Raw genomic sequence first — 57,246 nt, forward strand, 5'->3', positions numbered from 1 at the left:
GCCCCGCCGCCCCCCCCCCCACGGCGGGTGTCCGGCAGCGGGTCCGGGGCCCTGATCGCGTACGCACGGCTCCGCACCAGCCGCCGCGGCTCTCGATCGGGACCCCGCTCCACCCGTCAGGCCCCGCGCGCTCAGAGCGCGGCAGCGCCGAACCACCGAGTCAGTCGGCTCAGCAACTCCAGCTGGTCCTCACCGACCCACGCCACGTGTCCGTCCGGCCGCAGCAGCACCGCGGGCACGTCCAGCTCCTCGCTGACGTCGACGACGTGGTCGACCCGGTCCGCCCAGCCCTCCACCGAGAGCCGGCCCGTCTGGTCGAGCAGCAGACCGCGGCCGCCGTGCATCAGCTCGTACAGGCGCCCCCGCTTCAGCCGCACGTCCCGCAGTCGGCGGCCGAGCATCTCGTGCCCCTCGTGCCCCTCGCCGAAGTCGTACTGGACCCCGACCGCTGTGATCATCCCGGTGACGTACCGGTTCACCTCCTCGAAGTCCATCAGCTTCGTGAACAGCTCCCGCAGCGCGACCGCGCCCCGATCGGTCCCCAGCAGCGTGATCTGCGCCCGGGTGTTGTCGATCACGGCGGCGCCCACCGGGTGGCGTTCGGTGTGGTAGCTGTCCAGCAGCCCCTCGGGCGCCCAGCCGCTGACCGCCGCGGCCAGCTTCCAGCCGAGGTTGAACGCGTCCTGGACGCCGAGGTTGAGTCCCTGCCCACCGGTCGGCGGATGGATGTGCGCCGCGTCGCCGGCCAGCAGCACCCGGCCGACCCGGTAGTGCTCGGCCTGCCGCGTGGCGTCGCCGAACCGGGACAGCCAGCGCGGCGAGTGCGCCCCGAAGTCGGTGCCCGCGACGGCCCGGAGCCGCTCCTTGAACTCCTCGAGGGTCGGCGCCGTCGCCCGGTCCTCGGACACGCCGTCGGCCGGCACGACGACGCGGAACACCCCGCCCCCGTTGGGGATGACGCCGAACCGGAGCTGGGTCTTGCGGACTTCCGCGACAACGGCCCCGATCGTCTCCTGGTCCTCGGTCACCTCCATGTCGCCCAGCAGCGTCTCGATGGTGGCGGGCTCGCCCAGGAACTCGACACCGAGCGCCTTGCGCACGGTGCTGCGACCGCCGTCGCAGCCGACGAGGTAGCGCGAGCGCAACTGCGTGCCTCCCCCGCCGGCCACGCCCTCGTTGGCGGGGGTGCCCCCACTCGCCAGCTCGACGGTCACCCCGTCCTCGTCCTGGCTCAGCCCGACCACCTCGCAGCCGCGCCGGATCTCGGCGCCGAGTTCGACGGCGCGCTCGTTCAGCAGCCGCTCGGTCTCCGGCTGCAGGGTGCTGAGGCCGTAGGGGTGCGCCGTGTCCAGCCGCTCCGGCCAGGGCTTCGCGATACCACCGAAGAGGCCACCGGCCTGGAACTTCTCACTGACCGCGAGGAACCGGTCCAGCAGGCCCCGCTGGTCCATCATCTCGACGCTGCGCGCGTGCAGGCCACGTCCGCGGGACTCCTGGGTCGGTTCGGTCAACTTCTCCAGCACGACCACGTGCACGTCGTGCAGCCGCAGCTCGGCGGCCAGCATCAGGCCGGTCGGTCCGCCACCGGCAACGATCACGTCGATCATCACAAGATCCCACTTCCACAGTTCGGGCTTCGGCGGGCGATTCTGCGGCATCGTGGGGACCTTGTGGCAAGGCCCCCTGTGCGCTATAAGTTGAGAGTGGCAAGGAGTGGATTCCCTCCTTGCCTTTGTCATGCGGCGCCCTTTCGAGCCGCCCGTGCCGACGGTCGTTCCCGGCGTTCGGCCCCGGCGTTCGACCTCGGTGTTCGGCCCCGGTGCTCAGCCCCGCTGTTCGACCTCACGGCCCGCCCCCGCATCCCCCTCGCGAAGTGCCACCCCTTCGTCGTGTTGCCCCTTCGTCGTGCCGCCCCTGGAACGGGCGGGCGAACCGGCGCCTCCATGCCCTGCGGCCGCGCACCGGCGCACTCGGATCACGGCCGCCCGGCGACGTCGCGGGTCGCGCGTACTAGATTGTCGCCGCCCACCGGCCGGGATTCGCACAAGGGAACCCTCCATGAACCGACCCGCCCTGTCCGTCATAGCCGTCGCCTCACTGCTGGCCCTCGCCGGCTGCCGGTCCGGGACTGCGACCGGGCGGCACGCCGGTCCCGCGGCGGTGGCCCCGCCCTGCGCCAGCCGCGGCGTGACCGCCGGCGCCAGTCCCGGCCCCACCGCCGAACCGATCCAGACGAAGATCGCCTGGCGGGCGGAGGAACTGCCCGGGGGGCCGCTGCGCATGACGGTCGGCGACGTCGACGCGGCACCCAAGGACCCCCGGGCCGTACGGCGCACCGACTTCCGTGCTCCGGGCAACCAGACCGAATGCGACAACACCAAGATCATCTTGGTGCGCGGCTGGTGGTGCACCACCACGGTCTCGTCCGTCGCACAGGACGGTGAGATCGTGCTCGGCGGTGCCGAACCACGCGCGAGGATCCACTCGGCCGGCTTCCGTACACACTGCTCGGGCGACCGGCCGCAGATGCGCCAGCACTACGAGATCCAGCGGGACAGCTGGTCGGGCTGGCGCCCGTACAGCGAGCGCGGCCTCACCTCCTGGACGTCCGAGCAGCGCCAGTCCCACGGGAGGGTCTCGGTGCCCTGCCCCGACGGACGGGTCGGCACCTACGACTACCGGCTCGCGGTCGCGGTCGAGGTCCAGGGCATCGAGGCGGACGACTCCACGGCGGCGAGCGCCCCGATCCGCACCGACTGCGGCACCGGCATCAGCTGAGGCCGGGGCGGAGGCCGAGGCCGAGACCGAAACGGCGGCTTCAGGTCCTTACCTGCGGTTCCGCCGGCGGCGGCTTTACCTGCGGCTTCGATTCGGGGTATTTATGGCGCATGCTGTTGCGTCAATTGGAGTACCTGAGTGCCTTGTCGCGCGAGGGCCACTTCGGTCGCGCAGCCGAGGCGTGCCATGTGTCCCAGCCCGCGCTGTCGGCCGGCATCCGCAAGCTGGAGTCGGAGCTCGGGGTGCGGATCGTCCTGCGCGGGCAGCGGTTCGAGGGGTTCACCCCCGAGGGCAAGCAGGTGCTGCACTGGGCCCACCGGATGCTCGCCGAGCAGGACGCGCTGCGCCACTCGCTGTCCAGCATGCGGGGCGGGCTGTCCGGGGTGCTGCGCATCGGTGCGGTGCCCACGGCGCTGCCCGTCGCATCGCTGCTGACCACTCCGCTGCACGGCCTGCATCCGGGGATGCGGTTCTCGCTGGAGTCGATGTCGTCCCGGGAGATCGTCTCCCGGCTGAACGAGTTCGACATCGACGTCGGCCTGACCTATGTGGACGGGGAGCCCCTGGGCAAGGTGCGGGTGGTCCCGCTCTACCGCGAGCGGTACCTGTTCCTGACTCCGGTCGACGGGGAGTTCTCGGGCCATGACTCGGTCAGCTGGTCCGAGGCCGCGTCGGCGCCGCTGTGCCTGCTGACGCCCGTGATGCAGAACCGCAGGATCCTCGACGGGCATTTCGCCGAGGCCGGCGCGGCGGTGAGTCCCGTGGTCGAGACCGACACCGTCTCGGCGATCTACGCGCACATCACCTCGATGGGGCTGTCCAGCGTCATCCCGCACGCCTGGCTGCACAGCTACGGCGTCCCCGCCGGCACCCGGCTGCTGACGCTGCCACGGCCGCAGCGGTCCGTCCACGTCGGGCTGGTGCTGGCCGACCGCACCCCGGAGTCGATTCTGGCCGGCGCCCTGGTCGACGTGGCCCGTGAGATTGACATGCGGGGCGAGCTGGACCAGGTGATGCGGCGCCACGTGGGTGGTTCGTAGGTCCGGCTCGTGTCCGGACACCTCGCGCCCAGGCCGTTCATGAACGATTTGCGATGGCGATGTGAAGCAGGCAAGCGGCGGTCGCCACAAAGGTGTTGACCTGGCGACCGTCCCCCGGCGCCCGTGACACTCCGATCACGGCCGGCGCTGAAGGAAGTGACCCCGGTCGGGGTCAGGTGCGCCTGCACTCCGGGGGGAGTCGAGCGGGCGCCGTCGTGCAGGGCACGCTCGCACGTCCACGTGACGGGCCCCCTGCTCGCGAGGTCGGCCTGGGCGCCCGCACGTGGCAGGGGCGCCCAGGCCGCGCTTCCACCCCACCCGATGCGATCGCCCGGCAAACCGTTCAGGCGTCAGGACGAGTCCCGGACCTGGTGGGCGAACCCGGCATCCGGCCTGCGTTCAGGGACATGTGACGACCCGTCACACAACGCCCGCGACAGAACGCCCCGTAAATGTGACTCAGCTAACACTCGCGGGGCGTCCTTTTCGGACAACCCTTTTCCCACATGGCGGGTCGAATCTGCGTAAAGATTTCACCCACTCCCGTTGACGAGGTTTGCATGAAGCTTCGCCGCTCCCTGGCAGTCGCCGCCGCGACGGCCGCAATCACTCCGGCCGTCCTGCTGGCCGCGCCGGCCGCCTTCGCCGACGATCCCAGTTCCTCGCCTTCCTCCAGCGTGTCGACTCCCGCCGAGAGCGAGTCCGCACCCGGCGGCCAGGAGTCCAGCCCGGCCGCCGGCGAGTCGTCCCCGGCGGCCGGCGAGTCCTCGCCGGCCGCGGGCGAGAGCTCTCCTGCCGCTTCCGGATCCGCCTCCTCGAGCCCGTCCGCGTCGACGTCGCCGTCGGCTTCGGCTTCGGTGTCCGCCAGCCCTTCGGTGTCTCCGTCCGAGTCGACGCCCCCGCTGGAGTGCGACTCCGATGAGCCCGCCGTCGACGAGGACCTGACCACCAACCTGTCCGGGCTGCCCTCGAAGATCGTGGCGGGCAGCGGCTTCCACAACTTCAAGTTGAACGTGGAGAACTCCGGCGACCGTTCGTACAAGCGTGTCGACTTCGGTGTGTTCGCCGCCCAGGTGGACGAGAGCGACTACTTCATCGACACCAGCCACCTCACCCTGCAGTACCAGGACCCCGCCTCCGGCAAGTGGGTCGACATCTCCCTCGACGAGAACGACGAGGGCGCCGGCTACCTCGGCTACACCGACCTCCGGGCCCACGAGTCCCTCACCATCGGCCTGCGCCTGTCCGTGGACAAGACCGCCCCGGCCGGCCTCGGTTACGCCATCAGCATCGGCATGTACACCGACGACGAGGGCCAGTGCGTCTTCTCCGGCGGCGACAGCTACTACGAGTTCGACATCCTGAAGGCGGGCTCCGCCCCCGGCAACCCCGGTGACGCCAAGCCGCAGGGCGGCAAGAAGCCGCTGCCGAAGCAGCCCTCCGGCAACACGGAGATCGACCCGCAGGGCCACCTCGCCCAGACCGGTTCCAGCTCGGCGCTCCCCCTCATCGCCCTGACCAGTGGTGCCGCGGTGGCCGCCGGCGCCGGCGCGGTCTTCGTGGTGCGCCGCCGCAAGGCCGCGGGCAACGGCGCCACCGCCTGACCCGCCCGCCTCGGCTAGGCCGTAGCGGGCTCACCCGCTGAGGTCGAGGTCCGCGCGACGCCGTCGGCGCTCGCGCGGACCCGCACGAAGCGGCGCCCGCCTCGGCTAGGCCGTACCGCCCGTCGGGCCGAGGCGGGCCAGGAGCAGGGCGACATCGTCGCCGGAGCAGCGGTAGAGGTTGTCGAGGACCATGTCGCAGGTCTCCTCGAGCGGACGGGGCCGCCCTTGCAGGGCCCGGCACAGGGCGCGCATGCCGACGTCGATGGGATCCTTGCGCGTCTCGACCAGACCATCGGTGTAGAGGGCCAGCAGGGCGCCTTCGGGCAGCTTCATCTCCAGTTCCCCGAACGGAACGCCTCCCACGCCCAGCGGCGCCCCGGTCGGCAGGCCGATGAGCGTCGCTTCGCAGTCCGGCTGGACCAGTACGGGGGGCAGGTGCCCGGCGCTGGAGAAGGCACAGGTGCCGCCCTTGGGATCGCACACGGCGTACACGCAGGTGGCGAAGGACTCGCTGAGCGTGGACGTCACCTCGTCGAGGTGACTGAGCAACTCGGCCGGGGGCAGGTCGAGCCGGGCGAGAGCTCGGGTGGTGGTGCGCAGCTGGCCCATGATCGCGGCGGCGCGCACCCCGCTGCCCATCACGTCGCCGACGATCAGACCGACCTTGCCGTCGCTGAGGGGCAGCACGTCGAACCAGTCGCCGCCGACCTCGGTGCCCACCCCGGCGGGCCGGTAGCGGACGGCGATCTCCAGGCCGTCGGGCTGGTCGGGGGGCTCCTGCGGCAGCAGGCTGTGCTGCAGGGTCAGCGCGGTGTCCCGTTCACGGCCGTACAGGCGGGCGTTGTCGACGGAGATCGCGGCGCGGCCGACGAGTTCACAGGCGAGCTGGAGATCGCGGCTGTCGAAGGGGCGGGTGTTCACCGTGCGGTACAGGTTGAGCACGCCGAGCACGGTCCCGCGGGCCAGCAGCGGCGCCGCCAGATAGCTGTGGACGCCCTCCAGCTCGAATGCGGCGGCCGCCTCCTCGTCCCGGGCGATCTCGCGGAGCATCGGGCCGTCCACCCAGGGCCTCAGGACCGGGGCCGCCTCCCGGACGCTGCGGCACATCAGCAGGGACGGCTCGTACTGGGTGACCTCGTCGAGCCGGTCGGCGACGTCCAGGGCCCGGCTCGGGTACGCGGAGGCCGACGCGAGCGCGCGGAACCGTGTGTGATCGCCTTCGGCGGTCGGGGAGGCCGTGGCACGGCCGGACGCCACGGACTCCAGCACGTCCACGGTGGCCAGGTCGGCGAAGCGGGGGACGACGGCCGCGGCCAGCTCCCGCGTCGTCTGGCGCAGGTCGAGCGTGCTGCCGATGCCGGCGCTGGCCTCCGCGATGGTCGCGAGGTGTTCCCGCGTGGCCGCGATCTCGGCGGCGGCCAGGTGACGCTCGGTGACGTCCACGACGGACACGGCCACGCCCAGGACCTTCCCTCGGGGGTCCTTGATCCGGTAGTACGACTCCGACCAGACGTGGTCGTGCTCGGGGTCGACGGGGGTGCGGCCGACGGTCCGCTGGTCCAGCACCGGTTTGCCGGTCTCCAGGACCCGCCGTACGGCGGAGTCGATCGACGCGTGGTCGATCTGGGGCAGGGTGTCGCGCAGCCGGCGGCCCCGTACGTCGCGCTCGGTGATGCCGTTGCCCGCGGTCAGGGTGGGGTTGATGCGGATCCAGCGCAGGTCGGTGTCGAACACGGCGAGCCCGACCGGTGACTGGTCGATCAAGAGCTCGGACAGGACCAGGTCGTCCTCGACCCGACGGACGTCGTCGACGTCGGCGACCAGGGTCAGGCCGAGCACATTGCCCTCGGCGTCGCGCAGGCACCGGTTGCGGAACTCCACCAGCCGCGTCGTGCCGTCCTTGCACCGGGCGCGGAAGACACCGGCGAAGGTCTTGCCGATCCGTGTCCCGCCGGCCTGCGCCTCTCCGAACGGTCCGGCGGCGGGCTGCCCGTCCTCGGGCGCGATCAGGAGCCGGTCGGCAGGTTCCCCCAGGGCTTCGGAGGCGTCGTAACCGAACAGTCGTTCCGCCTCGGGGCTCCACAGGACGATCCGGCCCGCACCGTTCACGCCAACGGCCGACGCGTGCACGAGATCCAGCAGCCATCCCGGGTCTTTCGCGGCTCGCTCACCGTGCGGACCGGGTCCGTGGCTGCACAGGTTGTCGGCACCCATCACCCGGCCGCCTTCCTGTCGACCGGCCCGGCGCGGACACCACGCGGACCGTCCCTCTTGCCTCGATATGTCTCGGGTTACCTTGATTGGTTCTACTATGCCGCAGTCTCAGACCGGCTACCGCGCGTAGCGGACGGAAGGCAAGGGACGGCCGGGCTTCTACGGTGCGCCGTCGGCCCGCGGGACGCCGTACCACCGCCATGTGTCGAGGCGGGGCCGGCCGGGAAGTTCGGCACGGCCGGTGGCCCACAGGAGGGTCTGGAAGCGGTCGGTGCCGGTCGGGGCGTGGGGGAAGAGGCGGTTCAGTACGCGGTCGCACAGGTCGGCGGGCGGCGTCCAGTCGGCGCCCAGCCCCTCGGCGACGTCATGCGTGTGCACCAGGGTCTCGACGACGCCCATCGCGGCGAAGCCTTCGGGGTCGGAGACGCCGAAGATGTGGTGCGCCCGGACCGTGGGCGCCGAGGTGCGGACGATGGCGGTCAGCAGCGCGCCACCGGCATCCAGGACCTGCAGCAGGCCCGCTGGGCCGGCCTCGCGGTCCGCGAAGACCGCGTTCGCCGGGCCGCCCGGCCTCCTGCGGCTCCAGGCGAGCGGGACGTGGGTGTTCGCGGGCGGGTTCTCCGGGCCTAGTTGGACGGCGTACGAGAACAGGTCGTCGGCAAGGTGCTCGACCGTCTCCCAGCAGTCCCACTCCAGGGAGCCGGCCCTGACGCTCCAGTCCGCCCCCTCCGCTCGGCGCAACGCCGACACCGCCAGGCGGACGGCGCGTTCCACGTCCGCGGCGGTGACGACCCCCGCCGGTATTGCCTGTGCTTCAGCCATGCCCGGACCGTAGCAATGATCACCGGCGCCCGGCGGGGCCCCAAGTGCGCTCCGGGCAAGCGCACTTCGGGCGGCGCCTGTTCAGTCCTCGCTCAGAGGCCAGGTGTCCCGGACCAGATCGAGGCGCCGGTACGCGTCGTCGAACCAGGCATCGGCCAGAGGGACGGTGACCGTCACCGCCGTCAGGGACATGGAGTGGTCCTCGATCGTGACCTGGCACCGGTCGTCGTCCTCGTCGAGTTCGATGAACAGCCATGGGGCGCGTGATCCGTCGCGCCAGGCGATGTCCTGTCCAGCGTCGAGCGAGTCCAGGGCCTGCAGCCACTGCCGTAGGTCCTCGGGGAAGAGCGAGGTCTTGAGGGTGCCACGGACGAAGGGCGTGTCGACCACGAACTCCCCGGCCAGGGCACGCTCCCGCTCCCCCCTGCCCGTGATCCGGAGGACGACGCTGTTGCCGTCCCCCTCCAGACGGATCAGGTCGATCGAATCCTCAGCCATGCCCACCCCTCCAGGCTTCTCCATGATCGAGAACCCTAGCCGTCGGCACCCGCCTGCGCTGCGGCCGGGGCGCGGGGATCCCGGCCTACGACGTGGTGCGCAGTTCCTTCAGGCTGTCCGCCGTCAGGCGCCGGGGGGCCTCGTCCGGGTCGACGAGGACGACGCCGCAGCCCGCGGTGTGGATGAGGGCGGAGGTGAAGCTGCCGTCGGCGAACTGGGCGAGGGGTCCGCGCGGGGAGCGGCCCACGGCGACGGCGCGCGCGTGGACGTCGGCGGCGTGCCGGGCCACCGCGCGGCCGGCGGCCGCGTGGTCACCGACGCTGGTGAGGATCTGGCCGGTGGCGGCGACGCCGTGGGCGGCGAGCCGGTCGAGGTGCGCGGTGACGGCGGCTCGCGCGGCGTCGAAGTCCTCGGTGTCCACGGCCTGTTCCTCGACGACGGCCGTCTGCTGGACGTGCACCACCTCCAGCGGGCTGCCGGTCTCCCGGGCGAGCCGTGCCGCCGCGTCGACGATGACACCGGCGCGTTCATGGGCGCCCACGGCGACGACCACAGGAGGCGTGCCGCCCTTCCCGGTGCCGCCCACGGGGGTCAGCGTCGGCGTCACCGGCTCGCCCTCGCCGGTGTGCTGTTCGGCCTGGCGGAGCAGGCGGTGGCCACTGGCGAGCACGGGGACGGCGAGGAGGAAGGTGGCGGCGCCGACGTAGAAGGGGACGCTGAGGTCGGTGGCGTCGGCGAGCTTGCCGGCGACGTAGGGGGCCAGGCCGCCGCCGATGAAGCGCAGGAAGCCGTAGGCGGAGGAGGCCACCGGGCGCTCGACCGGGGAGACGAGCATGACGGCCTGGGTGGTGAGGGTGTTGTTGATGCCGATGAAGGCACCGCTGACGATGACCGCGACGATCACCACCGTGGGGTCGCCGACACCGGCGGCGATGACGGCCATCACGATGCTCAGGCCCACGAGGTTGGCGTACAGGACCGGCGCGGTGCCGTAGCGGGCCTGCAGCCGCGGGGCGAAGAAGACGCTGAAGGCGGCCACGAGCAGGCCCCATCCGGTGAAGACCAGGCCGAGTTGGTGGGCGCTGAGCTTCATCGGGTACGGCGCGTAGCCGAGCATGGTGAAGAAGCCCCAGTTGTACAGCAGGGCCATGATGCCCATGGTCAGCAGGCCCCGGTGCCGAAGTGCCCTCAGCGGGGCGAGCGGTGACGTGGGACGGGCAGGCTTCGGCAGGTCGGGGACGAAGGCGAGGGTGGCGATCAGGGCGACGGCCATGAGGACGGCGACGCCGAAGAACGGGCCGCGCCAGCTGATGGCGCCCAACTCACCGCCGAGCAGCGGGCCCACGGCTATGCCGAGGCCGAGCGCGGTCTCGTAGAGGATGATCGCGCCGCCGAAGCCGCCGCTGGCGGAGGCGACGATGACGGCCAGGGAGGTGGCGATGAACAGGGCGTTGCCCAGCCCCCAGCCGGCCCGGAAACCGACGATGCCGTCGATGGAGCCGGAGGCGCCGGCGAGCGCGGCGAAGACGACGATGATCGCCAGGCCGACGACGAGGGTGCGCTTTGCGCCGAAGCGGCTGGAGAACCAGCCGACGATCAGCATGGCCACCGCGGTCACGATCAGGTAGCTGCTGAACAGCAGGGAGACCTGGCTGGGTGTGGCGTGCAGGCTCTCGGCCAGGGCGGGCAGGATCGGGTCGACCAGACCGATGCCCATGAACGAGATCACGCAGGCGAAGGCGACGGCCCAGACCGCCTTCGGTTGCCTGAACGGGCTGGCGGCCTTTCCATGCGATGCACTCATGCGCTCTTCTCTTCTGGAAGTCGTGCGGCGGCGTCCCGGCACCCCGGGTCCATAACCCGCTTATACATAAGTGGATTATAAACATAGGTGCAGCATGAAACCAACCGCCCGGCGACCGGAATCCGCGGGCGGCGACGTCAGCCGTCAGGCTTCGCCCTCGCTCCCCTCCTCCCGCCCGGAGGAAGGCTCCTTCGTCTCGTCCGGCCTGTCCTCGGCAGACGTCCGGTCCGGCGCGACGGGGCCGTGGGACGACTCCCGCGCCGACTCCCGTGCCTTTCTGTACGCGGTCGTGCGGTGACGGTACGCACCGCCGCGGCTCGCGACCTCGATCGCGATGACGGGGTGCCCGAAGATCAACCTGATTCGGGGGTGGTCGAGGATCAGCAGTCGAAGGGACATCGCGGCGGTTCCAGGATTCATCGGAGGGCTGTCAGGAGACGGCGGCGGCGAGCATCGTCACGAGCCGGTGCCCCGCGCGCCGCCCCTGCCCCGTCCGGGTACCCCTACCGGCGCCTTCGATGCCTGCCGCGTGTGCGGTTCGCAGCCTGCGGCGTGTGCGGCTCGGACGTCGCGGCGTGTGCGGCTCGGGCGAATGGGCACACGGGGGGCATGGTCGGTGACACGGGCGACGAGAGGCTGGCTCGCCGGCAGGGCGCCGGCGGGCACCGGGCGGTGCCGCACACGGCCGACATACGGATCGAGGCCTGGGGACCCAGTCGCGAGCGGTGTCTCGCCGAGGCGGTACTGGGGCTGGTGGAGTGCTTCGCGGACGTCTCCGGGGCCCACCCGACCTCCGTCGAACGCGTGGAACTGCGCGAGACCAGTGACGCGGACCTGCTGACAGCGCTGCTGGACGAGGTCGTCTACCGGCTGGAAGTGCGCGGCCAGGTGCCGGTGGACGTGGAGACGGAGGCGGTCGACGACGGGCTGGGCATACGGCTGGCGGTCACCGGCCTCGACGCGGTGGAGATCACCGGCGCGCCGCCCAAGGGCGTGTCGTGGCACCAGTTGCATGTGGGGCCCGATCCCTACGGCTGGTCCTGCGCGGTGACCGTCGACGTGTGACGCCCTCCCTCCCGGGCCACGCCGAGCCGCGCCCCCTCGGTCCGCGGCCGGCGGCGTCACCCCTTCACCACACCGAGCGGCACCAGCCGGGCCACCCTGCGGCACAGCCCCGCGCCCTCGCCGGCCACCACCACCGCGTCGACGTCCTTGTAGGCCTCCGGTGCCTCCTCGGGCAGGCTCCGCCAGGACAGCGGCCGGGCCGCGATGCCGGCGTGCTCCAGCCTGGCGCGCAGCTGGCGGTCGGTGAAGGTGCGCATGGCCTCGTGGCGGCTCATCGTGCGGCCGGCGCCGTGGCAGGTGGAGGCGAAGGCATCGCCACCGGGTACGCCGGCCAGGACGTAGGAGGCGGTGCCCATCGTGCCGGGGATCAGCACCGGCTGGCCCGCCTCGCTCAGATCGTCCGGCAGGTCGGGGTGGCCGGGCGGGAAGGCGCGGGTGGCGCCCTTGCGGTGCACGCACAGCAGACGGCGGGTCCCGCCCACGGTGTGCGTCTCGATCTTGGCGAGGTTGTGGGAGACGTCGTACACCAGCGTCAGCCGGACGCCCGCGGCCCGGTCGAAGACCCGGCGGGCCGCGTCGGTGAGCAGCTGACGGTTGACGCGCCCGTAGTTGGCGGCCGCGGCCATGGCACCGAGGTACGCGCGCCCTTCGGGGGACTCCACCGGGGCGCAGGCCAGCTGGCGGTCCGGCACGGAGATGCCGTGGCGGGCCATCGCGCGGTCCATCTCCCGCACGTGATCGGTGCAGATCTGGTGCCCGAGGCCCCGGGACCCGCAGTGGATCATCACGCACACCTGACCGCCGGCCAGCCCGAACGCCGCCGCGGCCCGCTCGTCGTACACCTCGGCGACCTGCTGGATCTCCAGGAAGTGGTTGGCGGAGCCGAGGCTGCCGACCTGTCCGAGTCCGCGCTCACGTGCCCGTGGGCCGACCCGGGTCACGTCCGCGTCGGCGACCGCCCCGCCGTCCTCGCAGCGGGCCAGGTCGCGCTCCTCGCCGTGCCCCTGCTCCACCGCGTAGCGGGAGCCGCCCTCGAGGATCCGCTCCAGCTGTCCGGGGCCCGTCAGCCGCCAGATTCCGCCGGGGCCGGCACCGCGCGGGATGGCCCGGTCGAGGCCGTCCATGATCGTGCGCAGGGCGGGCCTCAGCTCCGCGCGGTCGCAGTCGGCGGCCAGCAGCCGTACGCCGCACGAGATGTCGAAACCGACCCCACCGGGCGAGACCACGCCTCCCGCGTGCACGTCGGTCGCCGCGACGCCGCCGATGGGGAAGCCGTAGCCCCAGTGGATGTCGGGCATCGCGTACGAGGCGCCGACGATGCCGGGCAGGGTGGCCACGTTGACGACCTGGCCGAGCGCCTGCTCGGCGTCCCTCAGCAGTTCCCGGGAGGCGAAGACGATGCCCGGGACCCTCATGTCCGCGTGCCGTTCGATGCGGAATCGGTAGGGACGCTCCTCCACGAGTTCCATCGGATGTCCAACGAGGGGACGCCTCGCTCGAGCGGGGTGGGGAATCGGTTCTTCAGTACCGCAGAACGGCTGCGACCCGTCCGGTGCCGGCGAGGGCACCGTCGGGGACGAAGCTGACCTGGGCGCCGGTGTCGAGGCTGCGCTCGATCACCTCGTCGACGATGTCCTCGCGCGCCCCGGGATCGTCGGCCTCGGCGGGAACGAGGTGGTCGCCGTCGTCACGGACGGTGGTGCGGAAGTGCTCCTCGACCACCAGCCGGGCGATCCGGCCGTCTCCGGCGGCCTGCCAGACCTCGTCCAGGCCGGCGGCGAACTCCTGGCGGCCACGGGCCTGGTCGAGCAGCGCGAGGGCCGCGTCGATCTCGCGGTCGGCACGGGCGCGGACGGCGGGCTCGACCACCCGGCGGACCGTCTCGGCGTCGGCCTGGGCGAGGCCGCCGTGCGGGATCTGCGCGGTGGCCTCCCTGGCGATGGTGCCGACGACGTCCAGCAGAGCGAGGGCGGCGGCCTCACCGGCCACGTACAGCGGGCGGGGGTCGGCGGCCAGCACCTTCCCGATCTCGATGTCGGCCTGCCGCAGGAAGGTCTTGGTCTCCTCGTCGCGGAAGGTGCTGGGCACGTCGCCGATGCGCTCCAGCCGTTCGGGGTCGGGCTTCTCGTGGACACGCACCAACGGGAAGCCGTGACCGGTCTCCTCGGTCAGCCGCTCCTGGTTGCCGCCCCACAGCACCACCCGGTCCGCGGCGACCGCGAGCACCCAGTGGGGGCGCTCGGCCGCCTGTGCGGCGACCAGGTTGCGGGTGAGGAAGGTGTCGGACAGGACCACCCGGGCCGGGGCGGTGCGCCCGAAGGACCAGACCTGGTGCTCGCCGGGTGCGGCGAGGATCGCCAGACCGTCCTCGGCGTGCACCAGGTCGACCTCCGCGAGGGCCCGGTCGAGCTGTTCCATCACGTCCATCCGGTCGGCGCGGGAGACCGCCGGATCGGACTGGACCCTCTCCTTCGCCTCAGCCAGCAGGTTGCGCAGCCGGACCGGGTCCTGCGCGTTGTCCGGCTCCCGGCGGTGCGTGGGCATCAGGATGGACACCGCCGGATGGGGCCGGGACCGGCGCAGCTCGGCGAGGACGGCGGGACTGAGGTCGAGGTGCATGGTGACCCTTTCCGAAGGTGGTTCGGCCTTCTTCGCGTGGTCGCGTGAAACCTGGAACTGCTCCCCGAAGTCCTAATGTACCCATTTGCCGTATTCGTCGCCGGGCTGTCCAGGGTCGGGCGGGACGGCCCCGTGGCGCCGCGCACACCCGTCGCGCGATGCCGGGCGGGCCCGTCACGCCAGGTCGGGAGAGAGCGTCTTCATCGTGACGTAGCTGGTCACCGTGGCCACACCGGGCAGGCCGGCCAGCCGGTTGGCGTGGAAGTCCTCGTAGGCGGGCAGGTCGGCGACCTCGACCTGGAGCAGGTAGTCGTAGTTGCCGGTGACGTGGTGGCCGTGGACCACCTCGGGCAGGTGCGTGACCGCACGCTCGAACGCGACGACGTCCGCACGGGTGTGCCGCATCAGCCGGACCCCGGCGAACACGCGGAGGCTGCGGCCGAGCGCGGCGGGGTCGATCAGCGCCCGGTATCCGCGGATCACGCCTGCCTCCTCCAGCCGGTGCACGCGCCGCAGACAGGGCGACGGCGACAGGCCGACCTGGGCGGCGAGGTCGGCGTTGCTGATCCGCCCCTGCTTCTCGAGTACGGCCAGAATGGCCCGGTCCACTTCATCCATGGCGGCAGAATAATGCGCAAGCACCGCGCCTACCACAATCCTATGTCTCAGCCTGGCGCAATTTGCTGCCAAAGTTGCGGGTATTCGCGCACTTCGCCTTCCCGGGCGATCACGCTTGACGGCGTCACCGAGTTGGACAAAGCGTTCGTGGAGGAGACCGATGAGGACCCTGCTCACTGGCGGCACCGTGGTCAGCATGGACCCGGCTGTCGGCGATCTCGAACGTGGCGACGTGCTGATCGAAGACGGTGTGATCGTCGAGGTGGCCGGGCGGATCGACGCACCGGACGCCGAGGTGATCGACGCGACCGACCGGATCGTGCTGCCCGGCTTCGTCGACACCCACCGCCACACCTGGCAGACGGCGTTCCGCGGCGTCGGCGCCGACTGGACGTTCCCCGAGTGGACGGTGGCGATGCACCGGACACTGAAGCCCCACTACCGGCCCGAGGACGTCCATCTGGGCACGCTGCTCGGCCGGCTGGAGGCCCTGCACTCCGGCGTGACCACGATGCTGGACTGGTTCCACTGCGCACTCGGACCCGAGCACGCCGATGCCGCCGTCTCGGCGCTGCGGGACACGGCCGGTCGGTCGGTGTTCTGCCACGGGGCGGGGTGGGGCACGACCGGTCCGGTCGACGCCGAGATCCGCCGCGTCCGGGCACGACTTCCCGGAGACGGCCTCGTCACCATGGCGTGGGGGCTGCGCGGTGCCGACGACACCGGCATGGAGACCCTGGCCGAGGAGCTGAAGCTGGCGGCCGAGCTGGATCTGCGGACCAGCGTGCACGTGGCGTCCGACGGGACGCGGCGGCCGATCGCCGATCTGCTGGCGCACGGCCTGCTGCGGGACACCACGACCTTCGTGCACGCCAACGGGATCGGCGACGACGAGCTGCGCATGCTCGCCGACGCGGGCAGTTCGGTGTCGATCAGCCCGGACGTCGAGCTGAGGATGGGCTTCGGCTGGCCGATGACCGGCCGGATGCTGGCCGCCGGCCTGCGTCCCACGCTGTCCGTCGACGACGTCCCGTCGGTCGGCGGCGACATGTTCGCCACCATGCGCACCGCCTTTGTGGTGCAGCGTGGCCTGGACGGCGGGCTGCGGTCCCGGGACGTGCTGGAGTTCGCCACTGTCGACGGCGCCCGGGCGCTGGGGCTCGCCGCCCGCACGGGCTCTCTCACGCCCGGCAAGGACGCGGATGTGATCCTGCTGCGCGCCGACGACCCGACCGTCTTCCCGGTGAGCGACCCGGCCGGCACGATCGTCGCCGCCGGCCACCCCGGCCTGGTCGACACCGTCCTCGTCGCCGGCCGCGTCGTCAAACGTGACGGCGCGCTGGTGGATGTGGACCTGCCGGCGCTGCGGACCCGGCTGGCGGACTCGCGCGACCGGATCGCGGCGGCCGCCGGCGTCCCGCTCGACGGCACGTGGCGTCCGCAGCCGGTGTCCGAGTAACGGCGTCCGCCCGGGACACCTGCCTGAACGGGCAGGTGTGGGGGCTCAGTGGGCCGGGGTGTGTTCGGTGGTCGGGCGGGTCGCCGGAGCCTCGCCGGGCGGGGTCGGGGCGACGCGCTGCGCGGGTTCGGCGGCGGTCGCCTCCTGTGCGGCGCCGGTGACCGTGGAGGGCCGGTCGGCGCCGTCCTCCTTCATGGCCTTTGCCTCGCTCTTGAGGATGCGCATCGACTTGCCCAGCCCGCGCGCGGCATCGGGCAGCTTCTTCGAGCCGAACAGCAGGAGGAACACGATCGCCACGACCAGCAGGTGCCAAGGTTCCAGTCCGTTGCGGAGCATCCAGCCCACCCCTTTCTACGCCGGACGGCGGTGCGCGCCGGACGCGCGGCACCTGCCGCCCTCACAGTGCTTTCTATTGCTTCCTTGCGCAACTGTACAACCCAAGATCGGGCCGCTCGCCGTCAGGCGTCAGAGTCCGGCTTGCTCCGCGCGGCCGCGTACGCCTGGGCCGGCGTCATGGGCACGCCGCCCACGTTGACGGTCTTGTACGGGCTGACCTTCGCACACGTCCTGGCCTGGTCGGCGGTCTGCGCATGGGCGTTGGACACCGCGGCCTCGGTGTCGCCCGGCGCCGACGAGCCGCCGCCGTGGTACGTGGTGCCGGTGGGCCAGTCGCTGCCGATCACCAGAGTCAGGCCCCTGCCGGTGCCCTGCTTCAGATGCGAGGTGGGCAGTCCCAGGGCCTTGGCGGCGGTCTGGGCCTCACCCTTCTCGCCCGCACCGTAGGTCAGGGTGGTCGTGGTCGCGGCCTCGGGCGCGTTGGCCGTGGTCGTGGCGGAGCTGAATCCCTTGTCCACGAGGGCCGTCGCCACGTCGGAGGCCCGTCCGGTGATGGCGGTGCCGTTCTCGACGGTCACGGCGATCTCGGACGCGGGCACGGCCGGGGTGGAGGGCTTCGCGGTGACCGGGGCCACCGCGGACTTCTTGCCGGAGCCGGTGGTCAGCGACCTGTCGTCGGCGATGGTGGCGAACAGACTGCTCGCTCCGGGGCCCACCACCACCCGGTCGCTGTCGCCCGGGTCGGGGGCCGTCTGCATCGTCGTGAAGGTCATCCGCTTCGTGGGCACCTTGTTCACGTCGTCGGCGAGTCCGATCAGCTTCTTCACCGTGCCGAGGCCGTCGTCCACGGTCAGCGCCTTGGTAGCGGCGTCGGCCAGGTCGTAGACCGCCGTGGGGTCGGTGAGGGTGCCCGCGCTCTTGAACTTGCGGATCATCGCGCTGAGGAAGATGTGCTGGGAGACGGTACGGCCGAGGTCGCTGCCGTCGCCGAAGCCGTGCCGGGAGCGCACGAACTCCAGGGCCGCGACGCCCTTGAGGGTGTGGGTGCCCTTGGACAGCTTGAGGTGCGAGTACGTGTCGTAGACGTCGTCACTGACACACACGGAGACGCCGCCGACCGCGTCGGACATCTTGACCACACCGGAGAAGTCGAGCTTCACGAAGTGGTCGATGGGAATGCCCGTGAGCTGGTGGACGGTGGCCACCTGGCAGGTCGGGCCGTACTGCAGTGCGCTGTTGACCTGGCCGTAGTAGCCGGCCGTGGACTGGCCGGACTGGCTGTCCTTGCAGGCCGGGACGCGAGTCATGGTGTCGCGGGGGATGCTCATCACAGTGGCGTTGGAGCGGTCGGCGGATATGTGCACCACCATCTCGACGTCCGCGTTGCTGCCGGTCTGCACACCGGTCTTCGAACAGCCGCCGCCGAGCTTGCAGTCGGACTTGCTGGTACGGCCGTCGGAACCCATCACCAGGATGTTGATCGGGGTGCGGCCGAACGCGTCGGCCTTCTCCTGGCCGCCCTTGCCGTCGAGCGAGAGGCTGTTGATGTTGCCGTTCAGGTGCTCGTAGAACCACCAGCCCGCGCCCGCCGTGCCGAGCACCAGGACCGCCAGGCAGAGGCCGATGATCCGCAGCACCCGACCGCCGCGCCCGGCGCGGCCACGGCGGGCCCGGCGACCGGACCGCGAACCGTGCGCACGGGAGGCGGCACGGGCCGCGGCACGGCCGCCCGGTGGGCGTCCGCCGGGTTCGGCCGTACGCTGTCCGGGCACCTGGGTGGCGCGGCTGCGCGTGGCGTGGCCGCTCGGGCCGTCCCAGGGGTCGCTCATGTCCCACTCCCATGACGCTCGAGCGCGGCATGCGGGGCCGACGGAGGAGCGACCGGGCGTGCGCGACGATGTGCCGACGGGCGGAGCCGGAACCCCGCCACGATTGCGTAGTTGCGCAATCTAACAAACTCGCCACCCGAACAGCGCAGACCCTGGCGCCATTCACAGGTGAGGCATGTCATGGAACCGGCGTGGCGATCCCGGGAACGCCGTCAGAGGCGCCCGTCCACACCGACCGCTTTGCCCGCCTTGGACCAGTTCGCGCGCAGCCTGTCGAGGTAGGACGCGGTCTGGCTGTCGGGCCGCGAACCGCGGGCGAAGGCCAGCATGTTGCCAGGGCCCGCGTTGTAGCCGAGTGCCAGCAGCTCGTTGCGGCTGTAGTCGGCGGGCCACTGCGCGGGCAGTTGGTCGGCGAGATCGTGCAGGTACCAGGCCGCGGACTCGATGGCGAGGTCCCGGTCGTCCGGCAGCTCGTCCCAGCGGCGGCCGGCGAAGTCCCGGCCCTTGCGGACCTCGTCGAAGGCGGCCCGGTGCATGTTCGCGATGCCGAAGGCGGCGTCCGGCTTGTACTTCTGCCAGGCCCGCTCCAGTGCCGGGTCGTGGGGCTTGTACGCCTCGTTGTAGAGGATCGCCATCAGCAGCTGGGCGCCGACGCCGGCCTCGCCGGCCCGGGTGCGGACCTGCGGGGCGTAGTCGGCGGGGTCGTACGAGGCGGAGACCCCCGTGGCCGTGGCCGAGGGTGACGCGGTGGGCGTGGCCGAGCCGGCCGACGGGGCGGGCGCCGACGCGGGCGCGCGCGCCGGAGGCGGTGTGTCGCTCTGCGGTGTGTTGGCGGCGCGGACGATGACGTACGCGACCAGGGCGAAAACGATCACGGCCAACCACCGTCGGCGCCAGGGCGCCCGGGACTCGGACATGTCGTGCCCTCTCTCGTCGTGCCCTCTCTCGCTTTCCGCCATCGGCCAGCACCCTTGTACAGCAGGTCGACCGGAACGGGCGTGAGGCAGCGCCGGGGCTCGGGGTCAAAGGGGCCGTTTCGCCCGCGTCCGTCCGTCGATTCGTCGCTCGTACCGGGTCCTTGCCGCGACGAGGCCTGTGGCGTACAGGGCGAGGACGGCGGTGAGCAGCACGTAGTACAGGCCGGGCAGTGCGGTCAGGCCGAGCATCGGTCCGAGCGGCGACACAGGCAGCGCCAGGCCGGCGACGGCCAGCACGAGCGCGGACCGGGTGACCGGGCCCGTCCATCGCCGAACGGCGCGGAGCAGGACCATCACCAGCGCCTGGGTGATCAGGTTCTCGGTGAACCAGCCGGAGTGGAACACCGCTTGGTCGTCGCCCGTCCCGGGCCCGTCCAGGGCGAGCGCGAGGACGGCGAAGGTGGCCAGGTCGGCGATCGCGTTGAGCGCGCCGAACCCCGTGATGAAGCGCAGCAGGCGCCCCGGGTTCAGCTCGGTCGGCCGGCGCAGGACGAAGGGGTGGGGGCGGTCGTGGGCGAAGGTGAGCTGGGCGACGTCGAAGCACAGGTTCTGGAGGAGGACCTGGGCGGGGAGCATCGGCAGGAACGGCAGCAGCAGACCGGCGCAGAGCATCGCGAGGACGTTGCCGAGGTTGGACGACAGGGTGATGCGCAGGTACGTGGCGATGTTGCCGCCGGCGTACCGGCCCGCGGTGACGGCGTGCGCGATCGCGGTGAGGTCCTTGTCGGCGAGCACCACGTCGGCGCCCTCGCGGACCACGTCGGCGGCGTCGCGCGGGGCGATGCCGACGTCGGCGGCGCGCAGCGCGGGCAGGTCGTTGACCCCGTCGCCCAGGAAGCCCACGGTGTGCCCTGCGGTGCGCAGCGCCCGGGTGATCCGGGCCTTGTGGTCCGGGGTGCAGCGCGCGAACACGGTCGTACGGCCGACGGCGCCCGCGAGTTCGGCGTCGCAGAGCGCGTCGATACGTTCGGCCGTGAGGACGTCGTTCCCGGCGACGGGGATGCCGAGGTCGTGGCAGGCGCGGACGGCGGTTCCGGGGTGGTCGCCGGTGAGGATCCTGACGGTGACGCCCCGGTCGGTGAGCACCTGGAGCGCCTCGGCGGCCGTGGGCGCGAGCGCGTCGCGCAGGGTGATCAGACCGCGGAAGGTGAGGCCGCGCTCGTCGGCCGGGGTGTAGTCGCGCGCGCGGGCCGGGCGCTGCGCGGTGGCCACGGCGAGGACGCGCAGTCCGCTGTCGGCCTGCCGGGCGGCCAGGTCGCGCAGGTCCGCTCGTTCGGCATCCGTCAGGGTGCAGCGCTCGAGGAGCGCCTCGACGTCTCCCTTGACGACCAGGGTGTGGGCGCCGAGGCGGCCGGGCGTGCGGACGACGGCGGTGGCCAGCCGGCGTTCCGGGTCGAAGGGGACGGCCGCGACACCGTCGTACGCCATGAGCGCGTCCTCGTCGGCCGCGTCCAGGATCGCCTCGTCGAGGGCGTCGGGCTCGGGCAGGTCCGCGAGTTGCAGGGTCCACCACGCGTTGACGGCGGCCCGGTGAAGGACTGCCGGGTCGTCCTGGCCGTCGGGTCCGAGGGCGCGCTCGACCACCGGCCGGTCCTGGGTGAGCGTGCCGGTCTTGTCCAGGCACAGCACGTCGACGGCGCCCACGTCGTGCAGGGCGGGCAGTCTCTTGACGATCACCCCATGGGTGCGGGCCAGCAGCGAGGCGCCCCGGGCCAGACACAGGGTGACGAGGACCGGCAGCATCTCGGGCGTCAGCCCGACCGCCACGGCGACGGCGAACGGCAGGGTCTCCAGCCCGCGCCCGCGCAGTGCCGCGTTGGCCATCAGCACCAGGGGCGGCGTGAGCAGCATGAACCGGATCAGGATCCACGAGATGCCGTGGACGGACCGGTCGAAGGCGCTGGTCCGGGGCGGGTCCGCCGCACGGCCGTGCGCGGCGGCGAACCTGGTGTGCCTGCCGGTCGCGGTGACGACGGCGGTGGCGCTGCCGGAGGCGACGCTGCTGCCCTGGAAGCAGAGCTGCGGCTGCTCGAACACTCCGTGGCCGCTCGCGCGGGTCAGGTCGTCGGCGGACTTGGCGACGGGTGCGGACTCCCCGGTCAGTGCGGCCTGGTGCACGGTCAGGCCGCGCGCCCGCAGCAGTCGTACGTCCGCCGGCACCAGGTCGCCGGGGCCGAGCCGGATGACGTCGCCGGGCACCAGTTCGTCGACGGGCACGTCACGGGCGACGGATCCGGCTGCCTCGTCGGGCCGCCGGAGCACGGTGGCGGTGGTGGCGACCAGCTCGCGCAGCGCGGCCGTCGACCGGTCCGCGCGGCGCTCGCCACAGGCGCGCAGGACGCAGCTCACCACGACGAGCAGGAGGATCACCGAGGCGGTGCCCCAGGCGAAGAGGGCCGCGGAGACGAGCCCGAGGGTCCCCAGCACCGCGGTGAAGGGGTCGCGCGCGCTGCGCACGATCAGCCGGGGCCAGGACGCCTCCCGCCGGGCCGGCATCGTGTTCGCGCCGAGCCGGGCCAGCCGCTCCTCGGCCTGTTCCTCCGTCAGGCCGCGTGGGCCGCTGTCCAGCCGGCGCAGCACCTCGAGCACGGTGAGCTCGGGCAGTCCCGGCCGCGGCCGGTACGGGGCAGGTGGCCCGTGCCCGGGCGTCGGGACGCCCCGCGGGTCCGGTGACCGCTCGTCCTGCCCCGGGGCGGCGGTGGTGTCAGCCACCGGTCCCGCGCAGTTCACGCACGGGGGCGAGGGTGTGCCCCGAACGCGCGGTCAGCTGGCCGACCATCAGGCGTACGACGGTCACCACGTCGGGGTCGTCGACGTAGTAGACCTGCCGCCGGCCCTCACGGCGGGAGGAGACGAGCCCGGCGAGCTTCAGCTTCGCCAGGTGCTGGCTGACCGCGGGCAGCGCACCGCCGACCCGGTCGGCGAGATGCGTGACGTCGCACTCCCCTTGTGACAGCGCCCACATCAGGTGCAGCCGGGCCGACGAGGCGAGGAGTCCGAACGCGCCGGCCGCCTGGGCCAGGACCTCGGCGGACGGATCCTCGAAACCACCGACGCTCCCCGACACAGCCCTCTCCCGTCCCGCCCACTCTTCACAGCCGACACACATGCGCGCGCCCAGTCTAGGGGGCCGCCCTCACCGCGTTCGCCCGCCCCGAAGACTCCCGCCCGCCGTCGCGGGCCGGCCCCGGCCGTCCTTGTGCGGAGGTCCCGCCGTCCTCGTGCGAAGGTCCTGCCGGGCCCTCGGGCCGGCCGCGGCGAACAGGCACCCATTCGAGTGATCCGAATCGCGCCCCAACTCGGCGTGGGACCAGGGAAAACGGGTCCGGCGGACGTTCTCGATACGCGCCGTGATCGATCAGGAGTGGCAGCCTGACGGAGGCGGACCGAGACTTGACTGCGACGGATCGTGATCAGCAAAGAACACGACCTCCAGGAGATCGAATGGTGGAGCAGTCCCCCGAGGTCCACATATCCGGGATATCCGGGCCGGACGACGCAGCCGTCCTCCGGCAGAGCTACTCGGTCAGTGACTCAAGTCCGACGAGTACAGAATTCGAGGCGAAACTCGCGGAGGCTCTGGCGGACGTCATTTCCGTCGAGAGCGTTCCGGTCGACAGTCACTTCTTCGACGACCTCGGCGCCAACTCCCTCGTGATGGCCCAGTTCTGCGCACGGGTCAGGAAGCGTACGGATCTGCCGTCCCCGTCCATGAAGGACATCTATCGGCACCCGACGATCCGAGACCTGGCCACGGCCCTCGCGGCGACGGCACCCGATCCCCTCGAAGCGACCGTCTCATCGCCGCAGCGCGTCCCGGCGATGCCGCCGGCGGCACCGGCGAGCAGCCTGAGCCATTTCCTGTGCGGAACATTCCAGTTGCTGGCATTCCTGGGATATTCGCTCGTTGCCGGATTCGTCACCGCGCGAGGTTATGAATGGGTGGCCACCGGTTCGGGTCTGGGCGACATCTATCTGCGGTCGCTGCTTTTCGGAGGGGTCGGATTCATCGCACTGTGCGCGTTTCCGGTCATCGCGAAATGGCTGCTCGTCGGCCGCTGGAAAGAGGAAGAATTCCCGATCTGGGGCCTCGCCTATGTGCGGTTCTGGCTCGTGAAGGTACTGCTGCACGCGAATCCGATGATCCTCTTCATCGGAAATCCCCTGTACGTGCTCTACCTTCGCGCGCTCGGCGCCCGGATCGGCAGGGGCGTCACGATCCTGACCCACTCCGTCCCGGTCTGCACCGACCTGCTGACGGTCGGCTCCGGGACGGTGATCCGGAAGGACTCCTTCTTCCTCTGCTACCGGGCGCTCGCGGGACGGATCGAGACCGGCCGGGTCACGCTCGGCCGGGACGTGTACATCGGCGAGAAGACCGTCCTCGACATCGGCACCTCGATGGGCGACGGGGCACAGCTCGGCCACACCTCCTCCCTCTACCGCGGTCAGGCGGTCCCGGACGGGGAGCGCTGGCACGGAACACCGGCCCAGCGCACGGAGGTCGACTACGTGCGGGTCGCACCGGCCGAGTGCGGCGGTGTGCGCCGCGCCTGGTTCGCCCTCGTGACGCTGGTTCAGCTGTTCTTCCTGTACATCCCGCTGGCCATCGGCGGAACGTACATGCTGTTCACCGCGGTACCGGCGATCGGCGACCGGCTCGACCCGGCCAAGGCCGTGGTCAAGCGGTCGGAGATGATCCCCGACGCGCTCCTCATCTCCTGCGTCCTGTTCTTCGGCTTCGTGGTCCTGGGGCTCGCCGCGCTGTGCGTCGTTCCCCGGCTGCTGGGCCTGGCCGTCAAGCCCGACCGGGTGTATCCGCTCTACGGATTCCAGTACGCGGTGCACCGGGCGTCGGCCCGCATGACGAACATCAAGTTCTTCGCCTGGCTCTTCGGTGACAGCTCGTACATCGTGCACTACCTCCGGGGCATCGGATACGACCTGTCCCAGGTCGAGCAGACCGGCTCGAACTTCGGCACCGAGGTGCAGCACGAGAGTCCGCTGCAGGTCACGGTCGGCAGGGGCACGATGGTGGCGGACGGGCTCTCGATCATCAACGCCGACTACTCCAGCACGTCCTTCCGGGTGTCCCGGGCGACGATCGGCCCGCGCAACTTCCTGGGCAACAACATCGCCTATCCCTTGGGCGGCCGGACCGGCGAGAACTGCCTGCTCGCCACCAAGGTGATGGTGCCCCTCGACGGCGAGATCCGTGAAGGCGTGGGCCTCCTGGGCTCACCGTGCTTCGAGATTCCCCGGTCGGTGGAGCGGGACTCACGGTTCGACGACCTGAGGAGCGGCGACACACTGGCCCGCCGGCTCGCGGCGAAGAACCGCTACAACCTGCGTTCGATGGCCCTCATGCTCGGCGTGCGCTGGCTCCAGACCTTCCTGCTGACGCTGTTCGCCCTCGCCTCCGTGGACCTGTACGGCGTCGTCGGGCACATCGTGATCGCCGGGTACCTGGCCATCACCCTGGCGTTCTCCACCCTGTACTACGTCCTGGTGGAGCGCTGCATCCTGTGGTTCCGCCACCAGCGCCCCCAGCTGTCCTCCATCTACGACCCGTCGTTCTGGCTGATCGAGCGCCTGTGGAAGGTGCCGGACCACTACCTCGAGATCTTCAACGGCACACCGTTCAAGTCCCTCGTCTGGCGGATGCTGGGCGTGCGTGTCGGCCGCAGGGTGTTCGACGACGGCTGCTACCTGACGGACCGGACGCTCGCCGCCATCGGCGACGACTGCACCCTCAACGCCGGCAGCAAGATCCAGTGCCACTCGCAGGAGGACGGCACCTACAAGTCGGACCACTCCAGCCTCGGCACCGCCGTCACGCTGGGCGTCGGCGCGCACGTGCACTACGGCGTGACGATGGAGGACGGCTCGGTCCTGGAAACCGACTCGTTCCTCATGAAGGGCGAGGAAGTGCCCTCGTACGCGCGGTGGGGCGGCAACCCGGCCGTGGACATGCCGGAAGCCGCCGGCCGGTCGTCCGGCATCGGCAGGGAATCGTCATCGTCTTCGGTCAACGCCTCTGCGGCGACCGTGAGTTGAGGAAGGCCATTCGATGGGAACGCAACGGGAAGCGGACCGGGAGTTCTGGAGCCGTGTACTGACCGCCGGCGGCATCAGCGCGGTGCCACGGTGGGTGCGGGAACCGGACGCGGGAGTGGCCGAGCACCAGGTGGCGGTGCCGGACGACGTGGCGGCCGCGGCACGCGAGCTGGTGCACCACCTGGACGTGCCGGTCAGCACGCTGCTCCTGGCGGCACACGCCAAGGTGCTGGCCGCGCTGTCCGGCGAGCCGGACGTGGTGACGGGCTACGCGGCCGGTGTGCGCGGCGAGCCGCTGCCCTGCCGCCTGACGGTCCCTCCGGGATCCTGGCGCGCACTGCTGGAGGCCGCCCGGCACGCCGAGGCCGAGGTGCTGGCGCACCGGGAGTTCCCGGTGGGCGAACTGCGCCGGGAACTGGGCGTGAGCGGGCCGTCGTACGAGGTCGTGTTCGGTCCCCGGGAGGGCGAGGACGCCCGGATCGCCGACGGTGTCCTGCGGGTTCGCTGGTGCGACCGGGACGGCCGGCTGAGGCTGCGGCTGCGGTACCGCACGGACGCGCTGGACGCCGCGTCCGCGGCCCGCATCGGCGAGTACCACCTGGCGGCGCTCCGCCTGATGACGGCGGACGTGGACGCCGAGCACACACGGCAGAGCCTGCTGTCGGCGGACGAGGTCCGCGAGCAGCTCGAAGGCCTGGCCGGTCCCGCCCGCGCCCTCCCCGACGCGCGGGCGCACGAGCTGTTCGAGCAGCGGGTCCGGGAGCACCCGGACGCGGTGGCGGCCGTGCAGGGCGAGCGCGAGTGGACGTACCGGGAGCTGAACGGGCGCGCGAACCGGCTGGCGCGGGCGCTGCTGGCCCGCGGGCTGGGCCGCGAGGACGTCGTCGCCGTGGTCACCGAGCGGAATCTCGACTGGCTCGCCGCGACGCTGGCCGTGTTCAAGGCGGGCGGTGTCTATCTGCCGATCGAGCCGCACTTCCCCGCCGCACGCATCCTGGCAACGTTGTCTCGTGCGGGATGCCGGCTGGTGCTGGCCGAGTCCGGCAGCACCGCCACCCTCGACGAGGCGCTGACGTCCCTGCCGGAGACCGAGAAGGTCCCGATCGAGACGGCGTACGCGGAACCGCACACCGAGGACGACCCCGGCATCCAGGTCGACGCCGGTCAGCTGGCGTACATCTACTTCACCTCCGGCTCCACCGGTGAGCCGAAGGGCGCGATGTGCGAGCACGCCGGCATGCTCAACCACCTCTTCGCCAAGATCGACGACCTGGGGATCGGCGAGGGGAGCGTGGTGGCGCAGACCGCCCCGCAGTGCTTCGACATCTCCCTGTGGCAGCTGGTGTCCTCGCTGCTGGTGGGCGGCCGGACGCTGCTGGTCGGGCAGGACGTGATCGTGGACGTCGAGCGGTTCGTCGACACGCTCACCCGCGGCCGGGTCCAGGTGGCGCAGCTCGTGCCGTCCTATCTGGAGGTCGTGGCCACGTACCTGGAGCAGCACCCGCGTGACCTGCCGGACCTGCGGTGCGTGTCGGTGACCGGGGAGGCGCTCAAGTGGGAGCTGGTGCAGCGCTGGTTCGCGCTCCAGCCGGGCATCAAGCTGGTCAACGCCTACGGCCTGACCGAGACGTCCGACGACACCAACCACGAGGTCATGGACGCGGTACCGCAGCGCGTGCTGCTGGGCCGCGCGGTCAACAACGTGCGCGTGTACGTCGTCGACGAGCAGCTGTCCCTGGTGCCCCTGGGCGCCCCCGGGTTGATCGCGTTCTCGGGTGTCTGTGTGGGCCGGGGATACGTCAACGATCCGGAGCGTACCCGGGAGGCCTACCGGGAGGACCCGTACCACCCGGGTGAGCGGCTCTACCTCGGCGGCGACTGGGGGCGCTGGCACCCCGGCGGCAAGCTGGAGTTCCTCGGGCGCCGGGACAACCAGGTCAAGATCCGCGGCTTCCGCATCGAGATCGGCGAGATCGAGAACACCCTGCTGCGGGTGCTCGGGGTGCGGGACGGCGCGGTGGTCTGCGCCGAGCTCGCGGGGCAGAGCACGCACCTGATCGCCTTCTACACGGGCGAGGAGCAGGACGCGCACAAGCTGCGCGAGGAACTGGCCGGCGTCCTGCCCGCGTACATGGTCCCCTCGGCCTTCCACTGGCGGCCCGAACTGCCGCTGACCGGCAACGGCAAGATCGACCGCAAGGCGCTCACCACGCTGGCCGAGGAGTCCGCGCGGACGGCGCGGACGCTGCCCGGCGACAGCACCGCCGAGCAGGACGGTACCCCGCTCACCCCGACCGAACGGAAGCTGGCCGCGGCCTGGGCCCAGGTGCTGGGCGTCCCCGAGGACGGCGTCGGGCGCGCGGACCACTTCTTCGACTCCGGTGGCACCTCCCTGTCGGCGGTCAGACTCACCATCGCCCTCGACCGCGCCGTGTCCCTCAAGGACATCACCCGGCACCCGGTCCTCTCCGACCTGGCCGCCCTCCTCGACGGCACGCAGCGACAGCCCGCGGAACTGCTCCAGCCGCTGTCGGCGGCGGGCGGAGCGGAGTCGTCCGTGCTGGTGTGCTTCCCGTACGCGGGCGGGAACGCCGTCAACTACCAGCCCATGGCGAGCGAGTTGGCGGCCAACGGGCTGACCGTCCTCGCGGTGGACCTGCCCGGTCACGACCTCGCCGCCGATCACGAGCCGTTCGCCGAGATCGAGCAGGTCGCGAAGCGGGTGGCCGCCGAGATCACCGCGCGGGGCCTGACCCGGGTGATGCTGTGGGGTCACTCGTCGGGCACCGCCCTGGCCATCGAGACGGCCAGACGGCTGGGGGACCACGGTGTGGACGTGACGCGGGTGTTCGTCGCCGCGCAACTGCTCGGCACCGCCGCCCAGCGCAGCGCCGCCATCGGTGAGCTGACGAGGCTCGACAACGCCGAGATCGCCACGCGGCTGGCCGCGGACAGCGGCTACACCGAACTCGCGGAGCTGAACGCGGACCACGCCGAACACATCGGCGCCGCCTACCGGCACGACTGCGTGTCCGCGCACCGCTACCTCCGCGACGTCCTGGAGACCCCGGCCGCGAAGCTGTCCGCCCCGGTCTCGGTGGTCGTCGCCGCCGACGACCCGCACACGGCCGGCCACGCCCGGCGCCACCGGGACTGGCTGCTCCTGACCGACCACGTGGACCTGCACGAACTCCCCGACGGGGGCCACTACTTCACGCGCACCCGCCCGGCCGAGGCAGCACGGGCCGTCCTGGGTGTCGTGGCCCCGCTCGCCTCCTCCTGACCCCCGAACCGCCTCCATACGGGCACGGGCAACCGAAGGGAAACCGAGATGTCCTCCTCACCTCTGGCAGCACCGCTCGATGTGGAGCTGCGGCCGGACAAACCCGCGATCCTGCACGTCGACTCCCCCGGTGACACGACGAGTTGGGCGGCCCGGTACCGCGAATCGCTGCGCGCGCAGGTCGCCGAGCACGGGGCGCTGCTGGTCCGCGGCCTGAACCTGCGGGACGCCGGCCAGGCCGGCGCCGTCTTCGCGGGCATCGCCGACGGGCTGATGACGGAGCGGGAGGCCTTCGCGCCGCGTCAGGCGTTCGGGCCCGGACTGTACGCCTCCACGCCCTGGCCGGCGAACCAGCCGATGTGCATGCACCACGAACTGAGCTACACGCTGGACGTTCCCGGACTCATGCTGTTCGCGTGCCTGACCGCGCCCGGCGAGGGCGGGGCGACCGCGGTGGCCGACGCGGGAGAGGTCCTCACGGCGCTGCCCACGCAGCTGAGGGAGCGGTTCGAGCGCGAGGGCTGGCTGCTGACCCGCAGCTACAACGACGAGATCGGGGCGTCGCTCAAGGAGTCGTTCGGCACCGCCGACCGCGCCGGGATCGAACGCTACTGCCGGGACCACGCCATCGACTTCACCTGGCGGCCCGACGGCTCGCTGCGTACCGAGCAGCGCCGCAGCGCGGTGGTCAGGCACCCGGTCACCGGCAGGAGCTGCTGGTTCAACCAGATCGCCTTCCTCAACGAGTGGACGCTGGCCCCGGAGGTCCGCGAGTACCTGGTCGACGAGTACGGCGCGGACGGGCTGCCGTTCAACACCCGCTACGGCGACGGCACTCCGATCGGCGAGGACGTCGTCCAGCTGCTCAACACGACGTACGAGCAGCACACCCGACGCGAGCCCTGGCAGGCCGGTGACCTGCTGCTCGTCGACAACATCCGCACCGCGCACAGCAGAGAGCCCTTCACCGGAGAGCGGCAGGTGCTGGTCGGCATGGCCGAGCCCCGCCGACTGGCCGACTGCTGCCCGACCACCGAGGCAGGCAGGCGATGACCCAGATGCTCTCCACATCCACCCAGCGGGCCGCGACCGGCGCGGGCTCGGCACCGACGTTCGCGGTGATCTCCGGCGAGCAGGTGCAGAAGGCGCTCAGCGGGCACGAGCAGGACATCGTGGAACTGGTCGAGGCGACCTACCGGCTGCACGGCGCCGGGGACTCGGTCAACCCGCCCTCGTACTTCCTGCGCTTCCCCGACCGTCCCACCGCGCGGATCATCGCGCTGCCGGCGTCCGTCGGCGGCTCCGTCCACGTGGACGGCCTGAAGTGGATCTCCAGCTTCCCGGAGAACGTGAGTGCCGGGCTGCCGCGCGCCTCCGCGGTCCTCATCCTCAACGACCCCGACACCGGCTACCCCTTCGCCTGCCTGGAGAGCTCCATCATCAGCGCGACGAGGACCGCGGCCTCCGCCGCGCTGGCCGCCGACTGGCTCAGCCGCACCCGGACCCGCCCGACCCGCGTCGGGTTCTTCGGCACCGGCCTGATCGCCCGCTACATCCACACCTTCCTGGCCGGCACCGGCTGGACGTTCGACGCGATCGGCGTGCACGACCTGTCCGCCGAGAGCACCCGCGGCTTCTGCGGCTACCTCGAGCAGTCCGGCACCTCCGCGAAGGTCACCGTCCACGACAGCGCCGAGGACCTGATCAGCTCCAGCGACCTGGTCGTCTTCGCCACCGTCGCCGGCGCCCCGCACGTCACGTCCCCGGCCTGGTTCGGCCACAACCCCCTGGTCCTGCACGTCTCGCTGCGCGACCTCTCCCCCGAGGTGCTGCTGAACGCGGCCAACTTCGTCGACGACGTCGAGCACTGCCTGAAGGCCGACACCTCCCCCCATCTGGTCGAACAGCGCACCGGCAACCGTGACTTCCTCAACGGCACCCTCAACGACGTGATCCTCGGGCGCGCCGCCCCGCCGGCCGACCGCCCCGTCATCTTCTCCCCCTTCGGACTCGGCGTCCTCGACCTGGCCGTCGGCAAGTACGTCTACGACCAGGCAGCCGAGACCGGGAACCTCCGCGTCATCGACGACTTCTTCCACGATCTGCGCCGCTACGGCTGAGAAGACCGTCGCCCCGCCCTCGGCCCTGGCACCAGGAGGCTCACCGTGCCCGTCATATCCGCTCCCCATGACTTCAACGAAGGCCGACTCTTCGTGGACCTGAAGTCGATCTTCGGACACCCTCTCTACCTGAAGTGCGAGGGATTCAACTTCGCCGGCTCCATCAAGTTGAAGGCCGCGAACGAGATGGTGGAAGCGGCCGAGCGGGATGGGGTCCTGACCAAGGACTCCGTCCTCGTCGAGTCCTCGTCCGGGAACCTGGGAGTGGCGCTCAGCATGATCGCCGCCAGCAAGGGTTACCAGTTCCTGTGCGTGACGGACTCCCGTTGCAACCTGTCGACCAGACTCCTCATGGAGGCCCTCGGCAGCCAGGTGCACATCGTGGCCGACCTGGACACCAACGGCGGCTTCCTGGGCACGCGCATCGAATACGTGCGCTCGCTGTGCGAGTCCGACAAGAAGTACGTGTGGCTCAGCCAGTACACCAACGCGGGGAACTGGCGGGCGCACCACCGCACGACGGCACGGGAGATAGCACGGCACTTCCCGCGCCTGGACGTGCTGTTCGTCGGCACGGGCACCGCGGGCACCCTGATGGGCTGTGCGCGCTACTTCCGGGAATGGCACCGGCCGGTGCGGATCGTCGCGGTGGACAGCGTGGGCTCGGTGGCGTTCGGCGGCAAGCCCGGCCGCCGGATGATCCCCGGCCTGGGCATGAGCATGGTGCCGCCGCTGCTCGACCAGTCCTACGTGGACGAGGTGATCCAGGTGGAGGAGGCGGACACCATCCGCACCTGTCACCGCCTGGCCCGCCGCGGCTTCCTGTTCGGCGGCTCCACGGGGACGGTGGTCAGCGGCGCCACGGACTGGCTGGCCCGCCACGACACACGCGGCCTCACCGCGGTGGCCATCGCGCCCGACCTCGGCGAGCGCTACCTCGACACCATCTACCAGACCAACTGGCTCCAGGACCTGTACGGCGACAAGATCCTCGACCCCGAGCAGGTGGGCGCCGCGGCCCGCTCCGAGGAGCCCGAGCCGCAGGAGTCCGAGCACCAGCCCGGATCGTAGCGGCGCGACGACTGCCGCACGTGCGGGTACGACGGGCGGTCCGGGACACATCGAGCCCCGGACCGCCCGTCCCCCGTACCGCGGTTTCGAGCCGGATCCGCCTCACCGGCCGTACGGCGCCTCCCCACCGGGTTCGTCGTAGCCGTCGGGCAGGCCGACGGTGCGCGACAGCGGAAAACCGACGATCATCCCGGCACTCACCAGCGCCCCGGTCAGCCACGCGGCCCTGGGCCGCTTCAGGACGACGAGCGCGACCGCCACGAGCGGCATCACGGCGCTGCCCACGGCCAAACGCGAGACCGCCCCCGGCGGGATGGGACCCGTCGGATCAGCCCTGGTGCGGATCGGGCTTCAGGACGGCGAACAGCGCCTCGTCCGGGTCGGCCAGCCACGCCACCCGTCCGCCGCCGGGAACGTCCACGGCGGGCATGACCACCGACCCGCCGTTGCCCTGGACCGAGGCGACGACGGCGTCAACGTCCATCACCGCGAAGTAGGGCACCCAGCGCGCCCCCTCCCGCTCGCCCGGCAGCGCACCCACACCGCCGAACGATCCGTCCTCCTGATCGCCGTCCCCGACGCTGAGCACCCAGTAGGTCATGCCGGGTTCCCGCAACTCCTCGCAGCGCCAGCCGAACAGCCCCTCGTAGAAGCGGATCGCCGCCCGCGGCTCCGGGACGTGCAGTTCCACCCACACGAGCGCGTTGGTGTCGGACACCGCCTCCAGGCCCCTCATGGACTGCAGGACGGCGAACCGGGCGCCCTGGGGATCCGTGAACTGGGCCAGCCGCCCCTCCCCCAGGCTCAGCGGCTCGACGCGCACGCTGCCACCGCCGGCGACCACGTCACGAGTGGTGCGCTCGATGTCGTCGCTCCGGAAGTACGTCATCCAGGCCGGCCGGGCTCCCTCCTCGGTCAGCCGTCCCATCGCGGCGACCGTCCGTCCGTCCTTGCGGAAGAGGCCGTATCCGCCCGCGTCCGGCCCCGCGGACACGAACTCCCATCCGAAGACGGCGTCGTAGAAGGCGGCCGCCGCGTCCGTGTCCGGGCTGCCGAGGTCGATCCACACCGGTGATCCGGTACGGAAGTCGGTGCCGATCATGGGATTCCTCCTGCGCGTCCGGTACGGGGACCGTCACTATGCCGAGCCCATGACCAGGGGCGCGGCACACCGCCCCGGCCGGGCCGGTCGTTTCACCCTGGCGGGGACGGACGTGCTCCGCGGGGCGGTCCCGGCGTCGGGGCGCGGGCCTCGCGTCACACGCTTACGATCCAACCGTGGCAGACATACCAGACAGCCTGATCGCCCTCGAACGGTTCGCCGAGCTCGAACGCGCCAAGCTCGCCGGCCTCACCGGCGCGGAGTACGAGGCGCAGCGGGGTCGCTGGTGCGCGGCCTACGAGGCCGTACAGGTCGCGATCACCGCGCAGGCCGAAGCGACCGGCGAGGACCGGGACGAGGTGCACAGGGCTCTCAAGGACGCGATGCGGTACGCGCAGGAAGACCCCACGGTGGAGTAGCCGGGCATGCGCCCACCGCCGCCCCGGTTCACGCTCGGCTTCATGGCCCCTGCACTGCCCGTCGTGATCTATCCGCCTGCCACGGACGGCGGCCGCCGCGTGCGTGCCGGGGACCGTTTCCTGGGGATGGCGTACACGCTGCTGGACGTCGCCGAGTTTCTGGGCCGGGCCGGGATGGAGGGGCTGGAGGCGTCCGACGTCGCGGCCGCCGAGTGGATCGAGTGGCGGGGCGGCGGCCCTGGCGTGTGGGGTCCCTGAAGGGAGTTGGGGGGATCCGGCCCTCTGCGCACCGGTCGATCGAGACGGGCCGGCGCCCCGGCGGAGGCAGGACGCTCCGCGAAGGGCGCCCTACTCCATGCAGGGCGGCGCGTCCGGCAGATGGTCCTTCGCCCACTCGCCGAGTCCTCTGATCGATGGCTCCAGCGCGGCTCCCGCGTCGGTGAGGCGGTAGGAGACCCGCAGCGGCGGTCCCTCGTCGACCTCGCGTACGACGAGTCCGGCGGCGCCGAGTTCGGCCAGCCGGTCGGAGAGCATGCGTTCGCTGATGCCCGGGATGGCCCTGCGCAGATCGGCGAAGTGCGTCGCACCGCCCATCAGAACCGCCAGGATCGGGCCGTTCCACCGCTTTCCGAGCACCTGGAAGACGCGCGTGATGCCTTCGTCCACGCGCTTGCACGTCGCCGAGTCATGGGTCTGCTCCACCGCCATGGGATCAGGGTACTACCACGACGTGCGGGGATGAAAAAAAGTTAGCTCCTATCTTAGACATAGCTGCCTACGAAATCTCAGCCCGCCTCACGGAGGACCCGCGAATCGACCGCGAGCGAATGCGTCACCAAACGCATCCGCATAGTTACCCTGTGCGTTCATGAGGGTCGGCCCGGTGTACCTCGACGGCCGCGCCGTGTCTCGCGCCGGCGCGGCGATCCTGGTGCTCCTTGCCGCCCTGCTGCATCTCCTGGCCTGCGCCCACGGCCCGGCATCCGTGAACCGGTCCGACGCCCTGCCGACCGGCACCGTGGCTGTCGCCGCCTCCGCGCCCCTCACCGCCACCGCGAACCCCGATTCCGAGCAGGCCCCCTGGCGGCACTGCTGCCACGAGGACGAGCCGACGATCCAGGCACCGCGGGACACGGACCGGGCCGTGCCGTCGGCGCATCCGGCCGCGACGAGCGACGGCGGCGGGGACGACTCCACCCTCGCGCCGCCGCGTGGGCCGTCGCCGGCTCCTTTCGCCCAGGGCTGGTCCGTCGGCCGGTCCTTGGCCCTCCTGGGCGTGTGGCGGACCTGATCGCCGCTCGGCCGCGCCCCTCCGGTTCTCCCTCGGGCGCGGCGACCGAACGTCAACGCCTCCCTACCCCACGGCCGGCAGCCGTCCGCTGACCGGCCGCAGGAGAAGCACGCCATGAAACACCCCTCCACCTTCCCCTTCTCCGTCATCTCCGACACGCTGCCGAGCGGTGTCCGGCAGCCGATGCGCTCGCCTGCCGGGCTGGTCGGCGACACCCCCGTCCTCTGGATCGGGGAACCCTTCACGGCGACCGGGCGCGGCTTCTGGGCCAAGCTCGAAGGGCACAACCCCGGCGGCCTCAAGGACCGTGCGGCCCTGCACATGGTGCACGCGGCCCGTGCGCGCGGGCAGTTGAGGCCCGGCGCCCGGATCGTGGAGTCCAGTTCGGGGACGCTCGGCCTGGGTCTGGCCCTGGCCGGGGCCGAGTTCGGTCATCCGGTGACCGTGGTCACCGATCCCGGCATGGAGCCGTTGATGAGCGGTCTGCTGACCGCCCACGGCGCCGACGTCGACACGGTCCCGTCCCCGCATCCGGTCGGCGGCTGGCAGCAGGCCCGGCGGCAGCGCGTCCGGGAACTCCTCGCCGCGCACCCCGGCGCCTGGCACCCGGACCAGTACGACAACCCCGACAACGTCGCCGCGTACGCCCCACTGGCCCGTGAGCTGGCCTCCCAGCTCGACCGTGTCGACGTCCTCGTGGTCTCCGTCGGCACCGGAGGACACTCCGCCGGCATCGCCTCCGTCCTGCGCGGACGCTTTCCCCGCCTGCGGGTTGTCGGGGTCGACGCGACCGGTTCGACCATCTTCGGCCAGCCGGCCGCGCCCCGCCTGATGCGAGGACTGGGGAGCAGCATCCACCCCCGCAACGTCGCCTACGACCTCTTCGACGAGGTCCACTGGGTGGCGCCCGCGGAAGCGGTCTGGGCCGCTCGGCGCCTCGCCCGTGACCACTACGCGACCGGCGGCTGGAGCGTCGGTGCCGTCGCCCTCGTCGCGCGCTGGCTGGCGCGCACCCTGCCCGCCGGCGAACGCATCGCCGCCGTCTTCCCCGACGGACCCCAGCGCTACGTCGGGACGGTCTACGACGACACGTACTGCCGCACGCACGGCCTGCTGGACCGCCCTCCCGCCGACGACCCCGACGAGATCGGCCATCCCCGCGAGCGGGCCGTCACCCGCTGGACGCGGTGCCTCCATGTCACCGACCCGCTCGCGCGCACCACGACGCCGGAGCCGAAGGGGGCCGTGCGGTGAAGGGCCTCTGGCGGCAGACCCGTTCCTTCTCCGGCCCGGCACGGCTGTTGATGGCCAATCAGTTCGCGATCAACCTCGCGTTCTACATGCTCATGCCCTACCTCGCCGCACATCTCTCGCGAGGGCTCGGCCTGGCCGCCTGGGCGGTGGGACTGGTGCTCGGCGTGCGCAACTTCTCCCAGCAGGGGATGTTCCTCATCGGCGGCACCCTCGCCGACCGCTTCGGCTACAAGGCCCCGATCATGACGGGCTGCCTGCTGCGCACGGCCGGCTTCGCCCTGCTCGGCTGGGTCGACGACCTGCCCGCGCTGATCGTCGCGTCGGCGGCGACGGGCTTCGCGGGTGCGCTGTTCAACCCGTCCGTCCGCGCCTACCTGGCCGAGGAGGCGGGCGAGCGGCGCGTGGACGCCTTCGCCGTGTTCAACGTCCACTACCAGGCGGGCATGTTGCTCGGGCCACTCGTCGGACTCGCCCTGCTGGCCGCCGACTTCCGGCTGGTGTGCACGACGGCGGCGGCCGTGTTCGCCGTCCTCACGCTGCTGCAGTGGCGGTCGCTGCCCACCCGTCACGGCCGAACGGCGGGCGCGGCGGCGGGCAGTGTGCTGGCGCAGTGGCGGACCGTCGCCGCGAACCGGCCCTTTCTGCTGTTCGCCTCGGCGATGATCGGCTCGTACGTGCTGGCGTTCCAGGTCTATCTGGCGCTGCCGCTGGCCGCGGCCGACGCGCTCGGTGCCGAGGGCACGGCCGTCACCAGCGGGCTTTTCGTGGTGTCGGCCGCGGTCGCCGTCGTGGGTCAACTGCGGCTGACGGGCTGGGCGAAGGGCCGGTGGCGCGGCGAGCAGGCGCTGGTGCGGGGTCTGGCCGCGATGGGGCTGGCGTTCCTGCCGCTGGCGCTCACTCCCCCCGGATCGGCCCCCTCGGTGCTGACCTCACTGGTGGTCGCGGTGGTGCTGCTGGCGGCGGGGTCCGCGGTGGTCTACCCCTTCGAGATGGACACCATCGTCGCGTTGTCCGGCGACCGCCTGGTCGCCACGCACTACGGCCTCTACAACACCGTCTCCGGTCTGGGCATCACCCTCGGCAACCTCGTCATCGGCGCCCTGTGGGACTTCGCGCTGCGGCACGACGCCGTCTGGCTGACCTGGTCGGTACTTACGGCCACCGGCCTGGGGTGCGCGGCCTCCGTGGCCGTACTCGCCCAGCGGGGCCGCCTCGCCGTCCGGCGGCCACAGCCCGTCGCGACGTAGGCCCGCGACCGCGTCCCGACCTGGCCGAGTGACACCCGGCGCGCTCGGTGCGCTGTATGTGATGGCCTCCCGACGAGGTCCGCGGCTCCCCTGTCGCCCTGACTTCCCGGAGGGGTGTCGCGTGCCGGGGCAGGCAGGTTCACTCCCCCGTTGCCTGCCTGCCCCGTGCCTTCGTCCGTGCGGCAGGACCGCCGTCGATCCGTACCGGGTGAGCCCTGCCCCGGTCGGCCGGGACATGTCCTGGAACGTGCGACCGCCCTCACGGCCTTGCATGACCGTGCGTGCACGCCGGTGTCCCGCGCACGCACGGGCCCTGCCGGGTCAGCCGGACCAGGGATGGAGCGCTTCGTGGAGGGTGTCCACGGTCTGGGTGCGCGCGGCCCTGGAGGTGTCGCTGCCGCGCAGCGCGTCGAAGAGGACGAAGCCGTGCACGGTGCCGTGGTAGCGGACGGACACGACGGACACACCGGCCTGGCGGAGCCTGACAGCGTAGTTCTCCCCCTCGTCGCGGAGGACGTCGGCCTCCGCGGTGAGGATGAGCGCAGGGGGCAGGCCGGCGAGGTCCGCGTCGGTGGCGCGCAGTGGGGACGCGGTGGTCCGGTGCCGGTCCGCGGGGTCGGGCACGTACTGGTCCCAGAAGTGCCGCATGGCCTCCCGGCCGAGGAAGAATCCGTCCGCGAAGTCCCGGTAGCTCTGGGTGTCCATGGCGGCGTCCGTGACGGGACACAGCAGGACCTGGTGGACGAGGTTCACTCCGCCGCGCTCCTTCACCAATAAGGTGAGCGCGGCGGCCAGATTGGCCCCGGCGGACGCACCGACGACGGCGATCCGCTGTCCGTCCAGTCCCCCCTCGGCCCCGTGGTCGGCGATCCAGCGCGCGACCGCGTACGCCTGCTCGACGGCCACCGGATAGCGTGCCTCGGGAACCCTGTCGTACTCCGGGACCACGACCGCGGCGTCCGCGCCGAGCGCCAAGTCGGCGAGCAGCAGACCGTGTTCGGTCGCGTCGGTGAGCATCCAGCCGAGCCCGTGCAGGAAGAGGACCACCGGCAGGGGCCCGTCGGCGCAGGTGGGCCGCAGGATCCGCACCCTGACCCGGCCGCCCTCGCAGCCGGGCAGGGCCAGCCACTCCTCGTCGACGTCCGCGTGCCGCCCGTCCCCCGCGAGCAGGGGCGCGACCCGCTGCCGCGCCGGCCCCGGATCCTCGTCCCGGGGCACCACCGGGCACGTGTACCGCTGGACGAACTCGGCGGCCTCCCGCTCCAGTGCGGGCGGCCGGTGCGGTGACGCTTCGTCGGGGCACACGCAATCTCCTGCTGGGTAGGGGTGATCGTGCCCGCGACTGTAGGAGGGCGCCCGCCGCCGTGTGCGCGCGCCCGTGCACGGTGTGATGTCCATCCGTGCACCGCGCATGCCTCGCTCCGCACGATCGGCATGTCGCGGTTCTGCACCCGTCGGACGACCTGACCGCCCCGGCCTGCGCGGTCTCGGACTCGCCGTGCGGGACGGCCTCGCTCTCGGCCCGGCCGCCCCGCCGATCAGAACGGGCGTCGCCGACGTCCACGGTGGATCGACCGGGTCACCGCACGCTGGAGCAAGCGTTCCTCGCCGCGGGTCAACGGCCCGGCCGGGTCGCGTCGGCAGGGGTCTGCCGCGGCCGGTGCGCCTCGGTGTGCGCGCGCCGTCGCCAGTCCCGCGGGGTGAGCCCGTAGGCCTCGTGGAAGCGGCGGCTGAAGTGGCTGGCGCTGCTGAATCCGCACCGCGCGGCGACGGCGGCCACCGTGAACCCCTGGTGGGACGGCGCGGCTTGCCGGGCCGGGCTCGGGTGCGGCATGCGCGGGGGCGTGCCGGGCACGTGGGGGTGAACGTCTGAGGGTGAACGTCTGCGGGCGGCTTCGCCTGGGGGCGGGAAGCCGCGGCGTGGGGGCCGCGGCGTGGGCCGGGCGGGAGGCCGCGGTGCGCGAGGTGGGAGCCAGGAGTCCGGGCAGCGGGAGGAGCCGGGAGTCCGACGGCGGGCGGGCATCCCCGTCCCACCCTCGGCAAGCCGCACCCGTGGCCTTACGACGGTCGGTCCGGCGGTGGTCAGTGCGCCGGGGCCGAGATCTCCCGCTTGAGGATCTTCCCGCTGGGGCCCATCGGCAGCGCGTCCATCAGCCACACCCGGCGCGGGTACTTGTAGGCGGCCACCCGCTCCCGCACGTACTCCTGGAGTTCCCGGGCGCTCGCCTCGGAGCCCGCGCGCAGGACGACGGCGGCCGCCACCTCCTCGCCGAGCCTCTCGTCGGGGACGCCGAGAACGGCGGCGAGGGCGACGGCGGGGTGCTCGTGCAGGACCTCCTCGATCTCGCGCGGGTACACGTTGTAGCCGCCGCGGATGAGGAGGTCCTTCTTGCGGTCGACGATGTACAGGTAGCCGTCCTCGTCGCGCCGGGCCAGGTCGCCGGTGCGCAGCCAGCCGTCCGGGACGGCGGCGGCGGTCTCCTCGGGGCGGTTCCAGTAGCCCTTCATCACGTTCGGCCCGCGCACCGCGAGCTCGCCGACCTCGCCCTCGGCCACGTCCTTGCCGTCGTCGTCGAGCAGTCGCACCTCGACGTCCCGGATGGGGGTGCCGATGGAGCCCGCCTTGCGCGGCCGGTCGGGGTGGTTGAAGGAGACGACGGGGCTGGTCTCGGACATGCCGAAGCCCTCCAGCACCATGCACCCGAAGCGCCGCTCGAACCCGTGCAGGACCTCCACCGGCAGGGACGCGCCGCCCGAGACGCACATGCGCAGCGTGGACACGTCGGCGTCCTCGGCCCCCGGGTGCTGGAGCAGTGCCGCGTACATCGTGGGCACGCCCTCGAAGACGGTGGCGCGGTCGCGGGCGATGGCGTCGAGCACGGTCTGCGGGTCGAACCGGGGCACGAGGACGAGCGTGGCGCCGCTGTACATGGCGACGTTCATGGTGCAGGTCTGCCCGAAGATGTGGAACAGCGGGAGACAGCCCACGATGACGTCCTCGGACGTCAGCCGCTGCACATGGACGACGTTGACCTCGGTGTTGTGGCGCAGTCCCGCGTGGGTCAGCGCGGCGCCCTTGGGGCGGCCGGTGGTGCCGGAGGTGTAGAGCAGTACGGCGACGTCGTCGTGGGAGACCGGGGCGACCTCGTGGTGCGGCTCCAGCCGTGCCAGCTCGGCGGTGAAGGCGGCGGGTTCGACCGGGATGTGCCGCACCCCGGCCGCGGCGGCGCCCTGGGCGCCCTCGCCGGGTGCCTGGTGCCACTCGAAGAGCAGCACCGCTCCGGAGTCCCGCAGGTGGTACTCGGTCTCCCGCTCCTTGAGCAGGGGGTTCATCGGTACGACGATGCCTCCGGCGCGCAGGATGCCGTAGTACAGGACGACGAACTCGGGCATGTTCGGCAGCATCAGGGCGACGCGGTCGCCGGCGCGCAGGCCCTCGGTGCGCAGGAGGGCGGCGGCCTGGGCGCTCAGCCGGTCCAGATCGGCGTACGTGAGGGTCGCCGTACCCAGCCGCAGCGCGGCGCTCTCGGGCTGCCGGGCCGCCGTCTGCACCAGGAATTCCGCCAGGTTGGCCATGATGTCTCCTCGCATGCGCGCTCACTGCGCCGGACGCCCCCGCCGACGCTCCCGGCATGCTTGCCTCCCGGCCGCAGGGGGTCCATGGGCGGGCGAACAGCGCAGGCGTCCGAGGATTGTTCCCGGGCACAAAGAGCACGCCGTACGCTGCGGGAATGAGTCTCTCCGATGTGAGCGCGGCCCTGCGGGTACGGCTGCCGGACCTGGGTGAGCGGATGGCGCGGCGCATCCGCGCCGAGGTCGAGTCCTACGCCGACGAGTCGCTGATCCCCTTCGCGTCGCTGCACGCGTCCTGCACGGCCAACGCCGACCAGCTGCTCGGGCGTTTCGCGATCGACGCGGAGCCCGATGTGCGGCCGGCGGAGGAGACCGGCCGGCTGCGGGCCGAGCAGGGGGTGCCGCTCGCGGACACACTGCACGCCTACCGGATCGGCTTCGAGTACCTGTGGTCGCGGCTGGTCGACGAGGCCCACCGGCATCCCGAGGTGACGGACGCCCACCTGGTGGCGGGGTCGTCGGAGATCTGGGCGCAGTTCGGCCGCTACGCGGAGGCCGTCGCCGCGGCCTACCGCGAGGCCAGCGCCGAGCTGGCCCTCCAGCGTGAGGTGCGCCGTTCGGCCCTGGTCGAGGCGCTGTTCACGGGTGCCCTCGCCGACCGGACGACGCTGTGGGAGACGGCACGGCAGCTGGGCCTTCCGGAGCGGGGCCCGTACGCGGTCGTGGCCGCCTCCGTGCCGGATCCGGGCGGCGAGCCGCTGCCCGGCATCGAGGCCGACCTGCGCCGCACCGGCGTCCCGTCGGCCTGGCGGCTCCTGCCCGACCAGCAGATCGGGCTGCTCGCGCTGACCCATCCCGACGCCGAGACGGTGAGCCATCGAGCGCTACGGCCGCACCAGGCCCGGGTGGGCGTCAGCCCCCGCTTCGACTCGCTGCGCGACACACCCCAGGCGCTGCGCTTCGCCCGGCTGGCGCTGAGCGGGCTGCCGGGCGACGCACCGGGCGTGGCCCTGTTCGACGACAGCCCGCTGGCCATGCTGGTCGCCGCCGCCCCCGCCGAGTCGGCCCGCCTGGTCGACGTCGTCCTGGGCCCGGTCCTGGAACTCCCGGCGCCCGAGCGGGCCCGGCTGCTGCAGACGCTCGGGCACTGGTTCACCGCGAAGGGCGTCGCCGCCGACGCGGCGCACCACCTGTTCATCCACCCGAACACCGTCCGCTACCGGCTGCGCCGGATCGAGGAGCTGACGGGACGTTCCCTGACCGATCCCACCGCCGTCGCGGACCTCGGCACCGCCCTGCACGCGTTGCGGCTGGGCCGGAAGCACCCTTAGATTCACAACGACCCACAACACATCGAGAATTCTGCCCGGTGACGGAGTCGGTGCGGGGCGTGTGTCCCCTCTCCGCGCCAGCACTGGACGGTTCCAGGCGGCAACCACAGGTCGGTACATCCGGGCACCGACGACCAGGGTGGGCCGTCCCGCCGGGCAGCGAAATGGACTCGCCGTGCCCTCGGCGAACTACCGTTGCCTGCTGCGTACCCCGGGCGCCGCAGCCTTCTTCCTCCCGGCATCGCTCGGACGCGTCGGCGTCGCGATGACCGGCCTCAGCATCGTCTGGCTCGTGCACAGCCGGACCGGCACCTTCGCCGCGGCCGGTCTGGTCAGCGGCGGGTTCGCGGTGGCCGAGGCGCTGGTGGCGCCACAACTGGCCCGGCTCGTGGACCGGTTCGGGCAGACCCGCGTCCTGCCGCCCGCGCTGCTGGCCCACGCCGTGGCGGTGGCCGTCCTCGTGTCCCTGGTCGCAGCCGATGCCCGCGCCCCCCTCCTGATCCTCGGCGGCGCACTGGTCGGGGCCGGCGTTCCCCAGCTGGGCGCGATGTCCTCGGCACGCTGGGCGGCACTGCTGCGCACCGACCGAGCCGCGGAACTGCCCACCGCTTTCGCGCTGGAGTCCCTCAGCAACGCGGTGGGCTACCTCGTGGGCCCGGCCTCGGTCAGCGCACTCGCCGCGGCCGGACATCCCGTGGCCGGCACGGTGCTGGCCGCCTCCTTGACGGTGATCGGCGGTCTGGTCCTCGCGGCCCAGCGCGGCAGCGCGCCCCCGCCGGCGGTCGCCGGGTCCGCGCACGCCCGTGCGGACCGGTCGCTGCTGCGCAGCGAAGTCTTCCTGCTGATGGGCCTCAATCTCGCCATCGGCGTGTACTTCGGGGCCATGCAGGTGTCGGTGACCGCCTTCGTGGTGGAACACGGCGCGCCGAGCGCCGCGGTCCCGGTCTTCGCCGTCTCCAACTGCAGCGGTCTGCTGGCCGGATGGCTGTACGGGCTGCGCCGGTGGCGTGCCACACCCCCGGTGCAACTGCTCGCGGCGACAGGCGCGTTGATGCTCGGCACGCTGCTGTTGCTCACCGTCGGCTCACCGTTCGGGCTCGGACTGGCCGTGGTGCTGACCGGCGCCACGATCCCGCCGCTTCTGGTGCTCTTCTCCGTGCTCACCGAGTCGGCCGTCCACCAGACCGTCCTGACCCAGGCGTTCTCCTGGCTGGGCTCGGCCGGCGCGGCAGGCTCGGCCGCCGCGGTGGCGGTCTCCGGCCGGGCGATCGACTCGCTCGGGCCACGCGGTGGCTTCGCGGTCACCGCCGCGGCCGCCGCGGCGATGACACTCCAGAGCCTCGTCGGCCTACGCCTGCTGCGCACGCCGAAGGAGCCGTCGAAACGGGCCGGGCCGACGACTGACTGAGGCCGACCACGCGCGAAGTCACGGAGTCCGGGGAGCAGGAGGCACGTACACGAGGTCGGGGCGGTCGCCCCGTTCAGCGGCTCCCGCGCTGCGCCGCCACGATCTCGTTCACGGTCCGCTCCGCCCCGGACCGCCGCTGCACCCGCTCCGCGAACCCCGGGAACTGCGAGGCGATCCTGGTGAGGAACCGGAGTTCGAGCGGGGCCACGTTGATCTCGGCGACATCACGCTCGATGGCGCGCGCCACGCCCTTGACGACCTGGTCCGGCGACACCGTGCGCACTCCGCCGGGCGTCGAGGCGCCCGTGTCCGCGAACATGCCCAACTCGCGTACGAAGCCGGGCTGGACGATCGAGACGCCCACGCCCGTGCCGTACAGGTCCTGGCGGAAGGCGAGCGAGAAGCCGCGCAGCCCGAACTTCGTCGCGGTGTACATGGACGACGACTTGGTGGCCGCCATCCCCGACAGCGACCCGACGAAACAGAGGTGCCCGCGCCCGGCCGCCACCATCTCCGGGGCGAGCAGGCGCGCGAGCATCGCGGGGGCGCGCAGGTTCACGGCGAGGGCACGGTCGATCTGCTCCGGCGTGTAGTCGAGCACGTCGCCACTGGAGGGCAGGGCCGCGTTGGCGACGAGGATGTCCGTACCGGCGGCCTCTTCGGCGAGGCGCCGCACGTCGTCGGCGTCGGCGAGGTCGGCCAGGATCGTGCGGGCGCCGTAGCGTTCGGCGACGGGTTGCAGCGCGTCGCGCCGCCGGCCCGTGAGGATGAGCTCGGCACCCCGAGCGGCCAGTCCCGCCGCGAGCGCGCCACCGATCCCGCCGGTGACCCCTGTGAGCAGAACGGTTGCCCCATCGATACGCACGACACATCCTCCAGGTCTGTTCGTTCGAACGAACAATAGGGAGGGCGGATGCCCCTGTCCACCACGAGCGGGCGACAGAACCGGGACGGGGAAACCTGTCTGATGGCCCATCAGGCGTACTGATGGCTCATCAGGCACTCCTGGAACCCGGCCGGTCGGCCACTTGCCCATCTGCCCCATCTGCCCAGGTCCGAGCCGGACCAGCGCTGATGGAACAATGCGGACCATGCAGAACGACGCCCCGTCCGCCCCCGTCCCGACGCGCCGTCGCATCATCACGGCCGTCCTCCAGATCATCGGCGAGGACGGGCTCGCGGCGCTCACCAACCGTCGGATCGCCAAGGTGGCGGGAGTCTCCCTCGGCTCGGTGACCTACCACTTCGAGACCCAGCACGAGTTGCTGCGCGAGAGCCTGCTGCACTTCGTGCGCGAGGAGGCACGCCACTTCACGGAGCTGGCCGACCAGTGCCAGACCGAGGGCATCGACGTCGAGGACGCGGCCCGGCTGGCGGGTCAGGTGGCCTGCGGCGGGGTGCTCGACAGTGCCCATCTCGCGCCGTTCGAGCTGTACCTCCACGCCGGGCGCGACGAGCGGCTGCGCGAGGCGGCCGCGGAGGCGTTCACGGCCTACGACCGGCTCGCCGCCCAGATCCTGACGGCCCTCGGCGTCCCGGACGCGGAGCGAATGGCGGCCACCACGGTCGCGCTGGTGATGGGTCTCCAGCTCCGGCACCTGGCCACCGGCAGCCCGACGGAGGATCTGGTCGACGCGATCCTGCTGCTCACCCGGGCGGCCGACCGGCCTGACCCGGACGACACCTCTAGGTGTCGCTGAGCAGCCGTTGCATGGCGGCCAGGTCCTCGTCGGCCACCTCACGTCGGGTACGCGGCCCGCACGCCCGCAGCAGCCGGGCGAAGTCGGAGGCGGCGGAGTTGACGCGGTCCGCGAGGGCCGACCCTGTCTGACTGCCGAAGTCGCCGGTGGCGGCGTAGACGGGCCGTGGGGAGACGATCGCGTGCAGGTAGGAGAACATCGGCCGCAGCGCGTGTTCCAGGACCAGGGAGTGCCGTTCGGTCCCGCCGGTCGCGCCGATGAGAACGGGCATGTCGGCGAGGGTCTGTTCCGGCAGGACGTCGAAGAACGACTTGAACAGTCCGCTGAAGGAGGCATTGAAGGCGGGGGTGACGGCGATGACGCCGTCCGCGTTCGCGACCTCCTCGAAGGCTGCCTCCAGTGCCTCCCCGGTGAATCCGGTCAGCATCGTGTCCATGATGGGGTGGGCGAGCGGACGCAGTTCCACGAACGACGGGTCGACGGGCTCGCCGAGTTGCTCGAGTTCCCGGGTCACGGCCGCCGCCAGCCGGTCGGCGAGGAGGCGTGTCGAGGACGGCTCGCGCAGGCCGCCGGTGATGATCGTGAGTTTCATCGTTCTCCCGGATTCTCTTCGTCCTCGCCCGCGGACTCCGCTTTCGCGTGCTCCGTGCGGGCGCGCAGAAGTGACTGGTGGGTCGGTGCCGCCGGGACGTCGGCCGGCCTGCCGACGGCGAACTCCTTGCGGAGCACCGGTACGACCTCCTCGCCGAGCAGGTCGAGTTGTTCCAGCACCGTCTTGACCGGGAGGCCGGCGTGGTCCATCAGGAACAGCTGGCGCTGGTAGTCGCCGACGTAGGCGCGGAAGTTCAGTGTCTTCTCGATGACCTGGGCCGGTGATCCGACGGTCAGCGGTGTCATCTCGGTGAACTCCTCCAGCGAGGGTCCGTGTCCGTAGACCGGGGCGTTGTCGAAGTAGGGGCGGAACTCGTCGACCGCGTCCTGGCTGTTGGGCCGTATGAACGCCTGTCCGCCCAGGCCCACGACGGCCTGTTCCGGCGTGCCGTGGCCGTAGTGCGCGAACCTCCGACGGTACAGCTGCACCATCTGCTCTGTGTGGCTGGAGGGCCAGAAGATGTGGTTGGCGAAGAACCCGTCCCCGAAGTAGGCGGCCAGCTCGGCGACTTCGGGTGTGCGGATGGAGGCGTGCCACACGAAGGGCGCGACGTCGTCCAGGGGGCGCGGCGCGAGCGTGAAACCCTGCAGCGCGGAACGGAACTTGCCTTCCCAGTCCACCGTCTCCTCGCGCCACAGGCGGCGCAGCAGCCCGTAGTGCTCGACGGTCAGCGGGATCGCCTCGCGGATGTCCTGCCCGAACCAGGGATAGACGGGGCCGGTGTTCCCGCGTCCCAGCATGACGTCCGTACGGCCGCCGGACAGGTGCTGCAGCACGCTGAAGTCCTCGGCGATCTTGACCGGGTCGTTGGTGGTGATCAGGGTCGTCGAGGTCGACAGGATGATCCGCCGGGTCTGCGCGGCGATGTAGGCGAGCAGGGTGGTCGGCGAGGACGGCACGAAGGGCGGGTTGTGGTGCTCGCCGGTGGCGAAGACGTCCAGGCCGACCTCCTCGGCCTTGCGTGCGATGGCCACGGTGGCCCGGATACGCTCCGTCTCGGTGGGTGTACGCCCTGTGGTGGGATGCGGGGTGACGTCACCGACGGTGAAGATGCCGAACTGCATCCCGGACTCTCCGGGGCCGTCCGTGCCGGTGGTTTCGGGCGCCGCCATGCCGAGCTCCTTCTGGCCATGGGGAGTTCGCGTCGGCGGGTTCCCCGCGGCACTGGCCGTCGCACCGCTCCGCGGGACACGCCCCAGCCCCTGATGCGGATTCTCAACAGGTCCCGGCACCGTTTCGAGTGCCTTCGCACCATCGTTCCACGGGCGCCGCGATCCGGCAGAACATGCCCTCCCACCGGCCCCGGTGCGAGAATGAGGGGGCGGCCGCACGTAGGCGGCCGAGACCGACCCGTCGCCGCCCGGCTCCCGGGAGCAGGCGCGGGCCTCCTGCTCGTCCCCCCTGTGGCCGATCCCCTCGAAACGCTGGGAGGCTTTCCGTGAGCGAACGTCTGGACGTGTGGCCGGTACTGGTCCACGAGGACCTGGCTCCCATGGTCGACTACGTGAACCGCGTGGTACAGGTCGCGGGCAAGTACAGCCTCGACGCGCCCTTCGAGGCGGGGTGGGGAAACATCGTCCTGGAGGTGACGCCCCGGGGGCTGAGCACGCCGACGTTCCGGCAGCGGGGTGTGGCCTTCCGGGTGCACTACCGCCTGCTCGACGCCGATGTCGTCATCGAGACCGACGGCGGGACGCGGACGCTGCCGCTGTCCGGGCAGTCGGTCGCCTCGTTCTTCTCGGCGTTCTGCGCGGCGGTGTCCGAACTCGGCATCCGGCGCCCGCGCACCTCGCTGATCTGCGAGATCCCGGGCGCCCCGGCGACCTTCGAGGACGACCGGGCCGTCCGCACCTGGGACGGTCCGGCGGCCCGGCTGATGTGGGAGGCGATGAGCCGCGCCGCCCACGGGCTCGAGGCGTGGCAGGCACCCTTCCTCGGGCATCGCCCCCGGGTCGGGGTGATGTGGGGCGGGTTCGACCTGTCGGCCACCCGCCACCGGGCACTGCACACCGCCCCGCCGCCGAACGGCCCGCCGTTCCAGCAGAACGCCCAGCTCAACGCGTACGTCTCGGTGGGGTTCTCCTTCGACAACACCAAGATGAACAACGCCCCCGTGCCGCCGATCGGCATGTACGCGTACATCTGGCCCCAGCCGGACGGCCTGGAGGGCCGGTCGTACGGCGTGGAGGGTGCGGACTGGTACCCGGAGGCCGGTCTGATGCTGCTGCCCTGGGACTCGCTGAGGCGGCTGCCGGACCCGCATCAGGCCATCGTGAAGTTCGGCGACGCGGTGTACCAGGCCGCCGTGGAGACGGCCGGCTGGCCTGCCGACGTGTTCGTGCCCCGGGCCGACGGGTGGCACGTGAGCAGGACCCCGGCCGCCGCCCTCGAGGAGCAGGAGCGCCGATAGAGGACCTGCACACCTGACACGGGTGGGCCGTGCGGGAGAAACAGCAGCACAACGGGGGTACCGAAGGCGAACCGCAGGGGCTTCGGCCGCTCTTGGAGCGGGCCTCGCACGCACCCCGCGCCCCCTCCCCCCGTACCCTGCTCCTCGTGTCAGCCTCCCGTCTCCGTCGCGCCGCCGTCCTCGTCCTCGAAGGGGCGAAACCGCTCGATGTGGGGATTCCGGCACAGGTGTTCACGACGCGCGCGAGCATGCCGTACGAGGTACGGGTGTGCGGCGCGGAGACCGGGCTGGTGACCGGCGGGGACGGGTTGTCGTACCACGTCTCGCACGACCTCCGCGCGCTGGAGTGGGCCGACATCGTCTTCATCCCGGGCTACCGGTTCCCGGACCGCGAGGACCCGCCGCGCACCGTGGTCGACGCGCTGCTCGCCGCCCACGAGAGGGGTGCGCGGCTCGCCGCCATCTCCACCGGCGCCTTCGCGCTGGCCGCCACGGGCCTGCTCGACGGCCGGCGCGCCACGACGCACTGGCACTACGCACGGGCCCTGGCGGCGAAGCATCCGCTGATCCAGGTCGACGAGAACGTGCTGTTCGTCGACGAGGGCAGTGTGCTGACGTCGGCCGGCGCGGCCTCCGGCATCGACCTGTGCCTGCACATTCTGCGCCGTGACCTCGGGGTGGCCGCGTCGAACCACGCGGCCCGGCGGCTGGTCGCGGCGCCGTACCGCAGCGGCGGTCAGGCGCAGTACGTGCCGCGCAGTCTCCCCGAGCCGCTCGGCGAACGGTTCGCCGCCACCCGCGAGTGGGCGCTGCACCGGCTCGGCGGGCCCCTCACCCTGGAGGCGCTCGCCCGGCACGCGGCGGTGTCCCCGCGCACGTTCTCCCGGCGGTTCACCGAGGACACCGGGTACACACCGATGCAGTGGGTGATGCGCGCCCGGATCGACCTGGCGCGCGAACTGCTCGAACGGTCCGAGCGCGGCGTCGAGCAGATCGCCGCGGATGTCGGCCTCGGCACCGGCGCGAATCTTCGGCTGCACTTCCAGCGCATCCTGGGCACCACCCCGAGCGAGTACCGGCGCACCTTCACACAGGGGACGTGACCCGGCCAACTGGACCCGTAGCCCTGCCGACTGGGCTCCGCGGCACATCCGCCCAGGCCACGCCACCCTTCGCCGCGTGCCGCACGGCGCATGGCGCATGGCGCGATCCTTTCGAACCATGGCGCTCACGCCACTGCCCCGGCCGGGCGCGACCCGCGAACCTGGTGGAGAACCGAAGGGACACCTCTCATGACTCGTATCGCCATCAACGGTTTCGGCCGCATCGGACGCAACGTGCTGCGCGCTCTGCTGGAGCGTGACAGCAAGTTGGAGATCGTCGCCGTCAACGACCTCACGGAGCCGGCGACCCTGGCGCGGCTGCTCGCCTTCGACACGACGGCCGGGCGGCTGGGCCGGCCGGTGAGCGTCGACGGCGACACGCTGGTCGTCGACGGGCGCCGTATCAAGGTGCTGGCCGAGCGCGAGCCGGCGCAGCTGCCGTGGGCCGAGCTGGGTGTCGACATCGTGCTGGAGGCGACCGGCCGCTTCACGTCGGCCGCGGCCGCCCGCGCCCATCTCACCGCGGGCGCGCGGAAGGTGCTGGTCAGCGCCCCGTCGGACGGTGCCGACGTCACGCTCGCGTACGGCGTCAACACCGACGCGTACGACCCCGAGGTCCACACGATCGTCTCGAACGCCTCGTGCACGACCAACGCGCTGGCGCCGCTCGCCTCCGTGCTGGACGACCTGGCCGGCATCGAGCACGGGTTCATGACGACGGTGCACGCCTACACGCAGGAGCAGAACCTGCAGGACGGCCCGCACCGTGACGCCCGACGCGCCCGTGCCGCCGCCGTCAACATCGTGCCGACCACGACGGGCGCCGCAAAGGCGATCGGTCTGGTGCTCCCGAACCTGGACGGCAAGATGTCGGGCGACTCGATCCGCGTGCCGGTTCCGGTGGGCTCGATCGTCGAACTCAACACCACGGTCTCCCGCGACGTGACCCGCGAGGACGTGCTGGCGGCCTACCGCGCCGCGGCGGAGGGACCCCTCGCCGGCGTCCTCGAGTACTCCGAGGACCCGCTGGTGTCGGCCGACATCACGGGCAACCCGGCCTCGTCGATCTTCGACTCGGCGCTCACCCGCGTGGAGGGCCGCCACATCAAGGTCGTCGCCTGGTACGACAACGAGTGGGGCTTCTCCAACCGCGTGATCGACACGCTCGACCTCCTCGCCGGCCACTGACACGACCGCCGGCACGACACCGGGGGCGGCCGTCACACGGGGGGGCCGCCCCTGTCGCAGGGGTGTCAGCCGGTGCGGATGCCGAGGTGGCGCAGGGCCGCGGCGGCGGCTTCGGCGCCGCACATGCCGTGGGCGCCGGGGCCGGGCGGGGTGGCCGCCGAGCACAGGAACACCCCGGGCATGCCCGTGGAGTAGGGCCGCAGTGCGGGGCGGGCGCCGAGGAGGAGCTGGGGGACGGTCTTGGCTCCGGTGAGGATGTCGCCTCCGGCGAAGTTGGGGTTGGCGGCCGCGAAGTCGGCGGGGCTGGTGACGTTCCGGCCCACGATCCGTTCGCGGACGCCGGGGGCGAAGCGCTCCAGCTGACGCAGGATCGCCGGTGTGGCGTCCCCGTCGTAGCCGTAGGGGACGTGGGCGTAGGCCCAGACGGGGTGCACGGTGCCGACCGACCGTGCGGGGTCGGCCAGATACTGCTGGCCGACCAGGACGAACGGGTGCTCGGGCATGCGCCCGGCCGCGACGTCCCGCTCCGCCCCTGCGACCTCGGCGAGCGGGCCGCCGAGGTGCACGGTGCCGGCGCGGCGCGCGTGCTCGTCGGTCCACGGAATGCCGCCCTCGACCGCCAGGTCGATCTTGAAGGCGCCGGGGCCGCGCCGGAAACGCCGGTACGCGCTGCGGACACGGCCGGGCAGCCGGTCGCCGTATACGGCGGCGACCTGGCCGGGGTCGAGGTCGAGCAGGGTCACGTCGGCGGACGGGATCTGCCGGTGGTCGGTGATGCGGACCCCGGTCTCGATCGTGCCGCCGTGCTCGCGCAGGACCTTCTCCATGCTGCGGGCGATGGATCCGGAGCCCCCTTCGGCGACGGCCCATCCGGCGGCGTGGCCCGCGGTGAGGATGCCGAGCCCGATCGCCGAGGTGAGCGGACGGTTCAGGGGCCGGTACGCGTGGGCCGCGACGCCCGCCCAGAGTGCTTGGGCCTGCGGGGTGGTGAAGAGGCGGGCCAGGGCGGTGGCGGGCAGGGTGGTCGGCAGGCCGAAGCGGGCGAGCAGCAGCGGGTGCCTGGGGATGCGCAGCAGGGGGCCCATGACGTCGTGCGCGAGGGCGTCCCAGTGCCGCACCGACGGTTCGAGCAGCGTGCGATAGCGGTTGCCGTCGGCGCCGAGCCCGCGGGCGGTCTCCTCGACCGAGCGCAGCAGTACCCCGGAGCTGCCGTCGTCGAGCGGATGCACGCAGTCGATGTCGGGCAACCTCCAGCGCAGCCCGTGACGTTCCAGGTCCAGGGCGCGCAGCGCCGGTGAGGTGACGGCCATGGGGTGGATGGCCGAGCAGTGGTCGTGCAGCAGTCCGGGGAGGATGGCCTCGTAGCTGCGGGCGCCGCCGCCGACCTCCTGCGCGGCCTCCAGCAGCGTGACCCGCAGCCCTGCCTTGGCGAGCAGGGCCGCGGCGGCGAGCCCGTTCGGCCCACCGCCCACGACGACCGCGGACGTCATGACGCCGTGCCGGACGGCGGCAGGCCTGTACGACGGCTGTCCCCGTCCGCGTCCGTGGATCTCATGGCCCCGAGTCTGCCGCTGAACCGGCCGGCCTTCCAAACCGGCGCCGACCGCGACGTCCGCGCCGCCCACTGCCCGGGGGACGCGGTGCTCGCCGGAGAACGGCCGATGCCCATTCCTGACGGTCCCTTGCGCCATATCGATGCGCCCGCGTTCCCCGGAACGATCCGCCCGAGTCGCCGCTCCCCCGCACCGGGGATACGTTTTTCACCGATTGCGCCCTCTGCCGATTGCGCCCGGGACCGAGCGAGAGAAGGACGTAGTGGAGCTGGCCATCGCTCACGAGACCGTCGCCCGCTGGCAGTTCGGCGTGACCACCGTCTACCACTTTCTCTTCGTCCCGCTCACCATCGGCCTCGGAGGGATCGTCGCCGGTCTGGAGACGGCCTGGGTGCGCACCGGCAAGGAGAAGTACTTCCACGCCACCAAGTTCTGGGGCAAGCTCCTGCTCATCAATATCGCCATGGGCGTCGTCACGGGAATCCTGCAGGAGTTCCAGTTCGGCATGAACTGGTCCAGCTACTCCCGCTTCGTCGGCGACGTCTTCGGCGCGCCGCTGGCGATGGAGGCGCTCATCGCCTTCTTCTTCGAGTCCGTGTTCATCGGAGTGTGGATCTTCGGCTGGACCAGAATCCCGAAGAAACTGCATCTCGCGACCATCTGGATCGTCACCGTCGGCAGCGCTCTGTCCGCGTTCTTCATCCTGGCCGGCAACTCCTTCATGCAGCATCCCGTCGGCTACCGGATCGACCCCCTGACCGGCAAGGCCCGGCTCACCGACGTCTGGCGCGTGCTGTTCCAGAACACCACCCTGGTGCAGGTCTTCCACACCCTGACGGCGGCCTTCATCACCGGCGCCGCGTTCGTGATGGGCATCTCCGCCTACCACCTGTGGCGGGCCAAGTACGGCAAGGAGACCGACCGGCGACGGATCGCCGCGATGCGCTGCTCGCTGCGGTGCGCTCTGGTCGTCGCGGTCGCCGCCGGTGTCCTCACCGCGCTGAGCGGGGACCGGCTCGCCAAGGTCATGTTCGAGCAGCAGCCGATGAAGATGGCCGCCGCCGAGGCCCTGTGGGACACCCAGGCCCCCGCCCCCTTCTCGATCTTCTCCGTCGGCGACGTCAACAAGGGCCGCAACGACGTGGAGCTGGAAATCCCCGCGGCGCTCTCCTTCCTCGCCAAGAGCGACTTCCACTCCCCCGTGCCCGGCATCAACGACCGGGCCGAGGAAGAGGTGCGTGCGTTCGGCGGCACCCGGGACGACTACATCCCCGACATCTTCATGACCTACTGGGGTTTCCGACTCATGATCTTCTTCGGGATGACGAGCTTCGCCATCGGTCTGGCGGGCCTGTGGCTCACCCGGAAGAGGTTCTGGCTGGATCACTCGTTCCGCACGGGTGAGGACGAGCCGCCGCATCTGATGGTCACGAACAGGACGGCCATGAACACGTTCTTCACCAGGTGGAGCTGGCGTATCGCGGCCCTCACCCTGGGATTCCCGTTGCTGGGAAACAGTTTCGGCTGGATCTTCACCGAGATGGGCCGTCAGCCCTGGGTCGTCTTCCGCCTGATGACAACCGCGGACGGCGTCTCCCCCGACGTGAGTGTGGCCGAGCAGGTCGTCTCGCTGGTCGCGCTCAGCGTGCTCTACGCGATTCTCGCCGTGGTCGAAGGGGGTCTCATGGTCAAGTACGCCAGGCCGGGCCCCGACGTCGACGAGCGGCCGCCGGCCAAGGACCCCACCCTGCGGCTCTCCGAGGAGGACGCCGACAAGCCCCTCACCTTCGCCTACTGAGGACGGACCGCCATGCACCTGCACGACCTCTGGTTCATCCTCATCGCCCTCCTGTGGACCGGCTACTTCTTCCTCGAGGGCTTCGACTTCGGCGTCGGTGTCCTCACCCGGGTGCTCGCCCGCGACGACGTCGAACGCCGGGTCCTCATCAACACGATCGCCCCGGTCTGGGACGGCAACGAGGTCTGGGTGATCACGGCCGCGGGCGCCACCTTCGCGGCCTTCCCCGACTGGTACGCCACCTTGTTCAGCGGTTTCTACATTCCGCTGCTGATCATCGTGCTCTGCCTGATCGCCCGGGGCGTGTCCTTCGAGTACCGGGCCAAGCGGTCGAGCCGCCGCTGGCGGCACGGTTGGGAGCAGATCACCTTCTGGACCTCGGTGATCATCCCGTTCCTGTGGGGCGTGGTCTTCGCCAACATGGTCCGGGGCATCGCGATCGACCGCCACAAGTCGTACATCGGCACGACCGGCGATCTGTTCAACGGCTACGCGATCCTCGGCGGGGTCACGACGCTGGCGCTGTTCACCTGCCACGGCGCGATCTTCGCGACGCTGAAGACGGACGGTGAGATCCGCGAACGCGCCCGGAAGCTGGTGCCCGTGGTGGGGACGGCGGCGCTCCTGCCGGCGCTGGCCTTCCTGCTGTGGACGCAGGCCGAGTCCGGCAACGGCAGGAGCCTGGGCGTGATGATCGTGTCCTTCGTGACGCTCGCCGTGGCGCTGCTGTGCAATCGACTCGGCCGTGAGGGCTGGGCGTTCGTGTTCTCCGCGCTGACCGTCGTGGCGGCGTTCGCGATGCTGTTCCTGACGCTGTACCCCGAGGTCATGCCTTCGACGCTCAACCCTCACTGGTCGCTGACGGTCACCAACTCCGCGTCCGGGCCGTACACGTTGAAGGTGATGAGCATCGTCGCGGCCGTCTTCGCCCCGCTCGTCGTGCTCTACCAGGCCTGGACGTACTGGGTGTTCAGCCGGCGCATCTCCGTGCGCCACATCCCGACGGGCCACTGACCGTTCCGGGCGGGCGGGCCACTGACGGCCCGCCCGCTCACGCGGCAGGCGTGATGGTCACCTTGACGTGTTTCATGATCGGCTGGTCGCTCTGGGTGCTGTAGTCGCACAGCGCGACCAGCACGTTCATCTCGGGCATGTACCCGGCGGCGCAGCCGCGGGGCATGTCGTAGGGGACCGCGAGGTAGCCCTCGAGGGAGCGGTGCGTGCCGTCCTTGGCCGTGCTCACGATGTCGACCGGGTCGAACTCGGAGATCCCGCGTTCGCGCATGTCGTCCTCGTTCATGAAGACGAGCGTGCGCAGGTTCTTGATGCCGCGGTAGCGGTCGTTGTCCGAGTAGATCGTGGTGTTCCACTGGTCGTGCGAGCGCATGGTGCCCAGGGCCAGCATGCCCGGTCCGGGTACGACGTCGGGCAGTGGGGCGCTGGAGAACTCCGCGCGCCCGGAGGGGGTGAGGAAGACCAGTTCGCGGGCGGGCTGCTTGATCCGGAAGCCCAGTGGCAGCCGCACCCGGCGGTTGAAGTCCTCGAAGCCGTCGAGGACGTGCGCCATGGTGTCGCGGACTCGGTCGTAGTCCTCGATGTACCACTCCCACGGGGTCTGGCTGGCGGGCAGCGCCGCACGCGCCATGCCGGCGACGATGGCGGGCTCCGACAGCAGATGCCGCGAGGCGGGCTTCTTCATGCCGACGGACAGGTGCACCATGCTCATCGAGTCCTCGACCGAGGTGGCCTGGACGCCGGCTCGCTGGTGGTCCTTCTCGGTACGGCCGAGACACGGCAGGATGAGTGCCTGCTTGCCGTGCACGAGGTGACTGCGGTTCAGCTTGGTGCTCACCTGGACGGTGAGGTCGCACGTGCGGATCGCCTCGTAGCTGAACGCGGAGTCCGGGACGGCGCGGGCGAAGTTGCCGCCCATGCCGACGAACACCTTCACGTCGCCGCGGTTCATCGCCTGGAGGGTGCCGACGGTGTCCAGTCCGTGCTCGCGCGGTGCGTCGATCTTGCAGACCTTGTCGAGGCGGTCCAGGAACTCCTCGGTCGGACGGTGGTCGATGCCGCAGGTGCGGTTGCCCTGTACGTTGCTGTGCCCGCGCACGGGCGACGGTCCCGCTCCCTCGCGGCCCAGGTTGCCGCGCAGCAGGAGGAGGTTGACGATCTCCCGGACGGTGTCGACGCCGTGCTCGTGCTGGGTGACGCCGAGGCACCAGCTGACGATGCTGCGGTCGGCGTCGGTGTACACCCGGGCCGCCTTGAGGATGTCGGAGCGGCTGAGCCCGCACTGCCGTTCCAGCTCGTCCCACGACGTGGCCTCGCACAGCTCCCGGTACTCCGCGAAGCCCTCGGTGTACCGGTCGACGAACTCCTGGTCGACGGCCCTGGGGTCGATCTTCGCCTGTTCCAGGACGGCCTTGGCCATGCCGCGGATCAGCGCCATGTCGCCGCCCACGCGCACCTGGAGGTTCATGGTGCTGGTCCGGGTCGAGTGGAAGGTCGCCATGTCCAGGAAGTCGTGGGGGATGATCGTCCGCGTGGCGCCCGCCTCGACGAACGGGTTGATGTGCACGACCTGGGCGCCCCGGTGGTAGGCCTCGGCCAGCGAGGTGAGCATACGGGGGGCGTTGGAGGCGACGTTGACACCCAGGATGAACAGCGCGTCCGTGGCCTCCCAGTCCTTGAGGTCGACGGTGCCCTTGCCGGTGCCGATCGCCGCCTGCAGGGCGCGGCCGCTCGCCTCGTGGCACATGTTGGAGCAGTCGGGCAGGTTGTTGGTGCCCAGCTCACGGGCCATCAACTGGTAGAGGAAGGTGGCCTCGTTGCCGAGCCGGCCGGAGGTGTAGAACGCGGCCTGGTTCGGGTGGTCCAGCCCGCGCAGGGTCCGCCCCACGAGCTCGAACGCGTCGTGCCAGGTGATCGGGACGTAGTGGTCCGTGTCCGGGTCGTACACCATCGGCTCGGTCAGCCGGCCCTGGTCCTCGAGCTTGAAGTCGCTCCACTCGGACATCTCG

Annotated in this window: 48 protein-coding genes (1 of these 48 only partly in view); 23 read left to right on the forward strand and 25 right to left on the reverse strand. The window is 71.7% G+C overall.

Annotated elements, in window-relative coordinates; genetic code table 11:
• Positions 1 to 131: 131 nt before the first annotated feature.
• A complete protein-coding gene (gene rox / locus ACWD5D_RS39905) occupies positions 132 to 1,607 on the reverse strand; it encodes a rifampin monooxygenase (protein ID WP_451377701.1) in 1,476 nt (491 codons plus the stop codon).
• Between the two features lie 451 nt (positions 1,608 to 2,058).
• Here rox and ACWD5D_RS39910 point away from each other — a divergent pair, with 451 nt between their 5' ends.
• The 3 genes from ACWD5D_RS39910 to ACWD5D_RS39920 all read left to right on the forward strand — a co-directional run bounded on the left by ACWD5D_RS39910 (position 2,059) and on the right by ACWD5D_RS39920 (position 5,422).
• On the forward strand, positions 2,059 to 2,778 hold the full coding sequence (locus ACWD5D_RS39910; RefSeq protein WP_451377652.1) for a hypothetical protein: 720 nt from the start codon (positions 2,059 to 2,061) through the stop codon (positions 2,776 to 2,778).
• Positions 2,779 to 2,888: 110 nt separating this feature from the next.
• Positions 2,889 to 3,818, forward strand: coding sequence for a LysR family transcriptional regulator (locus tag ACWD5D_RS39915; RefSeq protein ID WP_451377653.1), 930 nt, complete (start codon positions 2,889 to 2,891; stop codon positions 3,816 to 3,818).
• A gap of 560 nt (positions 3,819 to 4,378) precedes the next feature.
• On the forward strand, positions 4,379 to 5,422 hold the full coding sequence (locus ACWD5D_RS39920) for an LAETG motif-containing sortase-dependent surface protein (protein WP_451377654.1): 1,044 nt from the start codon (positions 4,379 to 4,381) through the stop codon (positions 5,420 to 5,422).
• Positions 5,423 to 5,527: 105 nt separating this feature from the next.
• On the opposite strand, the gene ACWD5D_RS39925 is transcribed toward ACWD5D_RS39920, so the two are convergent.
• From ACWD5D_RS39925 to ACWD5D_RS39945, 5 genes are all read right to left on the reverse strand, one after another.
• Entirely contained in the window at positions 5,528 to 7,636 is a 2,109-nt protein-coding gene (locus ACWD5D_RS39925; protein ID WP_451377655.1) for a SpoIIE family protein phosphatase, read from the reverse strand.
• Positions 7,637 to 7,795: 159 nt separating this feature from the next.
• The gene (locus ACWD5D_RS39930) at positions 7,796 to 8,458 is read right to left on the reverse strand and encodes a hypothetical protein (protein ID WP_451377656.1); all 663 of its coding nucleotides are present in this window, start codon (positions 8,456 to 8,458) and stop codon (positions 7,796 to 7,798) included.
• An 81-nt stretch (positions 8,459 to 8,539) separates the two neighbouring features.
• Positions 8,540 to 8,956 carry a DUF5959 family protein gene (locus tag ACWD5D_RS39935; RefSeq protein ID WP_451377657.1) on the reverse strand — a complete coding sequence of 139 codons (417 nt, stop codon included), beginning with the start codon at positions 8,954 to 8,956 and terminating at the stop codon, positions 8,540 to 8,542.
• Between the two features lie 85 nt (positions 8,957 to 9,041).
• A complete protein-coding gene (locus ACWD5D_RS39940) occupies positions 9,042 to 10,760 on the reverse strand; it encodes an MFS transporter (protein WP_451377658.1) in 1,719 nt (572 codons plus the stop codon).
• Positions 10,761 to 10,904: 144 nt separating this feature from the next.
• Positions 10,905 to 11,159, reverse strand: coding sequence for a hypothetical protein (locus ACWD5D_RS39945; protein ID WP_451377659.1), 255 nt, complete (start codon positions 11,157 to 11,159; stop codon positions 10,905 to 10,907).
• A 210-nt stretch (positions 11,160 to 11,369) separates the two neighbouring features.
• Between ACWD5D_RS39945 and ACWD5D_RS39950 the strand changes: the two genes are divergently transcribed.
• Entirely contained in the window at positions 11,370 to 11,825 is a 456-nt protein-coding gene (locus tag ACWD5D_RS39950) for an archease (protein ID WP_451377660.1), read from the forward strand.
• Positions 11,826 to 11,881: 56 nt separating this feature from the next.
• Here the strand turns inward: ACWD5D_RS39950 and ACWD5D_RS39955 are convergent, their stop codons facing one another.
• The 3 genes from ACWD5D_RS39955 to ACWD5D_RS39965 form a co-directional block, all read right to left on the reverse strand.
• A complete protein-coding gene (locus tag ACWD5D_RS39955; RefSeq protein ID WP_451377661.1) occupies positions 11,882 to 13,294 on the reverse strand; it encodes an RtcB family protein in 1,413 nt (470 codons plus the stop codon).
• 52 nt (positions 13,295 to 13,346) lie between these two features.
• Positions 13,347 to 14,444: a baeRF3 domain-containing protein gene (locus ACWD5D_RS39960; RefSeq protein WP_451377662.1), complete on the reverse strand. Its 1,098-nt coding sequence runs from the start codon at positions 14,442 to 14,444 to the stop codon at positions 13,347 to 13,349.
• 174 nt (positions 14,445 to 14,618) lie between these two features.
• Positions 14,619 to 15,062 (reverse strand): Lrp/AsnC family transcriptional regulator, encoded by a 444-nt coding sequence (locus ACWD5D_RS39965; RefSeq protein WP_451377663.1) that lies wholly within the window; start codon positions 15,060 to 15,062, stop codon positions 14,619 to 14,621.
• Between the two features lie 160 nt (positions 15,063 to 15,222).
• Between ACWD5D_RS39965 and ACWD5D_RS39970 the strand changes: the two genes are divergently transcribed.
• Entirely contained in the window at positions 15,223 to 16,521 is a 1,299-nt protein-coding gene (locus tag ACWD5D_RS39970) for an amidohydrolase family protein (RefSeq protein ID WP_451377664.1), read from the forward strand.
• Positions 16,522 to 16,566: 45 nt separating this feature from the next.
• Here the strand turns inward: ACWD5D_RS39970 and tatA are convergent, their stop codons facing one another.
• The 5 genes from tatA to ACWD5D_RS39995 form a co-directional block, all read right to left on the reverse strand.
• Positions 16,567 to 16,857 (reverse strand): Sec-independent protein translocase subunit TatA, encoded by a 291-nt coding sequence (gene tatA, locus ACWD5D_RS39975; RefSeq protein ID WP_451377665.1) that lies wholly within the window; start codon positions 16,855 to 16,857, stop codon positions 16,567 to 16,569.
• A gap of 122 nt (positions 16,858 to 16,979) precedes the next feature.
• Positions 16,980 to 18,686, reverse strand: a complete 1,707-nt coding sequence (locus ACWD5D_RS39980; protein WP_451377666.1) for an LCP family protein — start codon at positions 18,684 to 18,686, stop codon at positions 16,980 to 16,982.
• 212 nt (positions 18,687 to 18,898) lie between these two features.
• The gene (locus tag ACWD5D_RS39985) at positions 18,899 to 19,603 is read right to left on the reverse strand and encodes a lytic transglycosylase domain-containing protein (protein ID WP_451377667.1); all 705 of its coding nucleotides are present in this window, start codon (positions 19,601 to 19,603) and stop codon (positions 18,899 to 18,901) included.
• 105 nt (positions 19,604 to 19,708) lie between these two features.
• Positions 19,709 to 22,375, reverse strand: a complete 2,667-nt coding sequence (mgtA, locus tag ACWD5D_RS39990) for a magnesium-translocating P-type ATPase (protein ID WP_451377668.1) — start codon at positions 22,373 to 22,375, stop codon at positions 19,709 to 19,711.
• A complete protein-coding gene (locus tag ACWD5D_RS39995) occupies positions 22,368 to 22,772 on the reverse strand; it encodes an ArsR/SmtB family transcription factor (protein ID WP_451377669.1) in 405 nt (134 codons plus the stop codon). Before ACWD5D_RS39995 ends, mgtA begins: the two co-directional genes overlap by 8 nt.
• A 335-nt stretch (positions 22,773 to 23,107) precedes the next feature.
• Between ACWD5D_RS39995 and ACWD5D_RS40000 the strand changes: the two genes are divergently transcribed.
• From ACWD5D_RS40000 to sbnA, 5 genes are read left to right on the forward strand one after another with little or no spacing between them, the layout of a single operon-like run.
• Positions 23,108 to 25,720 carry a Pls/PosA family non-ribosomal peptide synthetase gene (locus ACWD5D_RS40000; protein WP_451377670.1) on the forward strand — a complete coding sequence of 871 codons (2,613 nt, stop codon included), beginning with the start codon at positions 23,108 to 23,110 and terminating at the stop codon, positions 25,718 to 25,720.
• Between the two features lie 13 nt (positions 25,721 to 25,733).
• Positions 25,734 to 29,003, forward strand: a complete 3,270-nt coding sequence (locus tag ACWD5D_RS40005; RefSeq protein WP_451377671.1) for a non-ribosomal peptide synthetase — start codon at positions 25,734 to 25,736, stop codon at positions 29,001 to 29,003.
• A gap of 48 nt (positions 29,004 to 29,051) precedes the next feature.
• Positions 29,052 to 30,056, forward strand: a complete 1,005-nt coding sequence (locus ACWD5D_RS40010) for a TauD/TfdA family dioxygenase (protein WP_451377672.1) — start codon at positions 29,052 to 29,054, stop codon at positions 30,054 to 30,056.
• A complete protein-coding gene (gene sbnB, locus ACWD5D_RS40015; RefSeq protein ID WP_451377673.1) occupies positions 30,053 to 31,123 on the forward strand; it encodes a 2,3-diaminopropionate biosynthesis protein SbnB in 1,071 nt (356 codons plus the stop codon). The genes ACWD5D_RS40010 and sbnB overlap by 4 nt, the downstream gene beginning before the upstream one ends.
• Before the next feature lie 45 nt (positions 31,124 to 31,168).
• Entirely contained in the window at positions 31,169 to 32,194 is a 1,026-nt protein-coding gene (sbnA, locus tag ACWD5D_RS40020; protein ID WP_451377674.1) for a 2,3-diaminopropionate biosynthesis protein SbnA, read from the forward strand.
• A 102-nt stretch (positions 32,195 to 32,296) separates the two neighbouring features.
• Here the strand turns inward: sbnA and ACWD5D_RS40025 are convergent, their stop codons facing one another.
• Entirely contained in the window at positions 32,297 to 32,479 is a 183-nt protein-coding gene (locus tag ACWD5D_RS40025) for a hypothetical protein (RefSeq protein ID WP_451377675.1), read from the reverse strand.
• A 43-nt stretch (positions 32,480 to 32,522) separates the two neighbouring features.
• Positions 32,523 to 33,296 (reverse strand): VOC family protein, encoded by a 774-nt coding sequence (locus ACWD5D_RS40030; protein ID WP_451377676.1) that lies wholly within the window; start codon positions 33,294 to 33,296, stop codon positions 32,523 to 32,525.
• 176 nt (positions 33,297 to 33,472) lie between these two features.
• Here ACWD5D_RS40030 and ACWD5D_RS40035 point away from each other — a divergent pair, with 176 nt between their 5' ends.
• On the forward strand, positions 33,473 to 33,715 hold the full coding sequence (locus tag ACWD5D_RS40035; RefSeq protein ID WP_451377677.1) for a hypothetical protein: 243 nt from the start codon (positions 33,473 to 33,475) through the stop codon (positions 33,713 to 33,715).
• A 42-nt stretch (positions 33,716 to 33,757) separates the two neighbouring features.
• Entirely contained in the window at positions 33,758 to 33,973 is a 216-nt protein-coding gene (locus ACWD5D_RS40040; protein WP_451377678.1) for a hypothetical protein, read from the forward strand.
• Positions 33,974 to 34,063: 90 nt separating this feature from the next.
• Here the strand turns inward: ACWD5D_RS40040 and ACWD5D_RS40045 are convergent, their stop codons facing one another.
• Complete coding sequence (locus tag ACWD5D_RS40045; protein WP_451377679.1) at positions 34,064 to 34,423, reverse strand: winged helix-turn-helix transcriptional regulator; 360 nt, start codon at positions 34,421 to 34,423, stop codon at positions 34,064 to 34,066.
• 160 nt (positions 34,424 to 34,583) lie between these two features.
• On the opposite strand from ACWD5D_RS40045, the gene ACWD5D_RS40050 reads away from it, so the two are divergent.
• The 3 genes from ACWD5D_RS40050 (at position 34,584) to ACWD5D_RS40060 (ending at position 37,507) form a co-directional block, all read left to right on the forward strand.
• Complete coding sequence (locus tag ACWD5D_RS40050; protein WP_451377680.1) at positions 34,584 to 35,006, forward strand: hypothetical protein; 423 nt, start codon at positions 34,584 to 34,586, stop codon at positions 35,004 to 35,006.
• A 114-nt stretch (positions 35,007 to 35,120) separates the two neighbouring features.
• Complete coding sequence (locus ACWD5D_RS40055; protein WP_451377681.1) at positions 35,121 to 36,260, forward strand: PLP-dependent cysteine synthase family protein; 1,140 nt, start codon at positions 35,121 to 35,123, stop codon at positions 36,258 to 36,260.
• Positions 36,257 to 37,507, forward strand: coding sequence for an MFS transporter (locus ACWD5D_RS40060; RefSeq protein WP_451377682.1), 1,251 nt, complete (start codon positions 36,257 to 36,259; stop codon positions 37,505 to 37,507). The genes ACWD5D_RS40055 and ACWD5D_RS40060 overlap by 4 nt, the downstream gene beginning before the upstream one ends.
• A 321-nt stretch (positions 37,508 to 37,828) precedes the next feature.
• Here the strand turns inward: ACWD5D_RS40060 and ACWD5D_RS40065 are convergent, their stop codons facing one another.
• From ACWD5D_RS40065 to ACWD5D_RS40075, 3 genes are all read right to left on the reverse strand, one after another.
• The gene (locus tag ACWD5D_RS40065; RefSeq protein WP_451377683.1) at positions 37,829 to 38,812 is read right to left on the reverse strand and encodes an alpha/beta hydrolase; all 984 of its coding nucleotides are present in this window, start codon (positions 38,810 to 38,812) and stop codon (positions 37,829 to 37,831) included.
• 310 nt (positions 38,813 to 39,122) lie between these two features.
• Positions 39,123 to 39,341 (reverse strand): AraC family transcriptional regulator, encoded by a 219-nt coding sequence (locus ACWD5D_RS40070; protein WP_451377684.1) that lies wholly within the window; start codon positions 39,339 to 39,341, stop codon positions 39,123 to 39,125.
• A 248-nt stretch (positions 39,342 to 39,589) separates the two neighbouring features.
• Positions 39,590 to 41,083: a long-chain-fatty-acid--CoA ligase gene (locus ACWD5D_RS40075; RefSeq protein ID WP_451377685.1), complete on the reverse strand. Its 1,494-nt coding sequence runs from the start codon at positions 41,081 to 41,083 to the stop codon at positions 39,590 to 39,592.
• Positions 41,084 to 41,238: 155 nt separating this feature from the next.
• On the opposite strand from ACWD5D_RS40075, the gene ACWD5D_RS40080 reads away from it, so the two are divergent.
• Together ACWD5D_RS40080 and ACWD5D_RS40085 are read left to right on the forward strand one after the other, a co-directional pair.
• The gene (locus ACWD5D_RS40080; protein WP_451377686.1) at positions 41,239 to 42,411 is read left to right on the forward strand and encodes a PucR family transcriptional regulator; all 1,173 of its coding nucleotides are present in this window, start codon (positions 41,239 to 41,241) and stop codon (positions 42,409 to 42,411) included.
• A 175-nt stretch (positions 42,412 to 42,586) separates the two neighbouring features.
• Entirely contained in the window at positions 42,587 to 43,819 is a 1,233-nt protein-coding gene (locus ACWD5D_RS40085) for an MFS transporter (protein WP_451377687.1), read from the forward strand.
• 73 nt (positions 43,820 to 43,892) lie between these two features.
• On the opposite strand, the gene ACWD5D_RS40090 is transcribed toward ACWD5D_RS40085, so the two are convergent.
• Entirely contained in the window at positions 43,893 to 44,684 is a 792-nt protein-coding gene (locus ACWD5D_RS40090) for an SDR family NAD(P)-dependent oxidoreductase (protein ID WP_451377688.1), read from the reverse strand.
• A gap of 226 nt (positions 44,685 to 44,910) precedes the next feature.
• On the opposite strand from ACWD5D_RS40090, the gene ACWD5D_RS40095 reads away from it, so the two are divergent.
• Positions 44,911 to 45,519: a TetR/AcrR family transcriptional regulator gene (locus ACWD5D_RS40095; protein WP_451377689.1), complete on the forward strand. Its 609-nt coding sequence runs from the start codon at positions 44,911 to 44,913 to the stop codon at positions 45,517 to 45,519.
• Here ACWD5D_RS40095 and ACWD5D_RS40100 read toward each other — a convergent pair.
• On the reverse strand, positions 45,506 to 46,111 hold the full coding sequence (locus tag ACWD5D_RS40100; protein ID WP_451377690.1) for an FMN reductase: 606 nt from the start codon (positions 46,109 to 46,111) through the stop codon (positions 45,506 to 45,508). The two genes, ACWD5D_RS40095 and ACWD5D_RS40100, sit on opposite strands and share 14 nt — an antisense overlap.
• The gene (locus ACWD5D_RS40105; protein WP_451377702.1) at positions 46,108 to 47,235 is read right to left on the reverse strand and encodes a CE1758 family FMN-dependent luciferase-like monooxygenase; all 1,128 of its coding nucleotides are present in this window, start codon (positions 47,233 to 47,235) and stop codon (positions 46,108 to 46,110) included. The genes ACWD5D_RS40100 and ACWD5D_RS40105 overlap by 4 nt, the downstream gene beginning before the upstream one ends.
• A gap of 374 nt (positions 47,236 to 47,609) precedes the next feature.
• On the opposite strand from ACWD5D_RS40105, the gene ACWD5D_RS40110 reads away from it, so the two are divergent.
• From ACWD5D_RS40110 to gap, 3 genes are all read left to right on the forward strand, one after another.
• Positions 47,610 to 48,581, forward strand: a complete 972-nt coding sequence (locus tag ACWD5D_RS40110; RefSeq protein ID WP_451377691.1) for a DUF5996 family protein — start codon at positions 47,610 to 47,612, stop codon at positions 48,579 to 48,581.
• Positions 48,582 to 48,727: 146 nt separating this feature from the next.
• Positions 48,728 to 49,684 carry a GlxA family transcriptional regulator gene (locus ACWD5D_RS40115; RefSeq protein WP_451377692.1) on the forward strand — a complete coding sequence of 319 codons (957 nt, stop codon included), beginning with the start codon at positions 48,728 to 48,730 and terminating at the stop codon, positions 49,682 to 49,684.
• Positions 49,685 to 49,873: 189 nt separating this feature from the next.
• A complete protein-coding gene (gene gap, locus ACWD5D_RS40120; RefSeq protein ID WP_451377693.1) occupies positions 49,874 to 50,872 on the forward strand; it encodes a type I glyceraldehyde-3-phosphate dehydrogenase in 999 nt (332 codons plus the stop codon).
• 65 nt (positions 50,873 to 50,937) lie between these two features.
• Here the strand turns inward: gap and ACWD5D_RS40125 are convergent, their stop codons facing one another.
• Positions 50,938 to 52,362 (reverse strand): phytoene desaturase family protein, encoded by a 1,425-nt coding sequence (locus ACWD5D_RS40125; protein WP_451377694.1) that lies wholly within the window; start codon positions 52,360 to 52,362, stop codon positions 50,938 to 50,940.
• Between the two features lie 325 nt (positions 52,363 to 52,687).
• Here ACWD5D_RS40125 and ACWD5D_RS40130 point away from each other — a divergent pair, with 325 nt between their 5' ends.
• Entirely contained in the window at positions 52,688 to 54,223 is a 1,536-nt protein-coding gene (locus tag ACWD5D_RS40130; protein ID WP_451377695.1) for a cytochrome ubiquinol oxidase subunit I, read from the forward strand.
• Between the two features lie 12 nt (positions 54,224 to 54,235).
• On the forward strand, positions 54,236 to 55,237 hold the full coding sequence (cydB, locus tag ACWD5D_RS40135; protein ID WP_451377696.1) for a cytochrome d ubiquinol oxidase subunit II: 1,002 nt from the start codon (positions 54,236 to 54,238) through the stop codon (positions 55,235 to 55,237).
• 37 nt (positions 55,238 to 55,274) lie between these two features.
• Here cydB and ACWD5D_RS40140 read toward each other — a convergent pair whose 3' ends face one another.
• Positions 55,275 to 57,246, reverse strand: partial view of an FdhF/YdeP family oxidoreductase gene (locus ACWD5D_RS40140; RefSeq protein WP_451377697.1) — the 3' portion only. Its footprint extends 350 nt past the window's final position; only the last 1,972 of its 2,322 coding nucleotides appear in the window; its start codon lies off the right edge, out of view; it ends in the stop codon at positions 55,275 to 55,277.

It is taken from the genome of Streptomyces sp. NPDC002520 (assembly GCF_053595235.1).

Coding starts and splice junctions, on each gene's coding strand:
- rox (WP_451377701.1), bottom strand. CDS start 1,607: ATGATCGACGTGATCGTTGCCGGTGGCGGACCGACCGGCCTGATGCTG.
- ACWD5D_RS39910 (WP_451377652.1), top strand. CDS start 2,059: ATGAACCGACCCGCCCTGTCCGTCATAGCCGTCGCCTCACTGCTGGCC.
- ACWD5D_RS39915 (WP_451377653.1), top strand. CDS start 2,889: ATGCTGTTGCGTCAATTGGAGTACCTGAGTGCCTTGTCGCGCGAGGGC.
- ACWD5D_RS39920 (WP_451377654.1), top strand. CDS start 4,379: ATGAAGCTTCGCCGCTCCCTGGCAGTCGCCGCCGCGACGGCCGCAATC.
- ACWD5D_RS39925 (WP_451377655.1), bottom strand. CDS start 7,636: ATGGGTGCCGACAACCTGTGCAGCCACGGACCCGGTCCGCACGGTGAG.
- ACWD5D_RS39930 (WP_451377656.1), bottom strand. CDS start 8,458: ATGGCTGAAGCACAGGCAATACCGGCGGGGGTCGTCACCGCCGCGGAC.
- ACWD5D_RS39935 (WP_451377657.1), bottom strand. CDS start 8,956: ATGGCTGAGGATTCGATCGACCTGATCCGTCTGGAGGGGGACGGCAAC.
- ACWD5D_RS39940 (WP_451377658.1), bottom strand. CDS start 10,760: ATGAGTGCATCGCATGGAAAGGCCGCCAGCCCGTTCAGGCAACCGAAG.
- ACWD5D_RS39945 (WP_451377659.1), bottom strand. CDS start 11,159: ATGTCCCTTCGACTGCTGATCCTCGACCACCCCCGAATCAGGTTGATC.
- ACWD5D_RS39950 (WP_451377660.1), top strand. CDS start 11,370: ATGGTCGGTGACACGGGCGACGAGAGGCTGGCTCGCCGGCAGGGCGCC.
- ACWD5D_RS39955 (WP_451377661.1), bottom strand. CDS start 13,294: ATGGAACTCGTGGAGGAGCGTCCCTACCGATTCCGCATCGAACGGCAC.
- ACWD5D_RS39960 (WP_451377662.1), bottom strand. CDS start 14,444: ATGCACCTCGACCTCAGTCCCGCCGTCCTCGCCGAGCTGCGCCGGTCC.
- ACWD5D_RS39965 (WP_451377663.1), bottom strand. CDS start 15,062: ATGGATGAAGTGGACCGGGCCATTCTGGCCGTACTCGAGAAGCAGGGG.
- ACWD5D_RS39970 (WP_451377664.1), top strand. CDS start 15,223: ATGAGGACCCTGCTCACTGGCGGCACCGTGGTCAGCATGGACCCGGCT.
- tatA (WP_451377665.1), bottom strand. CDS start 16,857: ATGCTCCGCAACGGACTGGAACCTTGGCACCTGCTGGTCGTGGCGATC.
- ACWD5D_RS39980 (WP_451377666.1), bottom strand. CDS start 18,686: ATGAGCGACCCCTGGGACGGCCCGAGCGGCCACGCCACGCGCAGCCGC.
- ACWD5D_RS39985 (WP_451377667.1), bottom strand. CDS start 19,603: ATGTCCGAGTCCCGGGCGCCCTGGCGCCGACGGTGGTTGGCCGTGATC.
- ACWD5D_RS39995 (WP_451377669.1), bottom strand. CDS start 22,772: ATGTGTGTCGGCTGTGAAGAGTGGGCGGGACGGGAGAGGGCTGTGTCG.
- ACWD5D_RS40000 (WP_451377670.1), top strand. CDS start 23,108: ATGGTGGAGCAGTCCCCCGAGGTCCACATATCCGGGATATCCGGGCCG.
- ACWD5D_RS40005 (WP_451377671.1), top strand. CDS start 25,734: ATGGGAACGCAACGGGAAGCGGACCGGGAGTTCTGGAGCCGTGTACTG.
- ACWD5D_RS40010 (WP_451377672.1), top strand. CDS start 29,052: ATGTCCTCCTCACCTCTGGCAGCACCGCTCGATGTGGAGCTGCGGCCG.
- sbnB (WP_451377673.1), top strand. CDS start 30,053: ATGACCCAGATGCTCTCCACATCCACCCAGCGGGCCGCGACCGGCGCG.
- ACWD5D_RS40030 (WP_451377676.1), bottom strand. CDS start 33,296: ATGATCGGCACCGACTTCCGTACCGGATCACCGGTGTGGATCGACCTC.
- ACWD5D_RS40040 (WP_451377678.1), top strand. CDS start 33,758: ATGGCCCCTGCACTGCCCGTCGTGATCTATCCGCCTGCCACGGACGGC.
- ACWD5D_RS40045 (WP_451377679.1), bottom strand. CDS start 34,423: ATGGCGGTGGAGCAGACCCATGACTCGGCGACGTGCAAGCGCGTGGAC.
- ACWD5D_RS40050 (WP_451377680.1), top strand. CDS start 34,584: ATGAGGGTCGGCCCGGTGTACCTCGACGGCCGCGCCGTGTCTCGCGCC.
- ACWD5D_RS40055 (WP_451377681.1), top strand. CDS start 35,121: ATGAAACACCCCTCCACCTTCCCCTTCTCCGTCATCTCCGACACGCTG.
- ACWD5D_RS40070 (WP_451377684.1), bottom strand. CDS start 39,341: ATGCCGCACCCGAGCCCGGCCCGGCAAGCCGCGCCGTCCCACCAGGGG.
- ACWD5D_RS40075 (WP_451377685.1), bottom strand. CDS start 41,083: ATGGCCAACCTGGCGGAATTCCTGGTGCAGACGGCGGCCCGGCAGCCC.
- ACWD5D_RS40080 (WP_451377686.1), top strand. CDS start 41,239: ATGAGTCTCTCCGATGTGAGCGCGGCCCTGCGGGTACGGCTGCCGGAC.
- ACWD5D_RS40095 (WP_451377689.1), top strand. CDS start 44,911: ATGCAGAACGACGCCCCGTCCGCCCCCGTCCCGACGCGCCGTCGCATC.
- ACWD5D_RS40100 (WP_451377690.1), bottom strand. CDS start 46,111: ATGAAACTCACGATCATCACCGGCGGCCTGCGCGAGCCGTCCTCGACA.
- ACWD5D_RS40105 (WP_451377702.1), bottom strand. CDS start 47,235: ATGCAGTTCGGCATCTTCACCGTCGGTGACGTCACCCCGCATCCCACC.
- gap (WP_451377693.1), top strand. CDS start 49,874: ATGACTCGTATCGCCATCAACGGTTTCGGCCGCATCGGACGCAACGTG.
- ACWD5D_RS40125 (WP_451377694.1), bottom strand. CDS start 52,362: ATGACGTCCGCGGTCGTCGTGGGCGGTGGGCCGAACGGGCTCGCCGCC.
- cydB (WP_451377696.1), top strand. CDS start 54,236: ATGCACCTGCACGACCTCTGGTTCATCCTCATCGCCCTCCTGTGGACC.